The organism is Paenibacillus sp. YN15 (assembly GCF_003285005.1).
In the GTDB taxonomy this organism is placed as follows: Bacteria; Bacillota; Bacilli; order Paenibacillales; family NBRC-103111; genus Paenibacillus_AR.
In genome coordinates, this window is record NZ_QMFA01000030.1 from 1 (window position 1) to 57,671 (window position 57,671).

At 56.1% G+C, this 57,671-nt stretch carries 41 protein-coding genes (1 of these 41 running past the window's edge); 28 read left to right on the plus strand and 13 right to left on the minus strand.

The window, feature by feature from the left end; genetic code table 11:
• Positions 1-577: 577 nt before the first annotated feature.
• The 16 genes from DQG13_RS20875 (at position 578) to DQG13_RS20950 (ending at position 25,967) form a co-directional block, all read left to right on the plus strand.
• Positions 578-1,963: a sensor histidine kinase gene (locus DQG13_RS20875; protein WP_113021791.1), complete on the plus strand. Its 1,386-nt coding sequence runs from the start codon at positions 578-580 to the stop codon at positions 1,961-1,963.
• Entirely contained in the window at positions 1,929-2,600 is a 672-nt protein-coding gene (locus tag DQG13_RS20880) for a response regulator transcription factor (RefSeq protein ID WP_113021793.1), read from the plus strand. The genes DQG13_RS20875 and DQG13_RS20880 overlap by 35 nt, the downstream gene beginning before the upstream one ends.
• A 56-nt stretch (positions 2,601-2,656) precedes the next feature.
• Positions 2,657-2,788: a hypothetical protein gene (locus DQG13_RS31565; protein WP_258525790.1), complete on the plus strand. Its 132-nt coding sequence runs from the start codon at positions 2,657-2,659 to the stop codon at positions 2,786-2,788.
• Positions 2,789-2,835: 47 nt separating this feature from the next.
• Entirely contained in the window at positions 2,836-4,503 is a 1,668-nt protein-coding gene (locus DQG13_RS20885) for a DUF2339 domain-containing protein (RefSeq protein ID WP_113021795.1), read from the plus strand.
• Positions 4,504-5,171: 668 nt separating this feature from the next.
• Entirely contained in the window at positions 5,172-7,439 is a 2,268-nt protein-coding gene (locus tag DQG13_RS20895) for a helix-turn-helix domain-containing protein (RefSeq protein WP_113021798.1), read from the plus strand.
• Positions 7,440-7,750: 311 nt separating this feature from the next.
• The gene (locus tag DQG13_RS20900; protein WP_258525791.1) at positions 7,751-8,626 is read left to right on the plus strand and encodes an ABC transporter permease; all 876 of its coding nucleotides are present in this window, start codon (positions 7,751-7,753) and stop codon (positions 8,624-8,626) included.
• Positions 8,627-8,638: 12 nt separating this feature from the next.
• A complete protein-coding gene (locus DQG13_RS20905; protein ID WP_113021802.1) occupies positions 8,639-9,514 on the plus strand; it encodes a carbohydrate ABC transporter permease in 876 nt (291 codons plus the stop codon).
• A gap of 57 nt (positions 9,515-9,571) precedes the next feature.
• A complete protein-coding gene (locus DQG13_RS20910; protein ID WP_113021804.1) occupies positions 9,572-11,236 on the plus strand; it encodes an extracellular solute-binding protein in 1,665 nt (554 codons plus the stop codon).
• 144 nt (positions 11,237-11,380) lie between these two features.
• On the plus strand, positions 11,381-11,662 hold the full coding sequence (locus DQG13_RS20915; RefSeq protein WP_113021806.1) for a hypothetical protein: 282 nt from the start codon (positions 11,381-11,383) through the stop codon (positions 11,660-11,662).
• A 9-nt stretch (positions 11,663-11,671) separates the two neighbouring features.
• Entirely contained in the window at positions 11,672-12,697 is a 1,026-nt protein-coding gene (locus tag DQG13_RS20920; RefSeq protein ID WP_258525795.1) for a BNR-4 repeat-containing protein, read from the plus strand.
• Positions 12,698-12,715: 18 nt separating this feature from the next.
• Positions 12,716-14,593 (plus strand): carbohydrate binding domain-containing protein, encoded by a 1,878-nt coding sequence (locus DQG13_RS20925; protein ID WP_113021810.1) that lies wholly within the window; start codon positions 12,716-12,718, stop codon positions 14,591-14,593.
• Positions 14,594-14,633: 40 nt separating this feature from the next.
• Positions 14,634-19,598, plus strand: coding sequence for a CBM96 family carbohydrate-binding protein (locus tag DQG13_RS20930; RefSeq protein ID WP_181592893.1), 4,965 nt, complete (start codon positions 14,634-14,636; stop codon positions 19,596-19,598).
• Between the two features lie 388 nt (positions 19,599-19,986).
• Positions 19,987-20,961: an ABC transporter permease gene (locus tag DQG13_RS20935; protein ID WP_113021814.1), complete on the plus strand. Its 975-nt coding sequence runs from the start codon at positions 19,987-19,989 to the stop codon at positions 20,959-20,961.
• Between the two features lie 19 nt (positions 20,962-20,980).
• Complete coding sequence (locus DQG13_RS20940; protein ID WP_113021816.1) at positions 20,981-21,847, plus strand: carbohydrate ABC transporter permease; 867 nt, start codon at positions 20,981-20,983, stop codon at positions 21,845-21,847.
• 35 nt (positions 21,848-21,882) lie between these two features.
• Positions 21,883-23,412: an extracellular solute-binding protein gene (locus DQG13_RS20945; protein ID WP_113021818.1), complete on the plus strand. Its 1,530-nt coding sequence runs from the start codon at positions 21,883-21,885 to the stop codon at positions 23,410-23,412.
• A gap of 221 nt (positions 23,413-23,633) precedes the next feature.
• A complete protein-coding gene (locus DQG13_RS20950) occupies positions 23,634-25,967 on the plus strand; it encodes a helix-turn-helix domain-containing protein (protein WP_113021819.1) in 2,334 nt (777 codons plus the stop codon).
• 44 nt (positions 25,968-26,011) lie between these two features.
• Here the strand turns inward: DQG13_RS20950 and sdaAA are convergent, their stop codons facing one another.
• Both sdaAA and sdaAB read right to left on the minus strand, forming a co-directional pair.
• Positions 26,012-26,908, minus strand: coding sequence for an L-serine ammonia-lyase, iron-sulfur-dependent, subunit alpha (sdaAA, locus tag DQG13_RS20955; RefSeq protein ID WP_113021821.1), 897 nt, complete (start codon positions 26,906-26,908; stop codon positions 26,012-26,014).
• A 4-nt stretch (positions 26,909-26,912) separates the two neighbouring features.
• Positions 26,913-27,587 carry an L-serine ammonia-lyase, iron-sulfur-dependent subunit beta gene (sdaAB, locus tag DQG13_RS20960; protein ID WP_113021823.1) on the minus strand — a complete coding sequence of 225 codons (675 nt, stop codon included), beginning with the start codon at positions 27,585-27,587 and terminating at the stop codon, positions 26,913-26,915.
• 247 nt (positions 27,588-27,834) lie between these two features.
• On the opposite strand from sdaAB, the gene DQG13_RS20965 reads away from it, so the two are divergent.
• Positions 27,835-29,670: a stalk domain-containing protein gene (locus DQG13_RS20965; protein WP_113021825.1), complete on the plus strand. Its 1,836-nt coding sequence runs from the start codon at positions 27,835-27,837 to the stop codon at positions 29,668-29,670.
• A 24-nt stretch (positions 29,671-29,694) separates the two neighbouring features.
• Here DQG13_RS20965 and DQG13_RS20970 read toward each other — a convergent pair whose 3' ends face one another.
• Entirely contained in the window at positions 29,695-30,852 is a 1,158-nt protein-coding gene (locus DQG13_RS20970) for a cation:proton antiporter (RefSeq protein WP_113021827.1), read from the minus strand.
• Between the two features lie 123 nt (positions 30,853-30,975).
• A complete protein-coding gene (locus DQG13_RS20975) occupies positions 30,976-31,521 on the minus strand; it encodes a TetR/AcrR family transcriptional regulator (protein WP_113021829.1) in 546 nt (181 codons plus the stop codon).
• 180 nt (positions 31,522-31,701) lie between these two features.
• Between DQG13_RS20975 and DQG13_RS20980 the strand changes: the two genes are divergently transcribed.
• Positions 31,702-32,742: an NAD(P)-dependent alcohol dehydrogenase gene (locus DQG13_RS20980; protein WP_113021831.1), complete on the plus strand. Its 1,041-nt coding sequence runs from the start codon at positions 31,702-31,704 to the stop codon at positions 32,740-32,742.
• A gap of 185 nt (positions 32,743-32,927) precedes the next feature.
• Here the strand turns inward: DQG13_RS20980 and DQG13_RS20985 are convergent, their stop codons facing one another.
• A complete protein-coding gene (locus DQG13_RS20985; RefSeq protein WP_113021833.1) occupies positions 32,928-33,899 on the minus strand; it encodes a 2,3-diaminopropionate biosynthesis protein SbnB in 972 nt (323 codons plus the stop codon).
• Between the two features lie 69 nt (positions 33,900-33,968).
• A complete protein-coding gene (sbnA, locus tag DQG13_RS31770) occupies positions 33,969-36,188 on the minus strand; it encodes a 2,3-diaminopropionate biosynthesis protein SbnA (protein ID WP_309472251.1) in 2,220 nt (739 codons plus the stop codon).
• A 160-nt stretch (positions 36,189-36,348) separates the two neighbouring features.
• On the opposite strand from sbnA, the gene DQG13_RS20995 reads away from it, so the two are divergent.
• Both DQG13_RS20995 and DQG13_RS21000 read left to right on the plus strand, forming a co-directional pair.
• Positions 36,349-37,224: a YheC/YheD family protein gene (locus tag DQG13_RS20995; protein ID WP_113021835.1), complete on the plus strand. Its 876-nt coding sequence runs from the start codon at positions 36,349-36,351 to the stop codon at positions 37,222-37,224.
• Positions 37,225-37,449: 225 nt separating this feature from the next.
• Complete coding sequence (locus DQG13_RS21000) at positions 37,450-38,385, plus strand: methyltransferase domain-containing protein (protein ID WP_181592894.1); 936 nt, start codon at positions 37,450-37,452, stop codon at positions 38,383-38,385.
• A gap of 547 nt (positions 38,386-38,932) precedes the next feature.
• On the opposite strand, the gene DQG13_RS21005 is transcribed toward DQG13_RS21000, so the two are convergent.
• Both DQG13_RS21005 and DQG13_RS21010 read right to left on the minus strand, forming a co-directional pair.
• Entirely contained in the window at positions 38,933-39,298 is a 366-nt protein-coding gene (locus tag DQG13_RS21005; protein WP_113021839.1) for a PH domain-containing protein, read from the minus strand.
• Between the two features lie 170 nt (positions 39,299-39,468).
• Positions 39,469-40,305 carry a helix-turn-helix domain-containing protein gene (locus DQG13_RS21010; RefSeq protein ID WP_181592895.1) on the minus strand — a complete coding sequence of 279 codons (837 nt, stop codon included), beginning with the start codon at positions 40,303-40,305 and terminating at the stop codon, positions 39,469-39,471.
• 109 nt (positions 40,306-40,414) lie between these two features.
• Here DQG13_RS21010 and DQG13_RS21015 point away from each other — a divergent pair, with 109 nt between their 5' ends.
• Positions 40,415-41,764: an FAD-dependent oxidoreductase gene (locus DQG13_RS21015; protein ID WP_220094431.1), complete on the plus strand. Its 1,350-nt coding sequence runs from the start codon at positions 40,415-40,417 to the stop codon at positions 41,762-41,764.
• Between the two features lie 53 nt (positions 41,765-41,817).
• On the opposite strand, the gene DQG13_RS21020 is transcribed toward DQG13_RS21015, so the two are convergent.
• The 3 genes from DQG13_RS21020 to DQG13_RS21030 form a co-directional block, all read right to left on the minus strand.
• Complete coding sequence (locus DQG13_RS21020; protein ID WP_258525792.1) at positions 41,818-42,915, minus strand: MBL fold metallo-hydrolase; 1,098 nt, start codon at positions 42,913-42,915, stop codon at positions 41,818-41,820.
• 191 nt (positions 42,916-43,106) lie between these two features.
• A complete protein-coding gene (locus DQG13_RS21025; protein WP_113021845.1) occupies positions 43,107-44,318 on the minus strand; it encodes a hypothetical protein in 1,212 nt (403 codons plus the stop codon).
• A 369-nt stretch (positions 44,319-44,687) separates the two neighbouring features.
• Complete coding sequence (locus DQG13_RS21030; RefSeq protein WP_113021847.1) at positions 44,688-45,587, minus strand: RpnC/YadD family protein; 900 nt, start codon at positions 45,585-45,587, stop codon at positions 44,688-44,690.
• Positions 45,588-45,824: 237 nt separating this feature from the next.
• Between DQG13_RS21030 and DQG13_RS21035 the strand changes: the two genes are divergently transcribed.
• Positions 45,825-46,172, plus strand: a complete 348-nt coding sequence (locus tag DQG13_RS21035) for a hypothetical protein (protein ID WP_113021849.1) — start codon at positions 45,825-45,827, stop codon at positions 46,170-46,172.
• 284 nt (positions 46,173-46,456) lie between these two features.
• Entirely contained in the window at positions 46,457-48,271 is a 1,815-nt protein-coding gene (locus tag DQG13_RS21040; protein ID WP_181592896.1) for a PAS domain S-box protein, read from the plus strand.
• Between the two features lie 113 nt (positions 48,272-48,384).
• Here the strand turns inward: DQG13_RS21040 and DQG13_RS21045 are convergent, their stop codons facing one another.
• Both DQG13_RS21045 and DQG13_RS21050 read right to left on the minus strand, forming a co-directional pair.
• Positions 48,385-49,281, minus strand: coding sequence for a YitT family protein (locus DQG13_RS21045; RefSeq protein ID WP_113021853.1), 897 nt, complete (start codon positions 49,279-49,281; stop codon positions 48,385-48,387).
• Positions 49,282-49,347: 66 nt separating this feature from the next.
• On the minus strand, positions 49,348-50,160 hold the full coding sequence (locus DQG13_RS21050) for a YitT family protein (RefSeq protein WP_113021901.1): 813 nt from the start codon (positions 50,158-50,160) through the stop codon (positions 49,348-49,350).
• Between the two features lie 705 nt (positions 50,161-50,865).
• On the opposite strand from DQG13_RS21050, the gene DQG13_RS21055 reads away from it, so the two are divergent.
• From DQG13_RS21055 to DQG13_RS21075, 5 genes are all read left to right on the plus strand, one after another.
• Positions 50,866-51,975 (plus strand): SGNH/GDSL hydrolase family protein, encoded by a 1,110-nt coding sequence (locus DQG13_RS21055; protein WP_258525793.1) that lies wholly within the window; start codon positions 50,866-50,868, stop codon positions 51,973-51,975.
• Between the two features lie 46 nt (positions 51,976-52,021).
• Positions 52,022-53,551 carry an extracellular solute-binding protein gene (locus DQG13_RS21060; RefSeq protein ID WP_113021855.1) on the plus strand — a complete coding sequence of 510 codons (1,530 nt, stop codon included), beginning with the start codon at positions 52,022-52,024 and terminating at the stop codon, positions 53,549-53,551.
• Positions 53,548-55,386: a cache domain-containing sensor histidine kinase gene (locus DQG13_RS21065; protein ID WP_113021856.1), complete on the plus strand. Its 1,839-nt coding sequence runs from the start codon at positions 53,548-53,550 to the stop codon at positions 55,384-55,386. The genes DQG13_RS21060 and DQG13_RS21065 overlap by 4 nt, the downstream gene beginning before the upstream one ends.
• A gap of 56 nt (positions 55,387-55,442) precedes the next feature.
• Entirely contained in the window at positions 55,443-57,050 is a 1,608-nt protein-coding gene (locus DQG13_RS21070; RefSeq protein WP_113021858.1) for a response regulator transcription factor, read from the plus strand.
• Positions 57,051-57,228: 178 nt separating this feature from the next.
• A protein-coding gene (locus tag DQG13_RS21075) for an ABC transporter permease (protein ID WP_113021860.1) crosses the window boundary here: on the plus strand, positions 57,229-57,671 show its start. The gene runs 478 nt beyond the window's last position; the window shows 443 of its 921 coding nt (coding positions 1-443); its start codon is at positions 57,229-57,231; its stop codon lies beyond the right edge, outside the window.

Sequence of the window (57,671 nt, forward strand, 5' to 3'; positions counted from 1 at the left end):
TTGATGCATCGCTAGTGCCGTAAGAGCGCTAATTTGATGAATAACGGATGTACGGTCCGGATGGCGCTTCCTGCTCTAACCGAAGGCAGTTTTTTGGAGGCGCCACCCTGTCATTGATCCATTATCTGCCAATTCTATCATGCAAAAATGCAGTTATTTGGGGCTGCGAGTCCATTTTTTCGCTCCAATCATGCAAAAGTGCAGTTATTTTCGTTTGAAACCGCCAAAAAGCTAAAATCCGCGTGAAATAGATGCACTTTTTGCATGATGACCCGCCGTTCCAGCAGTTAACTCATGAAATAAATGTACTTTTACATTTATGGGTATTCCATATCGTTTCATATTCCCGACATCCCACCACCATCTACCATACATCAGAGATGCTGTCACTAAAAGCAGATAACAGCAATTTGGAATGGGGACGAATGTGCCCGCGGCAGACAATAAGGGCTCCTAAGTCCCTTTAAAACACAATTTTTCCAAACAGAGTAGTCACTTTTTTTGTCCGTTTCGCCGCACCGCCCCCGGTGAATGGTATAATAAGGGATACAAACAAACGGGGAGTGTCCGGTCTTCCATGCCAGCAGTTCTGATTATTTTGTGGACAGTAGGTCTTGTCCTGCTTGTCTTTGATCCGCGCAAGCCGTCTGTCCGGTGGATGGCCGGGTTCTTGTTCTGCGGCGGGGCCGGGGCCCTGTCCGCTGTCATCGGCGATACCATAATGCCCTATGGCGCCTTGCACGGCTATTCCCGGGAAATGCTGGATTGGCTGGACCGGGCCAGGATCGTCTCGTCGCTGACGCAGTATTACGGATTGCCCTTCACCTTTATTATGTTTGCCTCCCACTACAACCCTGCGCCGCTTCCGGCCGCCCTGCGCCGGGCGCTTCCCTATGCGGTGCTGGCGCCTCTGGCCTTCATTCTGCTGACTCTCCGTCCGGTGCATCCCATTCCCTTCCGCGCGGTGGTATTCTGGGCCGTGCCCGTGGTGGCCGCAGGCGCTTATCTGGTGCTAAGCCGCCGGGAAACCCTGTATCTGCTCCGCCGCAACCACCGGTATACCGCAGCCGCCATTGTGCCTGCCGTGCTCTATTGCTCCGTAATGAACTATCTGCTGCCCGCCTTGGGTTTTACTGAAATGTGGCGCTACAATACCTGGGCGATTGTCCTGGCGTTTATTATCTTCATCATCGCCATTTTCAAATACGGCTTTCTGGATATGCAATTCCTCATTACCAAGAAGAAGCTGGATATTTCTCTGCGGGCCGTCACCTCCGGTACCGCTGTATTGAACCATGCCATTAAGAACGATGTGGGCAAAATGAAGCTGTTTACCGCCAAAATCGCCGCTTTTGCCGCCGATACCAACCAGCCTGAGCTTTTGCGGGATATTCGGGTTATTGAAGCGGCGGCGGAGCATATCCAGGAGATGATTGCCCGGGTTAAGGGCCAAACCCAGGAGCTGGTGCTGCGGCAGTCGGCCCTGGATCTTGGGGATGTGCTGGAGGAGCTGTCCCATCAGGTGAGCTTGGGCTTGCCTGCATCGGTGGAGGCCCGGTGGGAGCTGGACGGCCCGCTTCCGCTGACGGCCGACCGGGCCCAACTGGTGGAGACGGTGCAGAATCTGGTGAACAATGCCCTGGAGGCCATGCCGGAGGGCGGTGAACTGCTGGTTCGCGCCTACCAAACCCCCAAATGGGTAGTGGTCGAGGTCCGCGATACCGGGAAGGGCATCAGCCGGGAAGAGCTGAAGCGGGTGCTGGAGCCTTTTTATACTACCAAGGCCGCCTCCAACCGGAATTTCGGCCTGGGTCTGTCCTACTGCTATCATGTCATGAAGCTGCACAAGGGGAATCTGCATCTGGAAAGCACCCCCGGCAAAGGGACAACGGCGACGATTCATTTTCCCAAGAGGAAGGAGGAGCGGCATGGAGCGCATTCGGTTATTGCTGGTGGAGGATGATGAGGATTGGCTGCGGGGGTTGGAGGCGTATCTGTCCCGGGAGCCGGATTTTACAGTGGCGGCAACGGCGTCCAGCCGGGAGACGGCGGAGCAGGCGGTGCGGGAAGCGGCCTTCGATGTGGCGCTGGTGGATATTATGATGCACGGCGCTGCCGAGGGCATCGACCTGGCGCAGCTGATCTGCCAGACCACCCCCGCGCGGGTGGTGATGCTCACTTCTCTGCAGGAGAAGGAAATGATCTTTGACGCCTACCGGGTGGGGGCCATCGATTATATGGTCAAGTCCGACTTCGGAGGCATCCCCGCCGCCGTCCGGGCTGCCTATGCCAGAGAGTCGCCGATGAACGCTTATGTAGCAGCGCAGATGCGGGAGGAGTTCCGGCGGCTGCGCCAGCTGGAGCAGGCATACCGGATCAAGGAGCTGCGGGATAAAATCACCCCCTCCGAGCTCCAGGTGCTGAGGATGATCGACGCGGGCCATACCCAATCGGACATTGCCGACAAGCTCTATTTGTCTCTGCGGACCATCAAGGTTCATGTAGGCAATATTCTGAAAAAGCTGGGCGGCAGCACCAGCAAGGAGGCGGCGCGCCAGGCCCGGGAGCTGGGGTTATTTGAGGAGGAGAAGCAGGGATAGCCTGCATCTCCTCTCCGGGCTGCGGGAGATTTGCTGCGGGTGAAGAGAGTGTGCGGATGTATGTAGAGCTTCTCGTCACTTTTGGGGATGGTTTTGTTGTTTTGGTGCATGTGTTTGCCTCACCGCCGTCTGCCGGGGTACTAGAGAAAGTTAGTACTTTTGGCGGCGGCGGTTTTGTTTCACAATAGGGGTAAGACCTGGTCCTAAAACCAAACCATGAAAGGGGCAAACCCCAATGCCGGAATTGTTTAAAAAACACTGGACTTCATTCCTGGGCGCGTTGTTTGTGATCTGCTCCATCCTTTATTTGTTCAAGTTCACGCTGGATCAAGGCTGGATTACCAACTCCATGAAAACAGGGGCGGGGCTCCTGTTCGGAGTGGGCCTGGGTCTTGCCGGCTTCAAGCTCATCCTGGACAGCCGCCTTCTTATCGGTGAAATCATCAGCGGCTTGGGCGGGGCCGTCCTGTACGCCACCTTTGCCTTCTCCGGCATCTATTTCGACTTGTGGGATTCCATGACCGTTTTCATCGCGATGCTGATTTTGACCATTGGCTTAACCGTCCTGTCCTACCTCTTTGATTTCCGGGTGCTGATGAATCTGGCCCTCCTGGGTTCCCTGGCGGCGCCATTGTTCCTCCGTCCGGAGCAAGATCAGGCCTTCTCCTTGTTCCTGTATCTTCTGGTTCTGAACAGCGGCTACTTTTGGCTTAGCGTCCGCAAGCAGTGGGCGGAATTCCGGCTGCTGGCTTTTGTGGGCACATGGCTGACTTATGTGGTGTATTACCTTCACTTCGATCCGGCAACGGATGCGCTGTGGAGTATGCCCGTCCGGTATGCCTCCGCCACCTTCCTGTTCTATGTGCTGGGCTTTCTCATTTCCTCCTGGAAAGCGAACTCCCGCTTTGACGGGCTGAACCTGTACCTGGGCTTTGTCAATGCGGTGCTGTTCGGCTGCTGGTGCGTGGTGCTTCTGGACGGCATTCTGGAAATGGCCTATCCTTTAGGGGCCATGGGTCTTGTGTATCTGCTGCTGGCCTGGACCGCGTACCGCATCGCCGGCAAGGAAGCAACCTTTGCCGTAACCTTCAAGGCCGCAGGCGGTGTGCTGCTGCTGCTCCTGGCTTTTTCACAAATGGGGGAAGGGCTGACCATCAAGCCGCTGATCAGCGTCTATGTGTGGGGAGGGCTGGCGGTGCTGTTGATGGGAGCGGCCAAACGCCTTCGGATGGAGGGGCTGCAGCTGGTGTCCATGGTGATGTGGGCAGGTGTAACGTCGTATTGGTTCGTCACCACATGGAATGTGCCGCGGGGGGAATGGTTCGGCCTGTACCTTCCGTTCCTGAACGGAGCGGCCTTCGCCTGGATTTTGCTGGCGGGTCTCGGCTTCTGGTATTCTCTCTCCGGCACCTTCGCCGCCCTGAAGGAAGAGGGACGGAGGTTCCTGTCCTGTCTCTTCTCCGTAGCCAGCCATCTGATCGTCGGCGGTCTCCTCACCTTGCAGATCGGCAATCTGTTTGAGGAATATGATCTGGATGGCGTTTGGAGTCTGAATCTGACCCTGTCGGTGGTCTGGGGTGTGTATGCTCTGCTCCTGTTCCTCTGGGGGGCTTCCAGCAAACAGCGGGTATTCCGGTATTTCGGCTCGATCGTGCTGGTGCTGGTTTCCGTCAAGGTACTCTTTTCCGATCTGTCCGGGGAGGACAGCATCTACAAGGTGCTGGTGCTGCTGATCATGGCCGTGATCTCCTTTACCATCTCGTATATCAATCACCGGTGGAAAAATGAGCCTGCCGCACCTCCCGCTGAACCGTCTGTTGGCCCGGAGCAGCCGGAGGGAGAGCCGATTGTACCGATGGCTGAGGGAGAGACGGGAACCCACAAGGCAGCCGCGATGGAATAGCATAGCGGAACTCTCATAAATATGCTCCTCCCGAAGCAGCTGCGGCAACAACGCCTGCTTTCGGGAGGAGCATATTTGCGTGCGCGGAGCGGGAAAGAGAGGTTCTTGGCTCGCTAGACGCGTGGCGGATGGTGGATAGTGGGTAGCAGACGGTGGATAGTGGATAGTGATAGCAGATGGCTGATGTTTGTTGATGGTGGAGGTGGATGGTGGGCGAGATGCTTAGGGAACTCAGCGACTCTTAAACCGGCTTTTGGAGTAAATTTGTGTTTTTGCGGAACTGAGGAACTCTTATCTGCCCGCCGCGGCCAGATTCCGCCCATTTTCGTCGCTTTTACCGCCGCAAGAGTCGCTGAGTTCCGCAAAATCTCCAAGCTGCCGTTTTTGCCACTGTAAGGGCCGCTGAGTTCCGCAAAACTTCCAAGTTGCCGCTCCTTTTGCCACCGCCAGAGTCGCAGCCGTGGACATGGCAGTTGACACAGCCGCGAAGTTCTTGGCATTCGGCAATTTCGCCGGTTGGCCGGACATGGGCAGTACCGGTTTTCCTCGTTTCCCGGAGAAGATGAGTATTGACGGAACGATGCGCATTGACCGGCGTTACTGGCATTTGCTATGGTAAGGATACCCAGAGGTTCGGGAATCTGATACAGAGGGAGGCCGGCGAATATATGGGCAAACATTGGCTCAACCGGCTGCTGCTCTCCTATTTGCCGATTTTTACCGTGATCACGCTGGTATTGCTGACGATTACGGCATTGAGCGTAAGCGAGATGTCCAGGAAAGCATCGGAGAACGCCAATCACGTCTCCGTGGCCCATGCCATGTCCTTTCTTGATAACGCTCTCAAATCCATCGATGATATGATGCTGAAGGAAATTCAGGCCAGCAATGTCCTCAAGCAATATTACTATCCCTCTGCCGATGCAAACTCCTACCATTCCGTTTATGAACCGTCGGTTTTGCTGCGCAGCCTGACCAGCGTGATCCAGACCATCCGGATCGATTCCATCTATTTATACAGAACGGCGGACCAGGCCGTTCTGACCGCCAACTCCCTGCTGACCCTGGATACCTTCGGAGACCGGGAGTTCGTGGAGGGGGTGCTTGCGGCATATCCGACAGAGGTTTGGTCCAATGCCCGCAGCTACATGGAATTCACCAGTCAGGAAAGGGGGATATCCGTTGTTTCCCTGGTCCGCAAGGTTCCGGCGCTGTCGGGAGGGCAAGGCTTCGTTGTTGTCAACATCCGAACAAGCGACATTGCGCAGCTGATCGGCAAAATGATGGACTCCGGCTACAGCCAGGTATCGTTATGCGACCGCAAAGGGGTATCCCTTATGGACAGCCGGCTGCCTGCGGCCGCAGCCTCCGACGGTGAAGGGGAGAAGGCGGACAGCACGGACTCCAGCGTGTCTGCCGTTCAATCCGATTATACCGGGTGGCATATGCAGAGCCGGTTGCATAACATGGGCATCTTCATGGCTATCACCGGATACACAAAGATTCTTCTAATGATTGGAATGGCGGTGATCCTCATGGGAACAATCGCTATCGTGGTCGTCTCCCGGCGAAATTACCGGCCGATTGAATCGATTCTGTCCAGATTGAAAGCGGTTTCCCCCAATGATAGGCGGGAGAATGAAGCAACCCCGCGGGGGCGGAATGAATTCCAGCTGATTGAAGCGGCGCTTGACGATATGATGGAGCAATCCAGCCAGTATGAAGCCCGCCAGAAGGAGGAGCATCTTTTTCGCCGGCGCTACTTTTTCCAGGAATTGATGAACGGCCGTCCGATAAAGCCCCACGATTGGCCTGACGAGCTTTCCCGTCTCGGGCTGGAGACTTCCTTCTCCCGACTTCAGGCGGCGGTTGTGGAGCTGGACAGATACGGGCAATTTTGCCGGAGCTATTCCCACACGGACCAGGATTTATTGAAGTATGTGATCAGCAATGTTGTTTCCGAAATAACGCCGCCGCAGAAGAGACAGGTATGGTCGGAGTGGCTGGACGGCAATCGGCTGGCTGTATTGTACCGGTGGACGGGGGAGCCCGAAGGCGAAGACGCGGTTTATGGGTCTGTTGCCAGGCTGTGCGAGTGGATAGCCGGCAATTTGAAGTTTACGGTTACGGTTGGAATCGGCCCGCAAGTCACCGCCATAGAACAGATCGGCGAATCCTATCAAGGGGCGCTTGAAGCGGTAAAATACAAAACGGTGATCGGGACGGGGAGGGTTATCTCCCATGCGGAAATCAGCAAATGGGAGCCTGGTGAAAGCTATGGATATTTGCAGCAAATCCGCAGGCTGGCGTTGGCGTACCGGATGGGGGAGGACGGCTGGCTGGAGCAATTCCAGGGGATCGCCTGCGGCATCCGGAGCATGCTGTTCTCCCGCGAGGATCTGGCCAGTCTGGCCAATTACCTGATCTATCACCTGCAGCGGGAAATGATGGAGCTGTCCCAGGAGCTTCGGGACTCCTGGAGCACGGCGGCGCATGAGCAGCTTAACGGGGCAGTGGATCAATTTGAAACGGCGGATGAGCTGTTCATTCAACTGGAAGAAGTGCTGACAGGGACTGCGGAACGGATCAGGCAGGAGCGGGAAAGCCGGACCTATCACGCCATCATACAGCGTGTAAAGGACTATATCGAGCAAAATTACGCCAATCCCGATCTATCCCTCAATTACTTAAGCGACATCTTCGGCGTGAATGCGAAGCATGTCAGCCAGTTGTTCCGGGAGGAATTCGGAGTCAAGTTCAGCGATTACGTTATTCAAGTCCGGGTGGAGAACGCCAAGCGGCTGCTGCTGGAATCGGAGCAGCCGGTGCAGGATGTGGCGGCAAAGGTGGGGTACCTGCTGCCGTTTTCCTTCATCCGCGTGTTCAAGAAGGTGGTAGGCGTTACACCGGGAGATTACCGCAAGGAATGCGGCTAAATCCAATATTTGGGCCAGCGTTGCTGCGCCCTGCAGACGGCATTATTCCCTAAGGAGGCCTTTTGCAGGGCGCAATTTGGGTGTTCGGAGAATTTGCGTATCCGCTGAAATATGCTCATTGACCCTAAATTCCGGAGGGTGTTATCGTAGGGCTACCGAAATCGCCACGGCGCTTTCGTGAAAAAAGGAAGAAAGGAGGAAGGAGCATACAGATGGATTCCGCATACGCAACAAGTTCCGGACCACAGCCCCGGGATGCCCGCGGCCCAGACAAAGCAGCGGCCTTACGGCTTCGGCGGAGACGATGGAAAATGAATGTGCCACTGCTTATTCTGTTTACGCCAATCATTGTGTTCTTCATTGTTTTTAAATACACGCCGATGGCGGGCCTGATCATTGCCTTCAAGCAATATACGTTTATGGAAGGCATCTGGGGCAGCGACTGGGTGGGACTCAAGAATTTCAAGGTGCTGTTTTCCAATTCGCTGACGCTTTCGATTATTCGCAATACGGTGGTGTTAAGCGGGTTAAGCATCTTCGTGGGGTTCCCGTTTCCCATTGCCCTTGCCATTATGCTGAATGAAGCGCGCAGGAAATGGTTTAAGCGGATGGTTCAGACGCTGGTGTTTTTACCCCATTTTTTATCGTGGGCGGTAATCGGCGGCATTGTAGTTACCATATTTTCCCAAGAAACCGGCATCGTCAATTCCCTTCTGAAGACCTTGAACGGCACCACATTTCCATTCCTGTACCATGAACGCTCCTGGATTGCCATCTTCGTCGGGTCCGGTATCTGGAAAGGCGCCGGTTGGGGGTCAATTATTTACTTGGCGGCGCTCTCCACCATCGATTCCCATCTGTACGAAGCGGCCAGCATGGACGGGGCGGGCAAGTGGCGGCAGATCTGGCATATTACGCTTCCCGGCATCAGTCCGACAATCGTTCTCGTGTTTATTCTGACTATGGGCAGTGTAATGGAAGTGGGCTTCGATCAGGTGTATATCCTGCAGAATGCCAGCGTGTCGGGGGTAGCGGAGGTCATCAGCACGTATATCTACCGCGTAGGCCTGCAGCGGGCACAATTCAGTCTGACGTCGGCAATGGGGCTGTTCGAATCGCTGATTGGTCTGGTGTTTGTGCTGACGGCCAATCGGATCGCCCGCAGATTCGGACAGGGGCTCTGGTAGGGAGGAAGAAGAATGAGAGATACGTTGGGAGAGAAAGTGTTTTATTCCATTAACTATGTGCTGCTGGCGCTGGCGGGATTAAGCTGTGTGCTTCCCCTGGTCCATGTTTTGGCGGTTTCCTTAAGCGACTCCCATGCCGTGGCTTCCGGCCGGGTATCGCTGTGGCCCATCGGGTGGTCATTGGAATCCTTCGCTTCGCTGTTCAAGGGCACCCGTATTGTAAATTCCTTCGTCAATAGTGTAATCATTACGGCGGTTGGGGTGATTCTTAGCATGATCGCTACAGTTATGGCGGCTTATCCGGTTTCGCGGCCGTATTTCTATGCCAGGAAGCCGTTTATGCTGGCTATCGTGTTCACCATGCTGTTCAGCGGCGGGCTTATCCCCACCTTTCTGGTGATCAAGTCCCTTGGCCTGCTGAACACATACGGCGCATTGTGGCTGCCGGGTCTGGTAAGCGCCTTCAATATGCTGGTGCTGAAAACACACTTCGAGTCCATCCCTGCCGAGATGGAGGAGGCGGCCCGGATGGACGGCTGCAGCGAATGGCGGCTGATCGGGCAGATCGCGCTCCCGCTGTCGCTGCCGGTGCTGGCGGCATTGACGCTGTTCTATGCCGTCGGTTATTGGAATGCCTTCATGAATGTCCTTATTTATATCAACAGTCCGGAAAAGTATAACATGACGGTGCTTGTACAGCAGATGGTGCAGAGCCAGTCGCTGCTGCAGGAGATGAATCATTTGCAGCCGGAGGAGCTGAACCAGATCACCCCGGAGGGCATCAAGACAGCAGGCGTTATCTTCATGGTGGCGCCAATGCTGATTATATATCCGTTCCTGCAAAAGTATTTCGTAAAGGGGATGATGATCGGCGCAATTAAGGGTTAATCGTATGGCATGGGCATTCACAGAGAATAAAAATAACCAATTGAAGGGGCGTTATCCATGATCAACAGCAAGAAAGTGTGGTCGGCAATTGGCTTATCTGTCCTTGCGGCGGCTGTTATTGCCGGCTGCTCCGACCAGTCGGGGCCGTCAGATTCCTCTGCACCCTCTGCCGCTCCGGCGGCCTCCAGCCAAAGCGGTGATTCCAAACCGGCGGAGAGGGCTTCCATTTCCCAGTCGATTTACGATCGCGGCAATGTGGCCCCGGAGGAGGGGACGATTGAGAAGAACCGCTGGACCAAGTGGCTGAACGAGAACGGGCCGGCCAATGTGAGCTTTGTCGCCATACCGCGCTGGGAGCCGATTCCCAAGTTCAACACCTTATTTGCATCAGGTACGGCGCCGGACTTGATCTTCGATTTTGACACCAATTACCGCAATGAGCTTTACACCCAGAAGCAGCTGATGCCCATTGGCGATCTGATCGAGAAGTACAGTGTGGAATATAAGGCGTTTCTGGAGAAATATCCGGTGCTGCGCAAGGAGGGGACAAAGCCGGACGGCAAGCTGTATGAATTTGGCCGGATCAACACTGTGCAGCCCAATCATGTGCTGTTTATCCGGTCCGACTGGCTTAAGAAGCTGGGGCTTGAGGTACCCAAGACGGTTGAGGAATTATTCAATGTGGCCAAGGCCTTCACCGCCAATGACCCCGACGGCAACAAGAAGAACGATACGTATGGGTACAGCCTCAGCAACATCACCGGACAAATTACCGATGCCATGTTCGGCAATGTCATCTGGATCATCCAGGACGGCAAGTGGGTCCGTGATTGGGACCGGGTGAAGGCGGCCAATGAGTTCAAGAAACGGGTATATGACGCAGGTTTGGTGGATAAGGATTACCTGGCCGACAAGAACGGCGAGAAGGCAACGCAGGACTTTATTACAGGCAAGCTGGGTATTTACGGAGCCAACGGGGGGAGCATTGGGTTAGGGCTGAGTATGTTCGAGTCCCTCCGCAAAAATAACCCGGATGCCCAGATTACGCCGATTGAGCTGCCGGCCAGTGAATTCGGCCAATTCAGCCCGGTTCTCGGCAATCCGGTGCAAATGACCGCCGCCATCAACGCCTCTGCGAAGAATCCCGCTGCCGTTATCCAATATGTGGACTTCCTGGTTAAGGAGTCAACCCAAAAGGTCCTCAACTACGGCATCGAAGGCGAACACTGGAAGACAGGCGACAATGGCTGTCCGGTTATCATCAGCAAGGAAAAGAACAAGATTGAGAAGGACTATCTGACGGATTTCCAGATGCTGCGAAGCGCCGTCACCTTCGGCGATTGCAGCAAGTTCGAAAGCCAACTGGACCTCTCCAATCCGCTGCAGAAGGAATTCCAGGAAATCATCCATCAAGCGGAGAAGGCTTATTTGGACCCTTCCCGTCCTATGCCGCAAATTACCCATATTGAGCATATGCCTTCAATTCCCCAGGAGCTGCAATTAATTCTGACCAATACGGATCAGCCTATCGCGGATATGTTCAATAAAGCGGTTGTCAGCGGCAAATCGTATACGGTGGATCAAGCCATTGCCGATGCCAAGTCACTGTGGACGAAGGCAGGCGGCAAGCAGGTGGAGGACTGGTATGCCAAGTGGTATCAGGAGAATAAGGACAAAGCATTTTTTACGAAGGATATTTATGAAGTAGCCAAAAAAGGATAGCCGTATAGCCAGTGATGCACGTATAAGTTCCAAGCCGGGTGAATAATGGGCAGAGGGAGCCCCAGGCTCCCAAACGACGGCGTTATTTGCCCGGCCGTAGGAATAGCATTCATGAATCTGAAGGAAGAAAGGGGGTGATTTTTAATGAAAAAAGGTTGGAAGGGCGGCGGGGCGTTTCTGGCAGCCCTATTATGTTCAGTTATGCTGCTTATGTCGGCGTCTTCTCCGGCTGCGGCCGCCGCAGGTGCCGGTGTGATTGAAAGCAATGCCTCCTACCATGCCCGCAGAACATTTGGCACCGGCTTGTATGATCCGGTATCCAACAAGACCTATGTGACGTACAGCGGACCGGTTATGGATGTGTACGTGAAGGCCTTTGACCATGGGGCCAACGCTTGGGAGCCGGCAGTCAGGATCAAGGTCTGAAATGATTCCATTTCTTCCGCTTATCATGACTACACCACCATGGTAAAGCTTCCGGACGGGAGGCTGGGCATCTTTATCTTCAACCACGCCAATTCCGCTTATTTGCTCAAGGCTCCCTATGCCAATTCCATCTCCGGCACGTGGAGCACAACCACCGTCAGCAATGACAGGAACGCTTATCCCATGCCGGTAGTGTCCGGCAATGACGTTTACCTGTTTTACTCCAGGAATGATGACAGCAGTTATCCGTACCGGACTTACAGGTTTATCAAATCCGGCGACAGCGGCCAAACCTGGTCGGCGCCCTCCACTGTTATCGACACGGGCAAAACGGCGGATAAGTTTAATGAGGTGTATGCCTTCGGCGTTTATGAGAAAGCGGGGCGCATCTACATCACGTGGACCATGGGCGGCGGACCGGGAGGGCATAATGCGGAGGCGCGGAATTTGTATCTGGCCTACTTGGATACCTCCGATTCCACCATGCGCAATGCGGCCGGACTGAATCTGAAGAATACGGTTAATTTCGGCGCAGACCTGGATAGCTGTCTGGTTGCGGAAAGTCTGCCAAGCTCCACAAGCACGGACTATTTCGCCAAACATCCCATTCAAAATTCCCAGCCCAGCGTAGATGACGATGGAACCATCTATGTGGGATACGGGGATGGGGCGGTGGACGGGCCGGGCATCAAGCTGGCCAGGTACGCCAATGGCACATGGACCGTCAGTACGGTGGATTCCGCCACTTCAAGATTTATGGACATGGTGAAAACCGGCTCGCACAAATTTGAGATGCTCTATACGTCCCAGGATTTCTCATCCATCCTGGGCAAACAAACGGACAACGGCGGAGTATCGTGGTATGCCAAATATGCCTATGCCACGCCTTTTGGAGGCTCCAATGGGGATCGTGTGTTTTACATCAACTTTATTGAGGGAAGAAGCGCCATTTCGGCGGTGGGCGCAACCATCAACTACGCCCAAAGACAGCTGGATTATACGGGAAAATGGACAGTATTTGCACTTACTAGATAGCCCTGGGAGGGAATAAGGATGATGCAGAGGCTTGTAAAGCTGGCCATGCTGGCCGTTTTGCTGGGAGTTTTCCTGGCTTTGAACGGTGCGGATCGGGCATATGCAGCCAATCTGGTAGGCAACTCCGGTTTTGAAAGCGGTTTATGGACAGGGGGAGGCGGTGCAGGATTCTCCATTGACAGCACGGTTTATCATTCGGGGGGTAAATCCCTGAAGGTTTCCGGGGCTGCCGCAGCCCGCGCGATTACCTCGGAGAAAATTCACGTCCGCCCTTATGAAGGCTATCAGCTGGAGGTATGGGTACGTTCCAGCCTGTCAGACAGCAAATCGGCCATCAGCGTGAGTCTGCTGCCTGTGGACGCTGCCGATCATGCCTTGGCCTGGTATCCGGGAGGACAAGTCAAATTCATTCAGGCGGGAGGGGGCCGACAGAACTGGACCAAATATACGGCCACCATCCATGACCTTCCTGCATCCACGGATACGGTGAAGATTTATTTGCGGCTGGATGCCGGGGCAGTTGGAGACGTATGGTTCGACGATGTGTCCCTGGAGAGCATCAATCTTGCTCCGGACGGGGGCTTCGAATCGGGGCTGTGGAGCCATAATACGGGCTTCATAAGGGATACGGCCCAAGCCCATAGCGGTCTGGCCGCTGCCAAGGTTACCGGACAGAGCGAAGTTCAAGCGATATATACAGATACCATTCCCATTGTCTCCAGTGAAACCTATACCCTTTCGGTATGGGTCAAGACGGACCAGATCTCCACAGGCAACGGGATCAGCGTCGGTGTCCTGCAGGTGAATGCGGCCAATCAGGCGCTGGGGTGGTACGGTGGCTCCGTCAAGCTGATGACCGCCGGGGGGACCCAGGGGTGGACCAAGCTGGAGACGGAATTGTCCGGCTTCGCGGCCAATACCTCCAGCCTGCGGATATACCTGCGTTCCGATGGGGGGATCACCGGCACGTCCTGGTTTGATGATGTCCGCTTGAACAAGAAATTCCGGGACGGCTTTATATGGGGAGTCAATGGGCACAGCAAGAAGCAGGGCTCTTATCCGGCTTCGCAGCTTGACAACCAGCTGCAGAAGGCGGCAGACCTGGGAATCTCCCATTACCGGGTGGATGTGGAGCCCAGCCTGGCAGCCAATGGCAGCTATGATTGGGCGTATATGGATCAGGTCATCAATACTGCCTATAACAAGGGGCTGAAAATCTACCTGGTGATCTACGCCAAGCTCACCTTCACCCCTGCCGTGCTGGAGCAATACGGACAGGACATCGCCGCACGCTACAAGGGCAAGATTGCCTACTACCAGATCGGCAACGAGATCGACAATGACTGCATCCTTGGGGCCCAATACGACGGCTCGCAGGTCTCCCATTACAATCGGGCCGTCTATGAAGCGATGCGGGATAAGCTGATCGCCCTGGGCCGTGGCGTGCGCACCGGCGACCCCGACGCCAAGCGGGTGATCAATATGTGCTACCGGCATACCGCTTTTCTGGAAATGCTGCTTGCCGATGGCGTAGAGTGGGAGGTTAACGGTCTTGATTGGTATTCCAACATGGGCGACATGACCTTTACGCTGAACAAGCTGCAAAGCTACCCCCAAACCGAGATTCTGGTGGCCGAATGCAATACCTTCCAAGGCACACTGACATGGACCGAGCAGGCCCAGGCGGAGTATATTGTGAAAACGGCCAATCAATTCTATTATAACGCGCCGTCCAAGGTAAAGGGCTTCTTCGTTTATGAGCTGCTGGACGAACCGGACCGCTCCAGCGGGGAACAGCATTACGGGCTGGTCCATTCCTCCGGAGGGATTATTGGGGCGGAGAAGCCGGCTTACGGGGCGTACCAAGCAGTGATTGCCAACAAGCCGAGAGATTAATCAAGGGCAGCATTCATATCAATAGGGAGTGTGAATGATCATGATAGTTCAGATTCTGAGGAGGATCAACAAGCAGATCTCCATAACAAGCTGCTTCCTGCTTTTATCGGCTTATTTATTCGGGAATGCTCCGGCGGCTGTTATGGCTATGGAGACGCAGGACATGAACGGAGCCGTGGAGCAAATTATCTCTGCGGCGGCAGATGCGCATGTGCAGGGCGGAGGCAGCGCCAACGTGAATTTCGGAGCCGCCAAGTCCCTTGATGTGAAGCATATCAGCGGAAACAGCGGCATCACAAGAGAGGCCCTGCTGGCCTTCGACCTGGCCGGAATTGAGGTTGCTATCGGCAAGGCGGAGCTTTATATCTATGAAGCGTCCAAGGAAAGCAGCGGCACCGGTGTGGACAATCTGGTGTACAGCACGGCTGCCGGATGGCAGGAAGGGACAGTGACCTGGAATACGAAACCCGCCTTTGCCGACTACCTGGGCACGATCCACTCGGACACTGCTCCTGCGTGGCATGTGGTGGATGTCACATCCTACGTGAAGCGCCAGAAGGCAGAGGGGCAGACAGCCAGCTTCGGCATCAAGCAGGAGGCAGCCGCCGGGCTGCGTGTGGGCTTTGCAAGCAGGGAGGCGGCGGCGAATACGCCGTATTTGAAAATTACAGCCGCAGAAGCGGAGGAACAGCCGCCGGTGTGGCCGGAGCAGGCACAGCTGGGGGCGGAGCAGACGGATGAGGCAATGGTGCGTTTGAGCTGGCCGCCTGCATCGGACCCGTCGGGAATTGCGGGGTACCGGATTTATCAGAATGGAATTATTTTGCAAACGGTTTCAAGAAATGTTTACCATTATGAAGCAGGGCCTCTGAATCCGGGTACTGCCTATACGTTCAAGGTGGAAGCGGGAAATCCCGCCGGGAATTGGAGCCAGGACGGCCCTCAGGCTACAGTGGCGATTGGCCAGGCAGAAGAGCTTCTGCCTGCGTCAGCCGATGCCCACGTGCAGGGCGGAGCCAGCGCCGCCATGAATTTTGGAGCCGCCAACTCCCTGGACGTCAAGAACCAGAAGGGGAACAACGGGATCTCCAGGGAAGCCTTCATGAAATTTGACCTGTCCGCCATAGGAGACACAATCGGCAAGGCAGAGCTTTATCTGTATGAAGCGTCCAAGGAGAGCAACGGGACAGCGGTGGACAATCTGCTGTACAGCACCGCCCCCGGCTGGACGGAAAAAGCGGTGACCTGGAATACGAAGCCTGCGTATCAGGATTATTTGGGCGTTTTCCGTTCCGATACGGCCCCCCAATGGCATGTGGTGGATGTGACCTCCTACGTGAAGCAGCAGAAATCGGCCGGGCAGCCTGCCAGCTTCGGCATCAGGCAGGAGGTCGCCGCGGGGCTGCGTGTCGGTCTCACCAGCAGGGAAGCGGCAGCGAATACACCTTATCTGAAAATAACCAAGGCAAGAAGCAATGAGCAAGCCCCGGTCTGGCCGGTGTCAGCTGGGCTTGAAGCCATCGACACCGATGAGATGGATGTCACCTTGAGCTGGCCAGCCGCCGAGGACGCAGACGGAATTGCCGGGTACCGGGTTTACCGGAACGGGGAGCTGATTCAGAGCGCTCCGGGGACCACGGCGTTCATCGACGGCCTGACTCCGGGCAGCACCCATACGTTCAAGGTGGAGGCGGGAGATGTGGACGGGAACTGGAGCGGCGACGGACCTTACCTGACCGTGACGCTGCCGGTGACTACGCTTGGGCAGGTGAAGCACGGCCATGTCTTCATGAGCAACGAGCCTGTTGCCTTCCGGATCGAAACCAATCGTCCCTCTCTCTCCTGGTCGGTGCAGGATCTGTGGGGAGAGGAGGTAGCGTCAGGACAAGAAACGGTGCCGGGAGGAGGGCCATTGGAGCTCATCATCCCCATGGACCGCGTCGGTTATTTCACCCTCACCGTAAAGGCCGAAAAAGGCAGCAAGCAGCCTTCCGTGAGGACTGCGCCGTTTGCCGTTTTTGCACCCTACGATTTCAGGGCAGTGGAGGATTCTCCCTTTGGCATTAATGTGCATTTTGACCGGCCCAGTTATGGATGGACCCCGGATTTGACGGAGCTGATCGAATACGCCGGCATCAAGAATGTCCGCGATGGGGTCATGTGGAACAATGTGGAACGAACCAGGGGAGTCTACACCGTGGACCCGGCCCATGAAGCCATCATCGACGATATGGATGCCCGCAACCTGAATACGCTGCTGCTCTTGGCCTATACGAATAAATTCTACGACGAGGACAGCACGCCGTACACGGATGAAGGCCGCCAAGCCTCCGCCAATTACGGGAAATTCCTGATGGAATATTTCGGCGACCGGGTAGCCGCCTATGAGGTCTACAACGAGTTCAACATCGAATTTGGCAGACGCGGCAACGGCGTGGCCAATTCCAGACCCGATTACTACTATTCTTTGCTGAAGCAGACCTATGACACGTTGAAGCAGGCGAATCCGGACAAAACGGTCGTGGGCATGACCACGGCTTCCGTCCCCTTCACCTGGCTGGAATCCGTGTTCCAGCTGGGCGGGCTCAACAAGGTGGATGCAGCCTCCGTGCATCCGTACCAGTTTCCAGGGACGCCGGAGCATATGGTGCCGGAGATGGAGCGGCTTCATAACCTGATCGCCCAGTACAACAACGGCCAATCCAAGCCGGTCTGGATTACGGAGATCAGCCATCCCACCCATCAGTCGGCGGCAGGGGTGGATGTCAAAACACAGGCGGACTATCTGGTCCGGACCTTCGTGCTGTCCCTTGCCTCCGGGATTGACAAGGTGTTCTGGTATGACCTGATGAACGATGCCGTGAATCCTCCTTCCGCGGAAGCCAACTACGGCATTCTGAACCATCAGGATGATCCTCTGGGCAGGCATACGCCCAAGCCGGCTTACGCGGCCATGGGTGCGATGACCCGTCAATTGACAGGCGCGGAATATGCAGCGGATGAATCAGTTGCGGGAAGCCACTTCCAATACAAGTTCACCCGCGGCCAGGAGGAGCTACGTGTGGTCTGGGCCGAGGGGCGGCTCCAGCCGGCCGCCATTCTGACGCAGCAGCCCGTGCAAATCGTGGACATCATGGGCAATGAAAAGACTTATTACCCCCATGAGGGCAAGGTTTACTACACGCTGAAGGATGAGCCTATCTATGTAAAGGGCGCTATTGAAGGAATCGCCGCTGACGAAACCTTCGTATGGAGCGGGGAGCCTTCCGTTACCGGCGACGATGCCCAATTGAGTCTGGCCGTGAGCTATACCGGCTCCGCACCGTTCGACGGCGAATTGAAGGTGCACGGTCAATCCTATCCGATTCATGCCAATCCCGGTGAAGCGCTGCATATTCCCCTTACCGTTCCGGGGCTTGAGGCGGAGGGGCTTCTGACGGTGCAAGGGCAGTTGCTGAGCGGCGGCCAGCCGCTAGGACATTTGACTGCACAGGCGCGGATTGAGAAGCCGTACAGCATTCAGATCAAGCCGTTGTTTACCGCAGACGGTACAGGCAAGGAGCTGAAGGCGGTGATCACCAACCATTCCTCCAGCCGGGAATTGGAGCTTGAGCAGATTCAGTGGACCTTGGGCTCCCAGTCCGGCACGATGACAGGACCCCAAGTCATTCAGCCCTCCTCCGTGTGGACGCAGGCGATTCCTCTTGCAGGAGAGCTGGCCAATAACGTGGTTTATCCGCTCAAAATGACAGTCAAGCTGCAGGGTTATGATCCGGTCCAGGTGGACAGCACAGCCAATTTTACCCCTGTGTACCATATCAGCGAGCAGGAGCAGCCGGTTACGGTGGATTGGTCCACAGCGGAAGCCATCAGTCAGTATCACAACCTGGGCGGTCCCGGACTCAGCGGGCCTGAGGATCTCAGCGGTACGGTGACCCTGAATTGGGATGAGGAGAAGCTCTATATTACGGCGGATATTACCGATGATGTGCTGTTCTATGAAGCCGAGCAGAAGGATATGTACCTAAATGACGGGTTCCAATTCGGAATTGTCCGGGGCATTCCCGGAGAGAGCGGGGAGTGGTATGATTCCGGCTTCGCCCGGACCCCGGCAGGCCTGCAGGTGTATCATTGGATTACACCGGCCGGTGTCCCCGTAGGTCTGGTGGAAAACAGCGGGCTGTCCATCACCCGCAACGAGGAGCAGAAGCTGACCAGATACGAGTTCGCTCTGCCATGGACGGAGCTTGCGCCCATCAATCCGGCAGAGGATGAAGTATTCAGCTTCTCGCTGCTGCTGAATGAGAATGACGGCACCGGCAGAAGAGGCTATCTGGAATGGGGCTCCGGCATTGGGGCCAGCAAGGACCCGAAGAAGTACAGAACGGTGCAGCTGATCAAGCCAAGTGCCGCTCCCAACAGCCAAGCCAAGCCGGGGCAGCCGGTATTGTCCCATGACAACGGGCATGATACCGGACTGCTGGACGGAACCTACACCGTTGCGATGAATATGTGGTACGGAGAAAATGGCACCGAGTACCGCTTGTACGAGAATGGGGTGCTGATCGATACGCAAATCCTGGCGGATGCGGCTCCCGCGGCGCAGGCGGCGGCAACTGTGATCAGCGGCAGGAACAACGGCGTTTACCGCTATGTGGCCGAACTGACCAATGCCGGCGGTACAACCCGGAGCGCCGAGATGACCGTCCAGGTGACGGATGCGGTGCCGGGTCAGCCGGTATTGTCCAGCGACAATTGGGACGGGGACGGCCATTACCGGATCAGCATGAATATGTGGTGGGGCACCAATGGGACGGCGTACCATCTGTACGAAAATGGGACACTTATCCATACCCGGGCCTTGACCGATGGAACCCCCGGCGCCCAGTCGGCAGTGGTGGAGGTGAGCAATAAGCCCGCCGGTACCTATGAATACCGCGCCGAGCTGGTCAACGCTGCCGGAACCGCCTCCAGCAGCACGCTGACCGTGAGTGTTGTGAAGTAAAGCAATGGGCGGGGACTCGCCATCACCCCTTCCCCAATAACCGCATCATGTGTACGAAGAGCCGCCTGCTTCTGCCGCAGGCGGTTTTTTGCCGCGGGGCTGGCCGGACAGATTGAGATAGGGAGGGAACATTAGAGATTCGGGCAGGCGCAAAAAAACGTAACCTGTGCAAAATAGTGTAACCCTCCGGATGCCGCGGCCAACCCGCGGCATTTTGCCGCCATTGCTCCATAATTTAGAAGAACCTTGCTCTGCAATAAAGTATAATTGTGCGCAAAATTGGTCTGGGTTACGTTGGAGTTACCAAAGCCGTGCAAGATTGCGGCGCTCCATCGCAATGAACATATAACGTTGCGGATTACTTCTTAAGAGAAAGGGGATGTGCCATATGGCGGAGGCCAATCCGTCTTCAGCATCCGAGGCATTGCCGGCTCAACCGCGCCCCGGGAAGAGCAGGTCCAGAAGATTGTGGCTGGATGTGAGGAGAGACCGCTACCTGTATCTGCTGGCCTTTCCGGGACTTCTATTCTTCCTGATTTTCAAGTACGTGCCCATGTGGGGGGTGACCATTGCCTTCCAGAATTATTCCCCTTACCAGGGCATGTTCAAGAGCGATTGGGTAGGCCTGGAGCACTTCATCAGCTTCTTCTCCAATCCCGACTTCCTGCTGCTGTTTCGCAATACCATGGCGATTAATCTGATGAGCCTGATTTTGTTCTTCCCCCTGCCCATTGTCTTATCCCTGCTCCTGAATGAGATCAGGCGGGAGGGCTACAAGAGGCTGGTGCAGTCCATTGTGTACATGCCCCACTTTCTGTCCTGGGTCATCATCTCCGGGTTGACCTTCATGCTCTTCGCCAAGGGCGAAGGACTGGTGAATAATCTGCTGGAGGCGGCGGGCTTTGAGCGGATGAATTTCTTGACCAATCCCAACGGCTTCTGGCTGATGCTGACCATGCAGTCCATTTGGAAGGAAGCGGGCTGGGGGACGATTATCTTCCTGGCCGCCATCGCCGGCGTGGACCCCCAGCTCTATGAAGCCGCGAGAATGGACGGCGCAGGCCGAATCCGCCAGATGTGGCATGTGACCCTGCCGGCAATCCGCAACGTTATTATCATCCTCCTGATTCTGCGGCTTGGCCATATGATGGATGTGGGCTTCGAGCAGGTGTTCCTGATGTATAACGGCGCTGTGTCCCAGGTGGCGGAGGTGTTCGACACTTATGTATACCGGGTGGGCATTCAGCAAGGCCAATTCAGCTTCAGTACGGCTGCGGGTTTGTTCAAGTCGCTGGTGGGACTGGCGCTGGTGGTAGGCTCCAACGCCTTGGCCAAGAAGCTGGGCCAGGACGGAATTTATTAAGCCGCAAGGAGGGATACGCTTGATTCGCACCAACAGAGAACGGGCCTTCGACGTGGTAAACGTCCTTTTGCTGGCCTTCATCGCCATTGTGACGTTCTTTCCCATCTACTATGTATTCATTGTTTCGTTTGTCGATCCCACGGAATATTTGACCAAAGCTTATGTGCTCTGGCCGGAAAAATGGTCTATCGAATCCTATAAGTTTCTGCTCTCCACCAAAGCCTTTCCCCGGTCCATCTACAACAGCGGCTTCCTGACCGTGGTGGGCACGGCGCTCAGTCTGATGGTTACCGCCTCGCTGGCCTATGCGCTGTCCAGAAGGCGGCTGCGGGGACGCCAGACCTTTCTCATGCTGATTCTCTTCACCGTCCTGTTCAGTCCTGGAATTATTCCCCATTACCTGCTGGTCCGCGATCTGCATCTGATGAACAGCTACTGGTCCCTGATTCTTACCTCTCTGGCCAGCGGCTGGAATGTGATTCTGATGAAAGGGTTCTTCGACAGCATCCCGGTGGAGCTGGAGGAATCCGCCGCCATCGACGGCTGCCACGACATCTCCATCTTTATCCGCATTATTCTGCCGCTTTCGCTGCCGTCCCTGGCCGCCTTCGGGCTGTTCTACGCCGTCGGCTACTGGAACCAGTTCTTCAACGCGCTGCTCTACTTGAACAATCCGGCCAAGTGGCCCATTCAGGTACTGCTGCAGAACCTGCTGATTTCCTCATCCAACAGCGAGCTGGTCTCGGATGTGGTGGCAACGCCTCCTCCGACGGAAACGCTGAAGATGGCTGCCGTCATTATCGCTACCGCGCCGATTCTTGCGGTGTACCCGTTCCTGCAGAAGCATTTTGCAAAGGGCGCCATGGTCGGCTCGGTTAAGGGATAATATATATCATCTTAATAAAGGAGAGGGTCAAAAACATGAAGCATGTCAAAACCTCGCTTTGCCTGGTAGTCGCATTATCCACCGTTCTTGCCGCATGCGGCGGAAGCGGCAGCGGTACAGAGCCCGCCGCCAGCCCGGGGACTGCCACTCAGGCCGCCCAGAAGACGGAAGCCCCCGTGGAGATCAGCGTTATGGTTCACTTTTTCTCCCAGCAGCCCATGGCTGCGGACAATCCCGTCAAGCAAGCCATCGAAAAGGCCACCAACAGCAAGCTGAACATCCAGTGGGTATCCTCCAACAACTATGGCGACAAGCTGAATGTCACCCTGGCCTCGGGAGATATCCCGGATTTGACCTTCATAAACGATCCGTTCGCTTCAGTGGTCCGGAATATGGCCACCCAGGGAGCCTTCTGGGAGATAGGCCCGTACATCAAGGACTATCCCAACCTGTCCAAGGGCATTCCCGAAACCGCCTGGGATTTGACCAAAATGCAGGACGGCAAAAACTACTTCATTCCCCGGCCGCGTCCTTCCGAAGCGGATTCCTTCTTCATTGTCCGCAAGGATTGGCTGGATAAGCTGGGCCTGAAGGTGCCCTCCACCACCGATGAGCTGTATCAGGTGATGAAGGCCTTCGCCGAGAAGGACCCGGACGGCAACGGCAAGGCGGATACAGTGGGCCTTACCGCCAATACCGATTCGCTGAACTATGTTGACACCGCCTTCACCGGGGTAAACGGCAAGTACAAATGGGCCAATGAGCAAATCACCCATGTGGCGATGTTGCCGGAATACCGCCAGTCCCTTGAATTCCTGGTCAAGGCCTACAAGGAAAAGCTGATTCCCGCGGATTTCGCCTCCATGAAGCTGACGCAGGTCAACGAATTGTTCCAAAGCGGGAAGGCAGGCATGCTGGTTGAAAAAGCCGGCACCATGGCAACCTATTATGACAAGCTGAAGATCATTGACCCCAACTTCAAACAAGGGGATTTTTATCCGGTCACCAGCATCAACGGCTATAATCCCAAGGGTCCCGGCTTCTCCGGCACGCTGGCCATCTCCAAGAAGGTGTCGGAGGACAAGCTGAAGCGGATTCTGAAGGTGCTGGACACCTGGATGAACCCGGAGGTTTTCGCTTACAATACGTACGGCATTGAAGGTGTGCACCATACGGTGAAGGATGGCCAGAAGGTGCTGGACACAGAGAAGCTGCAGGCGGACAGCGTAGCTGACCTGAATCAGATTCTGTATGTGGCCGATCCGTACGCCAGCTCGACGAAGGTGTCCTTCCCCAAGGAAGTCAACGAGGTGTATGCGAAAATTCAGGATGAGCGGGTCAAAACCAGCGTAGCCGACATTTCCATCGGTCTTTATTCCCCTACTCTGATTAAGGCGGGAGCCGAGCAGGAGAAGAAGATTGCCGATCTGAGGACCAAAATTATTCTGGGCACCGAGCCGATTACGGCTTGGGACGACTATGTAACCAAGCTGAAGGGGGATGCCGATCTTCAGAAGATCTGCCAGGAGCTGACAGAGGCGTACAAGAAGCGGATGGGCAAATAATACGGGAGCATAACATTCTTGCAGAGCAAGGCATGGGCCGGGGGCGGATCGGAGATCTGTTTCCGGCCAATATGGTTTAGGAAGCCGATGGGCCGGATCTGATGCTGCGCGAGCCCCCATATTCCGATTGGCGTTGACAATAGGCGGGGCAATCTTCATCATGAAGCTGAGCCCCTCTTTCCCGGGCAGGACATTACCGCAATTTGAACGGAGGAAAATCCATGCTGCAGAGCTTGCGCAACCGGCTCAGAACGGGTATGGAAAGCAGGCGGTCCAGACGGTTTTTCTGGAGAAGCCTGAGTGCGTTTCTGCTGGTCACCTGTATTCCCGGGCTGATTACGGGCAGTATTATCTATTGGACCTCAACCATCGGAATTGAGAGCGAGCTCCAGAAGCTTCATGAGAAGCAAGTGCAGCAGCGGGCGGAGAATATTGACGACCAATTGTCCTACATGGAAATGCTGTTCAGTCAGTGGGCATTCGACGCGCAGTTCGATTACAAGCTCAAGGAGCTGGACTTTACATATAACTTTATTCAGGTCCGCGACATTTACCGAACCCTGTTCATCATGGAGGGGGCGCATCCGCTCATCTCGAATGTGGAGCTGTATTTGAAGTACCCCCAGCCGCTTATTTTTAACCGGGATGTCTATCGAAATATCACTGATGAAGCATGGAGTCAACGATATGAAGCCATGCTGCAGCATACGAAGTTCGCTTACTGGACGGACAGCTATGAGCAACTGGGCAAAGAGGGGGAAAAGCCCCTTCTTGCTTTGGTGAACAAGGTGCCGGCCGGAAGCTCGGAGCCTCTGGGATGCATCATCACGCTGATGGACAAGGAAAAGCTGAGGAAGATGCTGCAAACTCTGACGCCGTACAATGAAGGAACGGCTTTTCTTCTGTCGCCGGAGGGCGAGGGGTTTATTGTTCAGGGGGAGGCGGACAAAAACGGGCTTGAGCTGGCCTTGAAGGATGCCATCACCGGCGGCAAATACCGGACCGATTCTTTTCTCTATGATTATAATGGGGAAAAATATTCTGTTTCGGTAGGCGAATTTTCCAGAATCGGGGAGGCGTGGATATATGTGTCCGCCGCTCCCCTTACCGCCATCACCGCTCCGATGCTGTTCGTGTCCAAGCTGATCCTGCTGATTAGCGGAAGCGGTTTCCTTCTGGCCTTGGTGTTGTCCCTGGGGGCGACCTACCGGCTGTACACTCCTATCGGGAAGCTGGTCCGGCTTTTGCCCGGCAATGAGAACCACCGGGATGAATTCGAGCTGATCGAGCAGCAGTGGCTGGATCTGACACAGGAGCGGCAAACGCTGCAGAAGCGGCTGGAATCTCATCTGCCCCAGATGCGGGAGGGTTTTATGCTGCAACTGGTGCAGGGCCATCTGCTGTCCATGACGGAGAAGGATATCCGGGACCGTCTGCTCCATTATGGATGGGAGACCGAGGGGAAGCAGTTTGTCGCCGCGCTGATTCAGTTGGGCAGCCTGTCGGGGCAGGAGGGAAGATTCAAGCAGGGGGATGAAAGCCTTGTTACCTTCGCCGCAGCCAATATTGTCAGCGAGCTGTCGGGCTCCCTCTCCTGCCAGCTTGTGAATTTCCATGATCTGACCCTGGGGCTGCTCATCGCTTTCCCCGACGAGATGACGGCGAAGGAGCAGGCGGACATTCTGAACCGGACAGGGGAGGAATGGATTCAGGCGGTGGCCCGGGTGCTGAAGCTGCGCATGACCATTGCCATCAGCAGCCCTGTGGCCCAAATCCGGCACAGCTCGCTTCTGCTGGAGGAGGCGCGGCAGGCGTTAAGCTTTGCGGAGCTTGGCTCCGAGTGCCAGATTATCGAAGCCTCCTGCATCGATAAGCGGCGCAAGGCCCAGGGCTTCCGTTATCCCTTCACCCTGGAGAAGGAGATTATCCAGGCGGTGCGCATCGGCTCGGAGGAGGAAGCGGCCCAGCTCATCGAACGCTTCCTGAAGGAGCTGGCCCAGGACGGCGCCGCCAAATTTGTCATGCAGCAGGGAATGATGCAGCTGCTGGGCAGCCTGCAGCATGCCATGCTCCACTCCGGCATCAATCCCATGGAGCTGTTCGGCGGAGTGAACCTGTATGAGCAGCTCGGCGATTGCAATGAACCGGCGGATATTCTCCGTTGGTTCCGCAGCAGGGTGGTGGGGCCGTATGTACACGAGCTGATCAGCAGACAGGATTACCAATTGAAGAAGATGGTGGAAAAAACCATCGGATTCATCAACGAGCGCTACATGAGCTTTGAGCTGTCTCTGGACTGGTGCGCCGACCAGTTCGGCACCAGCGCCTACACCTTGAGCCGCGCCTTCAAGACGGTCACAGGGCTGAACTTCATTGATTACCTGACCAATATCCGGTTGGAGAAGGCCAAGGAGTTATTGCGGGAGACGGATATGAAGATCAACGATGTGGCCGCCCAGGTCAGCTATCAGCAAACCTATTTCAACCGCATATTCAAAAAATACGAGGGCATCACTCCCGGCCAATACCGGGAGATGCACCAGGATAAGGGATAACCGGAGGGGCATCCGGCAAGCGCCCGCAGGCGGGTTTTGGCCTGTTAAGCGCCGCCGTCCTTGCCTTTGCCATAAAGCTGGCGCATGATGGTGCGGCCTGTGGGCGTTTGGGCCAGCCCGCCCTTGGCTGTTTCCCGGTGGGCGTCCGGCATGGCCGAACCCACCTCCAGCATCACTTGCACCACTTCGTCGGAGGGGATGACGCTTCTGACGCCGGCCAGCGCCATGTCGGCCGCCGCCAGGGCGGTTACGGCGCCGAAGCCGTTGCGCACGATGCAGGGAATCTCCACCAGGCCGCCTACGGGATCGCAGATCAGGCCCAGGGAGTTCTTGAGGGCCAGACCCACGGCGTGGATCGCCTGCTCCGGTGTGCCGCCCCGCAGCTCCGTCAACGCTCCGGCCGCCATGCCGATGGCGGAGCCCACCTCTGCCTGGCAGCCTCCTTCGGCGCCGGAGATGAAGGAGTTGTTGGCAATCACAAACCCGATGGCACCGGAGGCAAACAAGGCATGGGTCATGGCCTCGTCATCATACCCGAACCGCTCCTGGGCGCTGACGAACACACCCGGAATAATCCCGCAGGACCCGGCGGTGGGGGTAGCCACAATGCGGCCCATGGACGCATTCACCTCGGAGACGGCCAGGGCGTAGGCCATCGCCCGCCCGGCGTCCGGCCCGAGGTTGGATGCGCCCGGCTCCGCCGCATGCTCCATCACCTTGCGGGCATCGCCGCCGGTGAGCCCGCTGCGGGAGCGGGTATCCTCCGTCAGCCCGCGCTGCACCGCTTCCTTCATAATGCCGTAGTAATCGGCCATCTGGCGGTATACCGCCTCCTCCGCCATGCCGGATTCTGCGGCTTGCTCCCGCAGCATCATTTGTCCGATGGAGAGATTTTCTTCCGCACACAGCTTTGCCAATTGCTCCAAGGTTGAGAATCGCATTCGATCACCCGTTTCGTAGATTCACTACACTGATCCGGCTTACATCCGCCAGCCGGGCCAACTGCTCCAGCACCTCCGGCCGCGCCGGCTCATCCATTTCCACAACGGTCAGCGCATCGCCGCTCCGGGATTTCCGGTTGACGTTCATATGCCCGATATTGATCCCTTCGCTGCTGAGCAGCCGCGAAATATCCGCCACCATTCCCCGCTGGTCCCGGTGGAACACCAGGAGCGTGGGATAATCCGCGGTAAAGCGGACATCAAAGCCGTTGACCCGGGAAATTTCGATGTTGCCGCCGCCGATGGACGCTCCTGTCACCGTATCCTCCCGGCCGCCGCCGCTTTGGACCCGGAGCATTACCGTATTGGGATGCCCTGCCGGCAGCATGGCTGTCCGGAAGCGGACCTCCATCCCGGCTTGCTCCGCCAACGCCGCCGCATCCCGGATGCGGGCGTCGTCGGTATCATAGTCCAGCAGCCCGCCGATCAGCGCCAGGTCCGTGCCGTGGCCTTTATAGGTGGCGGCGAAGGAGCCGTACAGGGTCAGCTCCGCCAGCTCGGGCTGCGCTCCGTGCAGCCGTCTGGCCACACGCCCCAGCCTTGCCGCGCCTGCCGTATGCGAGCTGGAGGGACCCACCATGCTGGGTCCGATAATGGAAAACACATCTTTAAACCGCACGGTCCGTTCCTCATTTCCTGTTCGTGACGAGTATATTCCTGCTGCGGGATCGCTCAAGCATCAAGCGCTCCAATCCTATTATACAGCGCATTGGGCGATTTCCGAAAAGGTAAGGACAGACTATTTGCACGGGCACAGCAGTTTACTCTGCTTGGAGGGCGGATGCTTCCGAATCTTAGGCGGGAAGGAAAATAGGGATTTTTGTAGAATAATCTGGATATGAAAATTTAGTCATAGGAGAACTTATATGAAAATTCGCATTCTGATTATTCTGCTTACTGTCTGCTTGCTTCCGGCGGCAATGCCTGCCCGAGCGGAAATCCAACCACCCGTTGCGGTTAAGTTAAACGGGGAAGAGCTCCAATTTGAACAGACGCCTCTGATAGAAAACGGCAGTGTGCTTGTGCCCATGAGAGGGATACTTGAGGCGTTGGGAGCTTCAGTCGGTTGGGTTCCGGAGAGTAAGACGGTGGAAGCCCGTTTGGGAAATATCACATTGGCTTATACCATTGGAGAAAAAACGGCCTATAAGAACGGTTTGCCGCTGGAATTGGGAACGCCCGGACTCATCAGCAATGGCTTCACTCTGGTGCCGGTCCGTTTTTTTGCCGAGGCGTTGGGGGCAAAAGTCAGCTGGGACCAAGATATGCGCACAGCCTCCATTGTGACGGTTGCCAGACGCAATGTGCAGATTGAGCAGATCATGGACGGGATGTATGTGACTGTCCGCTATATAGACGGAACGGAGAAGGATGCGCGAGATACAGTGAGGCTTGCGGGAATTTCGCCAGTGCATAATGGACAGGAGCCAACTGCTTATATCCGCTCACAGGTACGGGAAGGGTCCATACTGTCCATGGATATTCTCGGGAACCGCGACCGGAACCGGCACATCCACGGAATTTTGTATCTGGAGAACGGCCTTTCGCTGAATGAAAAGCTGCTGGCGGAAGGGATAGCGGCAGTTAGCGATGATCTTCGGGACGGATTGAAGGAAGAGTATGGGCCGTTGATGCTTGAAGCTAAAACCAACCTGACCGGCTTTTGGAATGCGGAAAAGAAGGATCAGGCCTCCTCCATCCGGAGCATGGATGTTGCCTCCAGCGGAGCAGCTGTGGTGATGGAGAATGGGGAGCTTTGGACCTGGGGGCAGTTTTATGAAAAGCCCACGCGGATTTTAGAAGAAGTGGTCATGGCCAATGTGGATACTGACAGTGGGATTGCACTGAAGCGGGATGGCACAGTATGGGTTTGGGGCTTCAACAACGGAGGGCTTTGGGGAACAGGGGAATCCGGGTACGAGGTAACGGTTGTTCCCAGGCAAGTGGCGGGCCTCCGGGAGATTGTATCGGTAGAGCTGGCTCATGCCGCTGCTTTTGCCATAGATGGCAGCAGGCAGGTTTTTGCCTGGGGCTCCAATTTCAAGGGAAAGCTGGGGCAGGAGTATTCTTTGGCCAATCACCTTATCAAGAGTCCGTATGCAACAGGCTGGACGGATGTCCAGGCAGTCAGTCCGGGATTTGAATTCTCCGTTGTGCTGAAAAAAGATGGGACAGTCTGGAAGACGCAGCCGGGCAGCTCCAGCCTGCTCCAGCTTGATGGCCTCCGGGACATCGTGTCCGTATCCAACCGGAACTCCTTTGCGCTGGCGCTTCAGAAAGACGGTACTGTCTGGACATGGGGAGTCCAAAGCGTATTTGGGCCTTCACTGTATTTGGAGCCGGGCCGTTTGGAGGGATTGGAGGACATTGTCCGGGTGTCAGCGGGAGATGACCATGCTTTGGCCATGGACCGGGATGGCAGTCTCTACGCCTGGGGGAGCAATCTGCATGGGCAGCTGGGCAATGCGCAATTGGAAAGTGCTTTCGGCAAAGCCGTTAAGGTGCCGAATATTCCTCCGGTAAAAATGGCGGCAACCGGAGTGCGCCAATCCTTGCTGCTGCTTCAGGATGGCACACTCTGGGGTGTGGGAGGGAATACTCATTTTTGGATAGGCCCGGACTTCCTGCGGGATCGGGATTCCAGCAATGTGATTTATCAAAATAAGCTGACCCGGATTGAACTGAAGCTGTCTGAACTTTGATAGGGCGAGATATAGCAAAGAGGCTCAAGCAGAGCCTCTTTTTTCCGCGTTGCCGCTGAAAAATATCTTGAGCAAGGAGGGGGCAATCAGCGTGGTCAGAATAATCGCGATGATCACCGGAGTGAAATACGCTGCGGGCAGCAGTTGGGCTTGCAGGCCTGCCGCTGCGATAATCAGCGCCACCTCCCCGCGGGAGATCATGCCCGAGCCCACCGCCCAGGCGGAGTGGTTTGAAAGGCCGGTTAACCGGCCGCCCAGCGCGCTGCCGGCCAGTTTCGTCACCACAGCGGCCAGGGTCAGGGCGGCGACAAACAGCAGCTGGTTCAGAACGCCCTGAAACGACACCTGCAATCCGATGCTGACGAAAAAAACGGGTACAAAAATCGAGTAGGCAATGGGTTCGATCTTGGCTTCCACCGTATGCTTAAACGACGTTTGGGAAATGGAGATTCCCGCGGCGAAGGAGCCGATAATTGCCGCCATTCCCATCATATCGGCGAAGTAGGCAAAGGCGAAGCAGACCACAAGCGCCATGGTGATGACAGGTTCAGTGACGGACAGCCGTTCAAGAAGCTTCATAAACCTGGGGACTGCCAGCCATCCGGCGAGAACGATAACGAGGAAGAAGAGCAATTGTTTGCCCACCATCATGCCGATGGACAGATCGCTGCCGGCGCCCAAGAGGCTCATCATCACCGCCAGCAGGATCACAACCAGCACATCATCCAGCACGGCCGCTCCCAGAATGGTGGTGCCTTCCCGGGATTGAAGCCGGTTCAAATCCTTCAGAACTTGTACGGATATGCTCACGGATGTGGCGCTGAAAACAACGCCCATAAACAGCGCGTAGGATAAGTCCAGTCCAAAAGCGGCTGCCAGCCCGGCAATGCCTGCAAAAGGCAGGATGATGCCTCCTGCGGCGACGGCCATAGCGGATTTCCAGGACCGCTTCAGTTGCTCCAGATCCGTCTCCAGCCCGGCAATGAACATCAGCAGGATCACGCCGGTTTCGGCTATATAATGGATGAAATCCGTATTTTCAATCCAGCCGAGCACCGCCGGCCCGACGATAATGCCTGCCAGAAGCTTTCCCAGCACGGAAGGCTGTCCCAGCAGTGTGGAGAGATGCCCGAATACCTTGGTCAACAACAAAATAAGGGCGAGATACAGAATAAACGTCAATGCTTGTGTCACCTCATCGGTTGTGGCTTAACCAATGTATATACGAGGGGCAGGAGGAACGATTTCATGAAAGATCGGGAACAGGATGTTTGTATCTCCGAAAGGGCGGATTGCAGGTTTGCGTTATAAATTCCGCTCCAGCAAGGCTCCCAGCTGCTCCGCCAGCTCCCGGTAGGAGAAGGGCTTTTCATTCATGAACCACCATTCCACCACTCCAGCATAAGCCGATGCCGTGAACCGGACCAGGACATCCTCCTTGATCCCCTGATTTTTCCCCCGGGTTACATCCAGCTCACACCGGAATTCATCAATGAGAAAGTCGAGGAACCGGTTGCGGAAATAAGGGGCCCCTTTGCTGGCCAGCATGAGGGAGAAGAAGGAATAATGCTGGTCGAAATATTCGCAAAAGACCAGAGTGGCCTCTGTCCACTCCAGCCTGCAGGATGCTTCGCACAGCTCCCGGAGCCGGTTCATATGCTCCTCGATGAGCTTGTCCAGAAGATCGTATTTATCCAGATAATGCAGGTAAATGGTTCCCCGGTTGACATTGGCCCTGTCTGAAATATCCTGGATGGTAATGTCGTCCAGATGTTTTTCTGTCATTAAGGCAATCAGAGCTTTTTTGATCGCCTCCCGGGATTTGAGAACCCGCCGGTCCACTTTTGTCATTTACGCGTCACCACACTTTATGATTTATTGTACAATTTCTGCAAGATTGTTCGTTAATCAACGAAAAGCGCCTAATTAACCATTGCAACGTCTTCCGTTCTTTTTATAATAATAAACATATGTTGATTAATCAATAAGTATATAATTATATTCCGGCAACGGAATAAGGAGGCCAAAACCATGTGCAAAACCCATGTATTGTCCGTAGCCAACGCCAAAGCAGCCTTTGAGAAAACGGTGCTTGAACGCAGAGAGCTGCGGCCCCATGACGTGCTCATCGACATTCAGTTCAGCGGCATTTGCCACTCGGATATTCACAGCGCCCGCGGCGAATGGGGCGGCGGGATTTTTCCCATGGTGCCCGGTCATGAGATCGCAGGTGTTGTTGCAGCAGTTGGGCCGGAGGTAACCAAGTTTGCAGTAGGCGACCGGGTGGGAGTCGGCTGTTTTGTGGATTCGTGCGGAGAGTGCGAATACTGCCTTCAGGGGGAGGAGCAATACTGCACCAAAGGCGTTGTCTCCACGTATAACTCCCTGGACTATGACGGGAATCCCACCTATGGCGGCTACAGCCAGAGGATTGTGGTGACCGAAGGCTTTGTGGTGCGCATTCCCGATGCGCTTCCGTTGGATGTGGCCAGCCCGCTGTTATGTGCCGGCATCACCACCTATTCGCCCCTCCGGCATTGGAAGGCGGGGCCGGGCAAAAAGGTTGCCATTGTGGGTATGGGCGGTCTGGGCCATCTGGCCATCCAATTTGCCCGTGCCATGGGCGCTGAGGTGACGGTGCTCAGCCGTTCCCGGGACAAGGAGGCGGAGGCCCGATCCTTCGGCGCGGATCACTATTACGCCACCGGTGAGGAAGGCACCTTCGCAGCCTTGGCCAACCGTTTTGACCTGATCCTCAATACGGTGTCTGCCAATCTGGATGTGGATGCGTACTTGTCCACGCTGCGGATTGACGGCACGCTAGTTAACGTCGGGGCGCCGGGCGAGCCGGACCAGTATCATGTGTTTTCGCTGATTATGGGCCGCAAGAGCCTGGCCGGTTCCCTGGTGGGGGGAATCCGGGAGACCCAGGAGATGCTGGATTTCGCCGCTGCCCACGGGATTGCCCCGCAAATCGAAGTGATCCGGGCGGATCAGGTGGACGAGGCGTACGAGCGGGTGCTCCGCAGCGATGTCCGGTACCGGTTTGTAATTGATATTGCTACTCTGTAAAACAATCCCCCAAAAGTGACGAGATGCTTTGAAGTGAATTCCGAGTACTTTTGGGGGAGCCCCCGGATGACCCGGATGAAGAAGTGCTGACGACGCCCTTTCACAGAAAAAAGAGCATAAAAAAACTCCTGCGGATGGTGACGCAGGAGTTTTTTGTTTTATACTTAGATGCTTCCGGCCGCCCTTCACTCCAGCTCCGTCCCAATTCCCTTTTTTCTGGCCCTCTCGGTATAATATACCGCTGTGGCGATATCGAATACGGCCATGCCCATGGGGCAGAAGAGGACGGGCTCAGTTGGGGCGAAGCCGGACAGTTCGCGGCGGCAGACTACGTCGGCGATGGTGCGGATGCCGGAACGGGTCAGTCCCTGCTCCAGATGGAGCCGCTCGATATCCGTATTTTCCCGGCATACCTCCTCCCAGTCATCGACGATAACGGCTTTTACCGAAGCCACCGCCTCGGACTGGTAATCGCGCAGGGAAACGTTTAGCAGAAGGCTGCTTTTCACAGGGGAGAGATTGATATACCGGTGATCGGAAACGGTGCAGGTGATAAAGATGTCCGATCTGCGGTACACCTCCTCCCACGATGCTGCCATCTCTGTCTTTTCCCGATAGTGGGCAGGCACGTCAGCCTTTAGCAAATCCACCTGGCGGATATCGTATATCCGGACCCGCCCGATTCGGTCCCCGTAGAGTGCCAAGGCCATTTCGTAATGGAGCCTTCCCACCGGCCCCCAGCCCACAATGCCCAGCTCGATCTGCGCAAGCGGCCGCTCCTGCAAGTAGGCGCGAATCATGAGCCCGCTGACGGAGGCGGTTCTTATGATGCTTGTGAGCGGCGAGTTCAGAATGGCGGAGGGTTCGCCTGTGAGGGGATCATTCAGCACCATGACGCTGTGGGCGCGGGGAAGACCGCTCTTGATATTATCCGGGAAGCTGGCAATCCACTTGATTCCTGCCGCGTTTACATTTCCTCCCATGTAAGCGGGCATGGCAATAATCCGGTTCCGCGGATTTTTGTACCGCAGGTAGGGCTTGATCGGCTGGGCATAATCACCCGCATCGACAATCCGCACCGCAGCCTCCATTGCATCCACGAGGGCAGGCCAGTCAAGGCCTACGGCGCGGATATCCCGGTCGTTCAGATACAGCATGACGCTTCCTCCTTCCGGCAATTTCCGTTGACGCTGTAGTGGTTTAGCGAGCGCCGGGGAGACCGGCGCTTAGCTGGCGCCGGACGGATCGCCATGCTCCTCATCCAGGGGCTCCTTGCCGAACTGGGCCTTGACCCATGAGTCCGAATAAACCGTGTCCAGGTAACGCTCCCCCTTGTCGTGGATGATTACGGCACATACTGCCCCTGGCGGCAGCTGCGGCTCCAGCTTTCTGACCGCTGCAATCACGCCTCCCGAGGAGGGGCCGGCCAGAATGGCTTCCTTCTGCGCCAAAGCCCGGCAGCTCTCCACCATATCCCAATCGGGGACATGCACGATATGATCGATCAGCTCCGTCCGGCAGAAGGGGGGCACAATTCCGGCTCCCAGCCCGGGGAACCGCCGTTTCTCCTGATTTCCGCCGAAAATCGCGCTGCCCTCCGCATCCACGGCCACAATCCTCGCGGCAAGCTTGTGGTCCCGGACATATTCGGCCAGGCCCCGAATGGTCCCGCAGGTACTGACACTGCAAAATAAATAGTCCACCCGGTCAAGCTGCTCCGCAATTTCCTTCATCGTCGTATGGTAATGAGCCAGATAATTATTGATGTTGGCATACTGGTTCGGCCAATAGCTGCCCGGTATCGTCCCGAGCAGGTACTCCACGCGCTTCAGCCTGGCAGGCAGAAATTCTCCTGTTGCCGGATCGGGCTCAGCAACATAGCTGATCTCCGCCCCAAGGGCCTTCATAATCCGGATATTGGTCTCCGTGGTTCTCGGGTCGATGACGCTGATGAAACGCATCTCCAGACAACGGCAAATCATCGCCAGGCTGATGGCCATATTCCCTGAGCTGGATTCGATAATAACGGCTCCCCGGCCGATCCGGCCTTCCTTCCAGGCCTCCTGAAGCATCCGCAGGGCGGGGCGGTCCTTGGCGCTTCCCCCCGGATTCAGCAGCTCCAGCTTGCCGTACACCGTAAGCCGGCTCTCCCGGAACAGGCGGCTAAGCTTAACCAGCGGCGTATTGCCGATGGTGGAAAGGATGCCGCTGTTTACATTCTTCGGTTCAGGGATATTGGCGGCCGTCTCATAATAGAGCTTCTTGTTTTTCACCTGACTGCGCTCCAGCGGCTCATCCTTCTCTGCTGTAATAACTTCAATGTCGTCGAGCAGACGGTTGCGGATCATCATGCCGATCTCCGGGATGCACTCCCTGATTTCCGTGCGGATGGCCGGAATGGCCGCGTCTAGCGGGGCTTTGCTCCGGATCTGGACAGCAAGGGCATTGTTCCTTACCTTGACCCGGACGCTGGCCGCCTGTACATGACGGTAGACGGCCTGCTCGATATCGTACAGGCTGATCTTTTCCCCATGCTTCAGCTCCTTGCCTACCCTTTTGACAATGGACTGGAAGCTTTGCCGCTCCACACCGTTCACTCTTACGGTCCGCAGGTCCCTTACCACATCATAGGTGACAAAACGGAGAGCAGGCAGCTCCCGGCGTACGAAGGAGGTGACCACGAGAATACGCTCATCCGGGCCAAGCGGCTCCATTTCCAGGCCCAACTCATGGGCTTCGATGCCTTCCGCATAAATTCCGTCAGCAAAAAGATACCTGCCGGCCTCATGGGAGTAATAAGCCATCGTCCCCATTTCAATCGAGCCGTAGGTGTCGGTGATATGGCTGGGATGAAGGCCGAACAGACTGGCCATATTTTGCTGCCACTGGGGCGTGGCGACCTCTCCCACCAGAATGATCCGGCGGATGCCGAGGGTGCGGGGATCGGCAGCGGCATATACGATGTGGTCCAGGATGGACGGCATGGTGTACAACAAGTCCGGCTTAAAGGTCTGCAGCCGCTCAATATGCTTTTCTACCGGCAGCTCGAAGGGGATTGCATCGCCCTCCAGCCCCAGCCGCTTGAATATGTCCAACGCAGTGCTGGCCGCATGGCCCGTTCCCATGTCAGCCAAAGCTCTGGTGCATCCGCCTCCGGCGATCAGCTGGCCGAACAGCTTTGTTTTGATATCCACATAGTGCCGGTCATCCTCTTCAGAGTAAAAGATGGATTTGCGGCGGCCCGAGCTTGTACCGGATGTCCGGTAAACCGCAAGAGCCGGATCAGCCGGCATGTTATAATAATGGGCTTCGAGGATTTCTGCGGACATTAGAGGAAGGTCTTGAAGGGTACAGCTTGTTATGTTCTTTCCGAGCAGTTCTTTGTACCAGGGGAATACATCGGTTACCTCCTGCAGCTTCTCCTGCAACTTGTCTAGCGGTAGCATAGCCGCCTCCCGTTCGCTGCCTAAGGCAGCCTCATAGATAAGTGTCTGCAATAATTTATGATGAATTTCCCGGTGTGTTCACCTATTGGGCGGTTGCCCAGGCAAAAGCCGCGCCGCTGCCGTAATGTAACCTGAGGGGAACAGGAGCGGAGGGAAGGGAATGAAGGAAAAGGCAGTGAGCCGTATTTCCAACAAGCTGACGAAGACCAGGGTGCTGGTGAAAAGCCCGGAGCTGAGAAAGCATATCCCGGTTACGCGGAGGATGGGCAAGAGCAGCTTGCACGAGATGCTGCAAAAATACGGCATGGTGTATATCAAGCCCTGCTGCGGCTCCCTGGGGCAGGGGGTAATCCGGATTGAGAGACTGGCTGCCGGCGGGGAAACAGGTGTAAGTGGCGAAACAGGCGCAAGCGGCGAGGAGCACACCCCCGGCGCTTCAGAGCGGGGAGAGCAATACCGGTATCAGGCTGGCACGCAGGTGAGCAGCGTCACCGGTTATGATAAGCTGTACCGCGCCATTGCCGGTGAGACGCAGGGCAAGCCGTATCTGGTTCAGAAGGGAATCCGGCTGCTCACATATGATGGCCGCCCCTACGATATCCGGGTGATGGTGCAGAAAAGCCCCAAGGGACAGTGGGAAGCAACAGGGATCGCTGGGCGGGTGGCCCATCCCCGCAAGGTGGTGACCAACGGAAGTCAGGGAGGAACCATCTATCCGGTTGAGGTTTTGTTGAAGGCGTACACCTCGGCGGACAAACAGGCAGCCCTGATCGCGGCCATGAAGCGGTTGGGTGTGAAGGCGGCTAAGCAGCTAAGCTCGTCCTATCCCGGCCTCCGGGAAATCGGTGTGGATATCGCCCTGGACAAGGGCTTGCATCCATGGATACTGGAGGTGAACACCTTTCCTGATCCCTGTCCCTTCACCAAGCTGCCGGATGACCGTATGCTCCGCCGCATCGTTCGTTACGGCAAGGCGTACGGCCGCATCTATAATTTGAAGTGCATGAAGGCCAAGCGGGGAATGGATCATCCATAACGACCGAATATGGGGCTGGCACAGATTGACTATACTGATTTTCTACATGGATGGGACAGGGGGATGGGTGCTACAATAGCAGCATGTAAGTCCGGCAATAGCCGGATGCATCCGGATCGGATGCCTACCGTTTGGGGCCATGGGCGCCGGGCGACTTGTCGAAGATCAAGTCCCCGATTTCCTGTGGCCTTTTTAATGTGAAAAATGAAGGGAGAGGTTAAAAGTATGAATCGTGATTATGAGCAAATCGCGGAGAAGTTTTGGAGCCTGCCGCAGAAGCCGGGGGAAGAGGTAAACCGGGACCGGTTGTTTATGGATGATCAGGTTTTGCACGCCCATTTGGAACGGGAGATTGAAAGCCGCCTGGACGGGGTAAAAACGGTGCTGGATGCAGGGGGAGGTACGGGGCGTTTCTCCGTTTGGCTGGCGCAGAAGGGGATTCAGGTGACCCATCTGGATATTTCCCTGCCCATGCTGGAGAAGGCCCGGGAGCGGGCGGAGGAAGCGGGGGTTGCCGGACGGATCGAATTTGTGCACGGCAAGCTGACTGAGCTGGCTTCGTACCGGGAGGGTCAATTCGATCTGGTGATTTCCCTGGATGCCCCTATCTCGTATACATATCCCAAGCATGAGGAGGTCATCCGGGAGCTGATTCGCGTATCCGGGAAATCGGTGGTGTTCTGTGTATCCAGCCTGCTTGGCGGGTATCCGGGCTGTTTTGGCCCCGCGTCGAAGAAGCCCTTCCTGGTGGATGAGCAGGACCCGGATACGGCCATGCGCTGGTACGTGAGGGAGTGGGCCCAACGGGAAAAGTGGCAGCCTAACTTCGGAAGGGCGGATGAACTGCTGGAAACGGGACTGTTCGCCGATCCCGATGCGGTGTATGAGCAAATGGAAGGCGGCGGAACGCCTTGGCCGGTAACCTACGCGTTTCGCCCGGAGGAGATGAAGGCGCTGTTCGATGCCGAAGGCTTGCGGGAGGTGCGGCTGGCAGGCCCGGGCGCGCTGGCCCGGACACTGGCGGGCGACACGCTGCAGACGCTGTTGTATACGCCGGAGTACCGGGAGCCCTTCCTGGAGCGCTGCTACCGGTTCGACTCCGAGCCGTCGGTATGCGGCATGGGCTTCAACAGCCTGGTGGCGTCAGGCTCCAAGGGGTGATTGGCGCTGCGGCGGCAGATGCCGGGGGAGCGGGCCCGGATGAGCGCCACGGCCCTGGCGAGAGTCGCCGCTTGACCATGGCTGCAGGTATACGCGGGTGCCGGCGGGAGCGGGTGGCGGTGGCGCCGGTGTGGGCGGCAGCGTGGCAGTATTGGGGGGAGTGTAGCACCGCACGGGCCGCCTGCCCGCCGCACATGGAACAGCCGGACAGCACCAGGGGATTACCTGGCTCTGTCCGGCTTTTTTGGTGTGGCCGGGGATGCCCAGTCAGCAGCATTCTTTATGTAAGCGCCAACAAAAGTATGCTATTTCTCTTTTGAAGTGGTTTTCCCTTGAATAGCGACAGAAAATGTATGCTATTGTCTATTTTTCGAGGGATTTTGGCTGTTTGGAGGCGAATAGCAGACATTTTGTGTATGCTATTTCCTCATTTTCGCCTCATTTTTTGCAATAGCATACATTTGTTGTGCGCTATCATTGTGGCGGAAGGGTTGAAGCGCCTTAAACAAAGGAACGGTCCGCATGCTGAGCGACCAGAAGAACCGGATTACAGCAGCGCGTCCGCAATCAGCTTGTCGAACTTGCGGATATCCACGCCTTTTTGCAGCTTCACCTTGATGTGCCCGGCCCGGGTCCACAGCTCCACCTCGGAGTTGAAGTCCAGACGTCCGGCATTTTCCGTTGACCACATGTTGATGGAGGAATAGGGCAGGGAATAAATTTCCACCTTCTTGCCGGTCAAGCCCTGGGCATCCCGGACAATCAGACGTTTGTTGGTAAAAATAGCGCTGTCCCGCAGGGTCTTGTAAGCGGCCACAGGCACCTCCCCATTAACCAGCAGCTCGCTCACATCAGCGGGAATGGGACATTCGGAGATCAGGGTCCATTGCAGAATCGGTGAAGTTTCAGACATGCTTCATGCCTCCTATTGGATGTTATGATTCAAAATATATAGCCCGATCCGGTCTTCGATGTCTGGTTATTTTGTGTCGTTGTGCCGGAGCTGGCCTTCGCCGGTTTGTTTGGGCTGCTATCTTTTACGAGAGAGGAAGGATTTGGGTTTCAGCTTCCGTCCAACTGGCCTCAGATGCTGTGGCTTTTGCGGAATTGGGCCGGGGGCATACCGAAGTGGCGGATGAAGACCCGGCTTAAATAAAACCCGTTCTGGTAGCCGCAGCATTCCGAAATCTGGTCCACAGTAAGCCCGGTTTCCAGCAGCAGCGTTTTGGCTTTTTCCATGCGCAGCCGGGTTACATACTGCATGGGTGTACAGCCTGAGATTTTTTTGAAGCGTTTGGTGAGGGTGGAGAGGCTGGTTCCCAGCGCCGCGGCCACGTCCTGAAGCCGCATGGGGGAAAAGGCTCCGGCGGCAATCCGGGCGGCAGCCTCCCGAACCAGCTTGTCCTCCGGGCCCGGCGGCGTCTCCTGGAAAGAGCCGGGAGGAGTTCCCTGCTCCCCGCAATACTGGAGCCACAAATCATCCGCATAATGCGTCAGTCTGCGCGTCTTCCACAGGTTGTCCGACAGGTAGGCGTTCCGCATGAGCTCCAGAGTAGACATTAGGCGGCCGGTATTGTGCAAGCTGATTTTGCCTGACGGAAAGCCTGAAGAGGCGGCTTGGCCGGTCACATCCGTCCCCTCCTCCCAGCGGCGCCAGTTGAAAAACACCACAAACAGCGTGACCGGGCTGATGACCACCCGCCGGAAAACGGTTTGCGGCGGACAAAAAACCAGATCCCCAAAGGAAGCGGAGCCCTCCTCCTCTCCGATCCGGTAATGAAACGAGCCGTCCTCCACGACAAAAACCAGCCAGTCGGAATGGATGCTTTCAAAGCTGGAAAACTTCTCTTTTCTTTGCCAACGGTGGACAAGGGTTACATCCGGCCGGTAACCGGATATAGGCAGATGAGGCTGATTCATGGGCTTTATCCTCTCATCAATCATGCTCGGCGGAAAATTTGTATATAGCGTAGCACAAAAAAAGGCATGTAAACAGTCCGTCTTTGCGCCTAGCATGAAGAGGAGAACAATGAAGCCGGGAAGGGGCGGAAACGGAATGGACAATTACCGGATGCAGATAGAGCTGACGGCGGAGCAGGAGTATGACGTGATGGTTTTCGGGGGAGGGGCGGCAGGCTGTGCCGCAGCCATTCAGGCTGCGCGGCTGGGGGCAAGGGTTGCGCTGGTGGAGAAAAATGGAGTGCTGGGCGGAACGGCTACAGTGGCGGCCGTGAACTTTCCCGGGCTGTTCCATGCCTGGCCGCGGCAGGTGATTGCCGGAGTGGGATGGGAAATCATTGAAGAGACAGTGCGCCGGGGAGGGGCAACGCTGCCTGACCTGTCGCGCCCTTACCCGACAAACAAGCATTATTTGCATCAGGTGAGAGTGAACGGGTTTGTCTACAGCAAGGTCCTGGATGATCTTTGTCTGGAGACCGGCGTGGAGCTGAAGCTTCATACTATGCCGGTTCAGATTTCGGACGGCGGCGACGGGGCTTGGAGGCATGTGGTGCTGGCAGGTCTGTCCGGCCCTGCCGTCTGCCGCGCCAAGAAGCTGGTGGATGCCACGGGAGACGCCAATGTGGCCGGGATGATGGGATATGCCAGGGAGCGGGGGAGCGTTCTGCAGCCGGGAACATTGGCGTACGAGCTGGACGGCTACAGGATGGAGGATATCGACAAGGAGCGGCTGCGGGAGGAATACCGCCTTGCCCGGGAGGCGGGCGAGGTGCTCATCACGGATCATGTGCCCGGCGAGCTTCCCTATTGGAGTGAGCTTCAGTCACGGGGCGGAAGCCGCATGCATGTCACCGGGATTGACGGCTCCACCTCCGCAGGAAAAACCCAGGCAGAGCTCAAGGCCCGGGACTCCCTGTGGCGGACCTACCGGCTGCTGCGGCGTGTGCCGGGATGTGAGGGGCTGGTTGTCCGCTTTGCCGCCACGGAATGCGGCATCCGTGAAACCTGCCGGATTGCCGGGGAGAAGCGGGTTACCCTCGAGGCGTATACAAGCGGCCGGATCTGGCCCGATGCCGTCTGCTACAGCTATTATCCCATTGACATCCACAGCGACAAGGACAGCACCATCGACAAGCGGTATTTGGCCGAGGGGGTTGTTCCCACCATCCCTTACGGGGCGCTGATTCCCCAGGGGAGCGACCATCTTCTGGCCGCGGGGCGCTGCATCTCCGGCGACAGGGAGGCCAGCTCGGCCTACCGGGTGCAGGCGACTTGCATGGCCACGGGACAGGCGGCGGGAGCCGCTGCCGCTATGGCCGCCGCCCGCAACATTTCCGTCCGGCAAGTGCCCATTGAAGAATTGCAGGATACCCTGCGCCGCCACAAAGCGGTGCTGCCCGACGGCTCGATTGTGGAGTAACGGGCAAAGAATAACCCGGGCCCTTTGCAGGTGTCCCGGGTTGTTATCTGTTCTCAGCCCTTCCGCCACCAGCGGGTGGACGAATGCGGCGGCCGCCCCAGCAGCACCGGCTCCCCGATCCGCGGGGTGGCTATGGCGACGCCTTGTTTCTCCGCCGCGGCAACGGCCCGCTCCACCGGCTCGGTCCAGGCATGCAGGGACAGGGTGAACGCTCCCCAATGGATGGGCAGCAAGAGCTTCCCGCCCACATCCTGGTGAGCCTGCACTGTCTCCTCCGGAAGCATGTGGATTGCCGCCCACCGTTCATTGTACTGGCCGCATTCCATCAGCGTCAGGTCAAAGGGACCGTAACGCTTGCCGATCTCCTGAAAGTGGGGGCCATACCCGCTGTCCCCACTGAAGAAAATCCTCTCCTGTCCCCCGTCCAGCACCCAGGAGCACCAAAGAGTAGTGTTGCGGTCCGTCAGGCTTCTGCCGGAGAAATGGCGGGATGGGGCGCAGAAGAGCTTCAACCCCTGCAGCCCCAGTTCGTCCCACCAATCCGCCTCGGTAATTTTCTCTGCCGGCACACCCCACCGTTCCAGATGGGCGCCCACTCCAAGCGGCACGAAGAAATGCCCAACCTTCGAGCGGAGCTTGCGGATCGTGCCGTAATCCAGATGGTCGTAGTGATCGTGGGACAAGAGCACCGCATCAATCGGGGGCAGGTCCTTCACATCTGCAGGGGGCGTATCGCTGTACCGTTTCCCTCCGACAAAAGGAACGGGAGACGGCGCTGTGCCGAACATGGGATCAAGCAGCAGCGTCAGCCCATTGATCTGCACCAGCAGGGAGGAGTGGCCCAGCCATATCACCTTGGACTGGGCTGCATTTTCCAAATCAGCCGGATTCAGCTTCCCGGCAGTTTCACCGCGTCGGGGCCGGCTGTTGGGGATGCCCCGGATCATATCCTTCCCGGCGGACAGCATATCGCGGAAACCGGCGTTCATGCTGGTGGGAATCAGATTCACAAACTTGTTCTTCGCATAATGGGCCGAGCTGTGGACAGCCTGCAGCCTGCTCCCGGCCGCTTTGGCCCCCAGCGGGGGATACAGGCGCACAATCAGAAAAACCGCCAATAAGACCAACATTGCACCAAACAAAATCGTCACGCTCTATCCCTCGCTTATATAGGCCGTCATTGGGCCGGCAAATTCCGCATCTCCGCAGATTCCACATGGTTTCCACACAGAATCCGCAAGATCACCGGTTATCTTAAGAATACCGGAAACGGAAACGCTGCTCAAGGAGATGGGGCGGCCAATCCGCTGGGACTGGCATATTCCTCCTGTTCCTTATGCAATCAAAACCAGGAGGACGGGGAATCAGGCTCTTGCCTGATCCATTGCTTGCCATCCGCGCTGTCCAACCGGTACCAGACGGCTCCGGATTGATCGGTCCAAGAGACGCTTGGGTCGATAGATTGTCCGTCTAAAACAAACTCCGTTTGGAAATTGCTATACGGAAATTGGTACAGGGTGTGACGCCCGGCAAGCTGGATGCTGCCGTCCAGCTTGACTACGTCAAGAGGTTCGGAAAAATCAGGATTGACCCATACCTCTCCCCAGCTTGTGCGGACATGGTACATGTTAAAGGCCTCTGCCCGTTCATAGCTGGTGACAGTCTGCGGATGCACAACCGGCGCCAGGCCATGCCAATAAACCGGATTCTCGAAAACCGGCGTATCCGATGACAGGACAAGCTTTTGCTCCTCCCGCACAATAGGAATTCCGGGCGCAGTCACATAATGGGTTCCATATGGGGTCTCAACCCGGTAAGCGGAGTCATAAACATTGACATACTTCCCGGTGACATGGAACGTTTCTCCAAATGCCCACCTGAACAAAGGCCCTGCCATGCTGCCCATCGGGCCCATATATGTGGGGTCATTCAGAAGAGTGTCGCCCCTGTAATAGGCGTAGCTGTCCACCGGCTGTATATAGCCGATCTTTCTCACAGGAAGACGCACCCACTGCTCCCCCAGCCAGGAGGTTTGAATGCGCACCCATTTCAGCTCCTCGGGGTCATTGGTGTAGAACCACTGTTTCTCCGCCCCTGTAACGGTGACCTCCTGGGGGGAAAGCACTGCCGTGGGTTCTGCAGAAGCATCCTTGTCCGCATAGAGGGGGGTATCGGTAAACAGAGTGAGCTGCTCCGGGGGAGGCACATCTACAGTCCACGGTTCCGGGCTAATCCATTTGGGCCCCAGATAGGTGTCAATTTTCCACCAGCATTTGCCTCTGGCCCAGCCGCGTTCGGCCAGGAGCACACGGATTCCTTCCTGGGGACCCAGTATCCCCTCTGACTTTCCAGTTATAGAATCGTCCGGATCGTTGTAAAAGGGGGTGGACTCAGAAATAGCAATGGAGGCGGGGATAAGCAGAGATTCCGGCGGAAAGCTCTGGAACCTGATTTTTCGGTCAGGTTCCGGAAGGGCATCGTCTGCCGCACGGACAGAAACCAATGGGCAAAGCAAAAGCAAAGCGGCAAGGCTCAAAACCAGCTTCATCTTCATGGAAAGAAACTCCTTTTTGAAAAATGGGTATCCGTATCCTATTCGCCGTCCATACGGCCTTTCCTGTAGGTGGAAAACGAGTTTTGGCGATAGCTCCGTCCGCGAAATCGCCAGAAGTGCGTATATTGGCCAAATAACGTACCGTCGGTCCGCTGGCGGAGACGGCGTCCCGGATAGACGGAGCCAGCCGGATGCGGACTTTCCGCTCCATCACCCTGCCCCTGATACTGGTGTTCTTCTTCGCCCAGAAGAAGTTCATTGAGGGTGTAGCTATGACGGGGTTGAAGTAGGGAGCAGGGCAAATAAGGCATATGCCCATGCAAAGAACCGCCGGGAGGAGTCCTGGCGGTTTGTATGTTTTCCGGTATACTATTGGCGCTCTCCGTTTACTTCCGCTGCCAAGGCCTGCAGGCGCAATTGATCCAGTCCGGTCGCTTTGGCGATTACCTCAAGACTCATTCCCATCGCCATCATGCTGCGGGCTGTTTCCAGCTTTCCTTCCAGCTTGCCCTCCAGCTTGCCTTCCAGTTTCCCCTCTTCCCGAAGGCGTTTGTCGATCTGGAACTTGTTCAGTACATCCATGATGGCCTGCTCTTCTTCGGGATTCAACATTCTGGACATGCCCAACACCTCCATTAATTGAGTCATATTGATTTCTGCAACCAAATCCAGCAGCATTTCATAACGGCTATCCTTGCGGTGCTTTCCATATTCCTTCAGCAGGTAACCAATCTCCTTCTTTACATCGGAGCGCCGTGTCAGGAGGCGAATAAACCGGTTTTCCTCCGGGCTTAATTCATCCACCACAACCCACTGCATGGCAATATCGCTGTTTCTCAAGACATAGATTCCGGGACGCTTCCGGTCCAGCCTCAAGCCGTGGGTCTGCTCCAGATGCTCGGCAAGCTTCGACGGAAAAGAACTGCAGACGCTGCTGACGGTCAGCTCTTCCACAGGCAGTGAATTTACTTCACGTCCAAGTGTTTTGTAGAGATAGGCATAGGCCTTTACCTTGTAATAATCATCGATGCTAAAATAATCCTCCGGCGATTTGTATTCCACAATGTTATATTCCCGGAAAAGCTCGGCAATATTTTTCAAAATGGGAATATTGCGCTTTTTTCTAATGACGAGGATATCAATTTGCAATGGTTTGCGGGAAAGCTGGACCTCTTCCTGAATATCCAACGCATCTTCATATTCCTGCAGCTCCAGGCGCAATGCACTGGCAAACACGGGATGCCAATGCATCCGTTCCTGCTTCTCCATGATCCGCCCCCCTTGGCATAAGTATACCATAGTGCATGGAAGGCCGACAGATACAGCTTTGTCCCGCTTTGTCGGCGGCAGGAACGGCGGCTTCCCGATAACTCCGGCGCCGCGGGGGAAAAAACGGTTGAAACTCTAAGAGTCTGGAAAATCCCATTTATCCCCTCCGCTGCGGATTCTTTTGTCCTGATATCCCCGCTCCCTGCATAAGCATGTTTGGGAGAGGAGTGAGGATACATGGACAAGAAGGTAAAGCGCTACTACGATTTAAAGCAGAAGCAAAAGGAACTGGAGCAGGAGCTGTCGGAGCTGCGCACGGAAATTCTGCAGCACAGCGAAGGTCTGAACGCGCAGGAATGGGAAGCGGGCAGCTACCGGGTGAAGCTGGTGCTGCAGGAGCGCAAGGAGTACGACGAGGAGAGGCTGTACCAGGCATTGCCCGATCCCCAGGTGTGGCGGCTGCTGTCCAAACCCGATGCGGCCAAAATTGCCGGACTTGTGAAGCTGAAGGTGATTCCCGAGGAGAAGCTGAAAGGTACCTACGATACCAAAAGCGTTCCGCTGCTTTATGTGGAGCGGAAGTAGCAGCCGGCGTTGGCCGGCTTTTTTGGCGCCAGTCCAGCCGGACAGAGAATCCGCTATCGAGCGGGAATCCGTCCGTGAGATGCGCCAAAGACGGCAAATTTGAAAAGTAACGGATCGTCGGTCCGGATAGTTGGCGTCATGGAGGATACAGCTTTCAGGAAATGTTGAAGAAAGCGGATATGCATGGAAGAAAACCTTCCCAAAATAATTGTTCCTTATGGGGAATTGCGTGTATAGTAGGAATTGGCAGGACTTTAGTCTTGGGTGAACAGGAAGGAGTAGACATGGAACCCAATTCATCCGTGCATAGCGAGCACTGTGACCAGCAAGTATTCATGCGCAAGTGGAATTCAAGCTCTCTTTTTCATCCCCAATCCGCGCCGGTATTTCTTTTGAACCCACAGGGGGAGTTTATCCAGGCCAACTTCAAATTCAAGGAAGTGTTTGGCGCTCAAATCATTGGCCGGCATTATCATGAGGTGATGCACGAAGAGGATATTTCCCGAGCAGATGAGATTTTCCTGCGGACGCTGAAGGGGGAGACGGTAACGGCGGACGGCATGGAATTCCAATGTCCGGAGGGGGTGAGGTTTTATCAGATCACCACCATGCCCATGTTCGAGGGGGAAGTCGTCAACGGAGTTTTCTGCATTGTTCTGGATGTCACGGAGCATAAGATGGCCGAGGAGGCTCTGCGCAGGAGTGAGGCTGCTCTTCGGTTGTCTCTTCACATAGCCGGATTGGGCAAGTGGGAATGGGATATACGCCACAAGTCCATTCATCTCTCCGAAGAAATGTACGTGATTCTCGGGTTGCCGCAGGACAGTACAAAAGAAGAGATTTTTGCCTGTTGGGAGAGGGTGCACCCAGAGGATCTTGCCCAGTTTAACCTGACAATGAAACGTCTTTTGGAGGGACATCCATCCAGCGTTCGGTTGCGGTATCATCATCCGGACGGGTCTGTCCGTCATCTGGAGATGATGGGGGAGCTTCTCTCCGATGAACGGATTCGCATAAACCGGCTCATCGTCACCACCCGGGATATAACCGAAACCGTAGAGAATGAGGAGAAGCTTCGCAACAGCGAGGAGCTGTACAGGCTGATCTCGGAGAATTCCCAGGACTTTATTACGTTAAGCGATGCAAACGGATGCATCTATTACGTGTCTCCCGGCGTCCGCCATCTGCTGGGGTATGAGCCCGAGGAAATGATGGGCAAGCAGCGCTCATTTTACTATCATCCGGAGCATCGGAAGGACGCGGAGATGCCCCCGGGCAAGGATATGCACATTGCCACCGTGCGGTGCCTGCATAAGAACGGCCATTATGTATGGATTGAGGTTTCCACCAAGCTGGTCTGTGATGAGAAAGGCAACATGACCAAGCAGTTGGGCATCGGTAGAGATATGACCGACCGAATGGCGGCTGAGGAGATTGTGCTGAGATCGGAAAAGCTTACGTTGACCGGACAGCTGGCTGCGGGCATTGCCCATGAGATCCGTAATCCGCTGACAGCCATCAAAGGCTTTTTGCAATTGCTGGACGGGGGATTTCCTTTGCGAAAGGACCATGTGGCGGTGATGAGCTCGGAGCTGATGCGGATTGAGAGCATCTTAAACGAGCTTTTGCTGTTGGCCAAGCCCCACGAGCTGAAGTTTTACCAGCGGGATGTCAACCAGATCATCCATCAGGTAGTGACCCTTATGGAGACGGAAGCCAATATGAAAAATGTCGTGCTGAGCTTTTGGCCGTGGGAGGGCAGCATCCCGGTGGCGTGCGACGAAAACCAGTTGAAGCAGGTCTTCATCAACTTTATCAAGAACGGCATGGAATCGATGCCGGACGGGGGAGAGCTGTACGTACATACAGAGATCAGGGACCAGAAGGCGCTCGTAACCTTCAAGGATTTCGGCACAGGCATACCTGAAGACGTGCTGGCGCGGATCGGCCAGCCTTTTCTCACCACCAAGGAAAAGGGGACGGGACTTGGGCTTGCCGTCAGCTTCAGCATTATCGAAAACCACAATGGAACCGTTATGGTCAAAAGCGAGTTGGGCAAAGGAACGGTATTCACGGTACAGTTGCCTTTGGCCAAATAAATATACATAGCCAAAAGCCGTCGCCGCCCAAAACGGGCAGATGACGGCTCTTTTTTGACGTATACCGGGGGGGGAAGCTGCCTGCATATGCGCACTGCCGGCCTTCCCCAAGGTCATCCCAGCTCGCTCATATCCTGAATGGGGCTGACGCCCATGGTTGCTTTCGGGTCCACCTGCTCTACAATGTGCAGAACCGCCTCTCCCTGGCGCTTGGGAATGGTGAGATACAGCTCATTCGGCCTTGCCGCTGCATGGATCGGATTCAGGAAACCGATGCCGGGAGTTTCGGCCAACGCCTTTCGGACAGCCTCCGGGCGTGTAGTCCGAATCCAGACGGCTTGGTAGCGGTGCAGAAGCTTGGTGGTTTTTTTGGTGACGGTCATGGCTACGGCATAGGTGACGACAGAATAGACGGCTTGATCCCATCCAAAAATAAATCCCGCCAGCCCCAATAGAACCAGGTTCACCAGGGTGATCAGCTCGTCGGTGGACAGGGGCAGCCGCTTTCTCATATAGTAGGCCGCTGTCTGCACACCGTCCATGGGCCCGGAATAGGCCAGCACCAGACCGGCGCCGATACCCAGGAAAACACCTCCGGCCAAGGCGGCCAAAGGCGGGTCCTCCACCAGGGGCGGGAAGGGATGCAGAATCAGGGTAATGCCGCTTAAGAGCAGGAAGCCGAAGGCGGTAAGGAAGAAGCGGCTCCGTTCCTTGGCGAAGCTGCTGTAAACCACATACGGCAGGTTCAGAATAAACAGAATGAGGCCCATCTTCATCTCGGTCATGTGGGATAGGAGGCTGGATAAGCCGTGTATGCCACCTGGAATAATGCGGTTAGGAGTGAGAAACATTTCTAATCCGAAGGCGGCCAGGAATGCTCCGGCGCCTACCGGTATCAGCCGCTTCCACCCGGTCATGGCTCTGCAATGAATGGCAGTTTTGGCATCGTTGCTTGAAAAATGGGATTCAGCGCTATTCCTGGCTTTCCGTTTTCGGTACAGAGGAAACACGCGCTTGTTCTCCCTCCTCTCTCAACTGAACAGGGTTTTTATAGTCGAAATAGTACAATCCTTTCGTCAGTGGATATTCTTTTTCTTGAAGCGGCCGCCCTTCACATCATGAATATTGCCTACGGCCAGGAAGGCCTTGGGGTCGATTTCGTCCACGATGGATTTCAGCTTGGCTTCCTCAAGGCGGGTGATGACGCAGAAGATCACCTTTTTCTCGCTGCCTGTGTAGGCGCCCTCTCCATTCAGATAGGTTACGCCGCGGCCCAGACGGTTGATGATGGAAGCGGCGATTTCCTGGTTTCGCTCGCTGATGATCCAGACGGATTTCGATTCCTCGAAGCCTTCAATGGTCAAATCGATCATCTTAAACGCTATATAATAAGCAATGAGTGAATACATGGCATTATTCCAGCCGAACACGAAACCGGCGCTGGCCAGAATGAACAGGTTGAAGAACATGACAATTTCGCCTACGGACATAGGCAGCTTTTTGCTGAAGAGGATGGCTACGATTTCCGTCCCGTCCAACGATCCCCCGGAGCGGATGACCAGGCCCACGCCTGTACCGAGAATAATACCGCCGAAGACGGCGGCCAGAAGCGGATCAATGGTAATGGGCTGAACCGGATGAAGAAGATTGGTGCCGATGGACATTACAGCAACGGAAAAGAGAGTGGATAAGGCGAAGGTCTTGCCAATTTGTTTATAACCCAGGAACAGGAAGGGGAGATTTAAGATGAATAGGAAAAGTCCGAGGTTCCAGCCGCTCAAATGGGACGCGATAATGGATATGCCCACGATGCCGCCGTCGATAATATTGTTGGGAACCAGAAAAATCTCCAGCCCCACCGAAACCATGCTTGCGCCTACCAGCATCATACATATGCGCCAGAGGAATTTCTGGGCGGACAAGCGCGTGTGGCTGGGCTGAGTGTATACCTTGATTTCTTCTAAAGTTTGCACTTGTTCATTCATAAGGCATCACCTCGATCACGGGAATATTTCATCAGTCCGCAGGACGGATAAGGTCGTTATGGAAGGGCAAGTTTGGAAAGGTGAAAATAGCATTGAAAATAGAAGAAACTGGCGAAGTTCGTATATTGTTCATAATAATTGTATCCAAACGTATACAATAAATCAAGTTGATTAAGAAAAGATGAACTTATGACGTAGCATCTGACGCTGCACCGACGGAGACAAAAATATCCGGTGCGGCCGCACTATTTTGGGCATCTCATCGTCTCGTCACCCTCTCCCGCGCTTCCCCTTCCCTAACGCAGATCGCAAACCGCTGACGCATCCGGTCTATTATGAAGCTGCCGTAGCTTGCGGGGGAATTATCCAGTATAATAGGAATGTTGGAGGCTTCCCGGAATATGCTTCTAGTAAAGCGGGACAACCAGGCTGCTGAATGTAAGCGCTTTAATGGGTGGAAACCTGACATTGGTATAATAAAATCCCTTGTCATCCCCATAATGCGATTCTATAATGTAATATAATATGACATGTACCTGGCGACAGTTTCGGGCGAACCAACAAAACCGCAAGAACCGGTAAACATGTTGATGCAGGAGGTCCTTGAAATTGAACGAGAAAAAAAGCTCCACACTGGAGCAATTTGACCGCAATATGCGCATGAGCGGCACCCGGGAGGAGGGGCTCTGCTGGTTTGACCCCAGAGAAGCGCCTTTCCGCTTGGGCGGCTTTCCCTGGATCAGCCGGGACGGCGTTTACCGGCGGATGCCGCTCCATCCGGCGGAGCCCTTGCCCCAGGCGGTGGACTGGCTGGCCAATCATACGGCGGGCGGGCATATCCGCTTCCGGACAGACTCCCGGGAGGTCCATATCCGGGTGAAGCTGAAGGACCGGGCCAATATGTACCACATGGCCCCCACCGGGCAATGCGGCTTCGACTGCTACATCGGCGGGCCGGGCGAGGAGAAATTCGCCGGAACCGCCACCCTCCGCCCGGAGGAGCCGGCGTATACCGTCCGCCTCACAGCCTTTAAGGAGCGGGAAATCCGCAGCTATACCCTCTATTTTCCCCTGTATCAAGGGGTGGAGGAAGTATATGTGGGCTTGGAGGAGGAGGCGGAGCTGCTCACGCCTGTGCCCTTCCCCGAAGAGCGCCCTGTTGTGCTGTACGGTACCTCCATTACCCAAGGGGGCTGCGCCTCCCGTCCGGGTATGGCCTATCCCAATATTTTGAGCCGCGGGATGAAGCGGGAAATGGTGAACCTGGGTTTCTCCGGCAGCGGCAAGGGAGAGCCGGAGGTAGCGCGGGTCATTGCCTCCTTGCCTGATCCGGCCTGTCTGGTGCTGGATTATGAAGCCAATTGCGACGGCCTGGAGCGGCTGCAGGTGACCATGCCGGCTTTTATCCGCATACTGCGGGAAAGCCATCCGCTTGTGCCCATAGCCGTGATTACCCGGATCAGGCCGCCCAAGGCGGACTGGGATGGGGAGTTCCGGGAGGCCATGCTGGCGCGGCGGGTTTACCAGCTGGAGCTGGTGGAGACCCTGCGGCAGGAAGGCGACCGGCTGCTCTTCGGGATTGACGGCTACACGCTCTTGGGCGACCAATATGCGGAGAGCACGGTGGACGGGACACATCCCACCGATCTGGGGTTTTCCTTGATTGCGGCGGCGCTTCTGCCGCAGCTGTCCCGGCTGCTGGAGACGGCGGCACAGTAAGGCGCGGAATCCCAAGCGGGTAAAGCGGGAGGGGGAGAACAGGACAATGACATCAAGAGCTGCATGGGTCCTTTGTCTTTTGACGGCAGGGGCCGCGGTGTTGGCCGGCTGCGAGGGAGAAGCCGCCGGGGAGGGGGGGCCGGCCCCGGCCGGAACAGCCAAGGGCAAATCCGTCTCCATTGTGGTGAATAGGCTGGGGATGAATTTCCCGGCGGGAATGGACGAGAACAACAACCCGTACCTCTCCTTTATCGAAGACCGCATCGGCCTGGATCTCAATGTAATTGCCCCGCCGGAGGAGGTCTACGAGGAGAAGGTGAACCTGACCATGTCCTCGGGCAATCTTCCCGATGTGGTTCATATTTTCAAGCCTCTCTGGTTTGACCATTATCTGCAGCAGGATGCCCTGCTTCCCCTGGACGATTGGCTGGATAAGTACGGAGCCGATCTGAAGCGCAAAATTCCCCGGGAGGCTTGGGAACGGGTCAGCTTCAACGGAAAAATCTACGCCATCCCCAGCCTCAACGAGGTGCGGGGCATCGAGCTGATGTACGTGCGCAAGGATTGGCTGGACAAGGTGGGGCGCAAGGCGCCTGTGACGCTGGACGAATACTATGACGTTATTAAGGCCTTCACCCTGGAGGACCCGGACGGCAACGGCAAGAATGACACCTACGGGTTGACTCTGGGCGAAAACCTGATCCGGTCCGCCCCCTTCTTCGGCGCCTTCGGCACCCAGCTGGACAGCTGGATTCTGAAGGACGGCGGGCTCCAATACGGCAGTGTGATACCGGAGGCCAAGGAGGCGCTGGCCTTTCTCGCCAAGCTGTACACGGAGAAGCTGCTTGATCCGGAATTTGTTTTAAACCGCAACACCAGCCTGGTGCAAAAGATTGAAAACGGACAGGTGGGCCTGTACTCCGCCACCTGGTACGATACCCGCGGTCCCATCGCCAGCAATAAGGCGAAATTTCCCCAGGCGGAGTGGATGCCCCTGGAATATCCCACCGGTCCCCGCGGCCAGAAGGGCGTTTATGACAAGGATCTGATCCGGGGCTACAATGTTATTCCCAAAGGCGCCTCCAATCCCGAGGGCGCGGTCCGCTATCTGGAGTTTCTGGCCAGCGACGAGGGCTACAAGACCCTGAAGCTGGGGTTCGAGAATCAGATCTGGAGCATGCAGAACGGCAAAATGGTGACGGATTTCGCCCAGCATGACAAGCATTTGTACCGGGGCATCTACCAATCCATGGTGGACGTGCTGGACCCGGAGCTGAATAAGCAGCGTTTGGATTCCCTGGGGGATTTTCACCTGTACGAAAACCTGAAGATTATCGAGCAAAATCTCATCAAGAATGAATTTTACGGCTCGCCCACCCCTGCCATGGGCCGGCTGTCCGGACAGCTCCCCAATTTGCAGGAGGCGTTTGCGCGGATCATCATGGGGGTGGAGCCGCTGGAGGCCTTTGACCGGTATGTGGAGGAATGGAAGGCCAACGGCGGCGCTTTGATTACCGAAGAGGTCAACGCCTGGTACAAGGAAAAAACCGCCGCAGCCGGCAGGGTGTCCCCATGAGGGCCCTGTGGCGCTGGGTCCGCAGCCAATTTTCCGGACATATTCAGGTGCGGCTGACAGGGTACTTTCTTCTGATCCTGCTGCCTCTTGTTGTCATCAGCCTGTTTGCCGTGGAGCGGTCCCGGGACCTGTTGTACCAGCAGGCGGTGGAGCGCTCCCAGCTGGCCCTGTCCTCCTCCATGGATTATATCGACCTTACCCTGCAGAACATCGAAGAGCTTTCCGCGCTGATTGCCACCGACCCCGCCGTGGTGCAGCAGCTCAACAAAACGGGCAAGGAGCTGCCGCCGGAGTCCATCGTGGAATTCTCGCGGATGCTCAAGCAGCTGTCCAACATGAACGCCGTGAATCATATCGTGTCCCAGATTACCGTTTATCACCATGCGTCCCATATGATGATCTCCACCAATTTCGGCGGCAGGCGCCTCACCTCCGAACCCATGCAGGAGTGGATGGTCCAGACGGCGCGGGAGAAGGGGACGGCCATCCGCTACGTGATGCCCGATGAGTCTGTATCAGGAACCGCCTTTGGCAGCGTTATCAGCACGGACAGCATTTCCCTGGTCCGCTCCATGGATCTGTACAATGTCAACCGCCAGCCCAATGTGCTGATGATCACCCTCAACAAAAGCAGGCTGCTGGGCGTTATCAAGTCGCAGCTTCCTTCGCCCCAGGCCAAAATCTATCTTCATACGGAGACGGGGCGGGTGGTGGCGGGCACCGGCGAAGCGGCGGCTGACGGGGGACTGCCGGCTATTTCCGGCAAGGAGATGGCGGTAACGGTGGATTCCGGCTATTCCAATTGGCATCTGACCATGATGCAGCCCGAGGCGGAGCTGTACCGGGAGACGGATAAGCTGCGGGCATTCACCTATGTGATCATCGCGGTAAGCGTGCTTTTGGCGGTGGGGATTTCCTGGGTGGTCTACAGCGGCATTGCCTCGCCGGTGCATAAGCTGGCGGTGGGCATGAAGCAGCTGTCCGCCGGCAACCTGAACATCCGGCTGGCCAACCGGCAGAAGGATGAGTTCGGGTATCTGACGGAGGCCTTTAACCGGATGGTGGCCTATCAGAGGCATTTGATTGAGGACCATTACGAGCAGGAGCTGGAGCTGCTGAAGACGGAGCTGAAGTTTCTCCAGTCCCAGATCAATCCCCATTTTTTGTACAATACCCTGGATTCCATCTACTGGTCGGCGCAAAATTACGAGGCTACGGAAATCAGCGAGATGGTGCTGAATTTGTCCCGGTTTTTCCGTCTGAGCCTGAATAAGGGCAGAGAGGTGTTTACCCTCCAGGAGAATATGGAGCATCTGCACTATTACATCCGCATCCAGCAAATCCGCTTCCTGGACAATTTCCGAGTGGAGTACCGGCTGCAGGAGGAAACCAAGAATGTCCCCATGCTGAAGCTGCTGCTCCAGCCTTTGGTGGAGAATGCCATTCTCCACGGTATGGAGGACCGGGCCAGCGGCGGGCTGCTGGTGATCTCCAGCTGGATCGAGGGCGGCAGCCGGCTGAATATCCGGGTGGAGGACAACGGCCCGGGAATTGAGCCGGAGCGGCTGGCTTATATGCGCCATGAGCTGGAGAAAGCAGGCCGGCTGGATTACCGGATCAAGCGGGAGGAGGAGGTCCGCGACCTGTTCGGGCTGCGGAATGTCATTGCCCGGATGAAGCTGTACTATGGCAAGGGGGCGGAGCTGGTCATCGACAGTGTGGAGGGCCAGGGCACCTTTGTAACGGTTTCGCTGCCTCTGGACCGCTGCGGAAGCGATTTGCGGCCGATGGCGGAGGAGCTGAATCCGGCGCAGGAGGGGCTGACCGGAGGCTGAAACGCTCCACAGGCACAGGGTAGAGTGGAGTGAACATGGACAAGGAGGACAAGGGCATGAATCTGATGATCGTGGAGGATGAGCTTCGGCTGCGCAATTCCCTTGCCAACAATATTCCCTGGGAGGAGCACGGCATTGAGGTGGTAGGGCTGGCGGGCAACGGCCAGGAGGCGCTGGCGATGGTGGAGCGGAAGCGGCCGGATATTATGCTCCTGGATGTGCAGATGCCGGGCATGGACGGGCTGACCCTGGTCCGTACCCTAAGGCAGAAGCAGGAAACCCGGATTTTTATGAAATTCATCATCTTAAGCGGGCATGACAATTTCGGGTTTGCCCAAAATGCCATGGCCCAGGGAGTATCCCGGTACCTGCTGAAGCCGGCAGGCGAGAAGGAGATTCTGGACGCCGTGTTGGAGGCGGGCGAAGAGCTGCGGCGGGAACTGGAGGAATGGCAGAAGCAGGCGGCCCTTCAGGAAAAGTGGCAGGAGCATCTGCCCCTGCTCCAGAACGGTTTCTTCCAGCGTTGGGCGGACGGCGGCTACGGGCTGGCCGAGCTTCTCCGCCGGGCCCGGGACTATAATATCGAGCTGCCGGAGGATTCCCGGCTGGCGGCAGCCTTAGTGGGTCTGGACCCGGCGCCCGGAGGGGAGGAAGCTGCCGGGCGGGATGATGAGCCGCTCCTGGCCTTTTCTCTCCAGTGCATGGCCCGGGATATGCTGCCGGAGCCCGGCTGTTATGCCAGCGGGGATCTGGAGGGCAAGCTGCTCCTGATCTTTTTGCTGCCGCCGGGGGAGGATGAGCGGGAAGCTCTGCTGCGGGTAGGCGCCTCCCTGGTCAGGCTGCTGTCCCATGCCAAGGAGGTGCTGAAGGCCACCTTCAGCGCCGGGGTTTGCGGCCGCACCGGGGGCCTGGAGGAGCTGGGCCCTCTGGTGCAGGAGGCGCGGCGCGCCCTCCGGGAGCGGATGGTGTATGGCACCGACATTGTGATTCCCTACCGGGAGCGGGGGCGCGCCAATAAGGCCATGGAATCCCAGCCCACTCTGGAGAAGGCGCTGGAGATTGCCCTGGAGACGGCTGACGAGGACAAGGCCATGGAAGCCTTGACCGGGCTGTGGGAGGCCGGGCTGGGCCGGGCCGAATCGGCGGAGGAGGTGCATGAGACGGTGCTGTACTTAAGCAGCCTGTTCGTCCGCATCATCCAGAAGCAGGGCTGGTCCGTCAGGCAGGTGGTGGAAGGGGACATGGACAATTTCCTCCATGTCCGGCTGCTGGACACCCGGGAGGAAACCTGGTCCTGGCTCACCCGCACCGTCAAGAAAATCGCCGCCTTCGTCCGCAAGGAGCGCAGCACCACCAGCAACCAGGTGGTCAAATCCATTCTGGCCATCGTCGATCAGGAGATTGACCGGGATATTACCCTGCATATGGTGGCGGACCGGATGTATGTAAACTCTTCTTACTTAAGCCGCCTGTTTAAGCAGGAGACGGGAGTCTCCTTCTCCTCCTATGTCCTGGAGCGCAAAATGGAAAAAGCCAAGTCCATCCTCCAGGAGGGGGGCAAGGTATACGACGCCGCCCGTTTGGTCGGCTATCGCGATGTCAGCTATTTTACCAAAGTCTTTCGGAAATATTGGGGAGTCACTCCCGGGGAAATGAAAATATAACATGACCTGTGAGCCTGAAGCGTTTTCTTATGAAAAGGCGGAGGGCTCTTTTTCATTTTCCGGGCAAAATCCAACATCAAAGTACCAGAAATAGTAATGGTCCTCACCTACTCATAAGCCCCCGCAATCACTAAAATTTAAGTACAGAGGAAACAAGACAAGAGGAGGGTGAGGCGCAATGGAACGCGGCAATTCCAGAGGACTGGGACGTGAGCTTCGCCGGGAATGGGATTTGTATCTGCTTCTGATTCCGGGCATTCTCTGCATACTGCTGTTCAGATACACGCCGATGTACGGAATTATTATCGCATTTAAGGATTTTAACATCTTTGACGGAATGGCGGCCAGCCCGTGGGTGGGCCTTAAGCATTTCCACAAGCTGTTTACGTACCCCGATTTTTTGCAGGTATTCAAAAATACCATTATCATCAGCTTCCTGAAAATCGCCTTTCTCTTCCCGCTGCCCATTCTGGTGGCAGTTCTGTTGAACGAGCTCAAAAACGTTGTTTTTAAACGCACGGTGCAAACGGTAATCTATCTGCCCCACTTTCTCTCCTGGGTTATTGTCAGCGGCCTGTTCATCGACCTGCTCTCCTCCAATGGCGGCCTGGTCAACAAGAT

Excerpts from the sequence above, each read along its gene's own strand:
- DQG13_RS20875 (WP_113021791.1), top strand. The coding sequence starts at position 578 with ATGCCAGCAGTTCTGATTATTTTGTGGACAGTAGGTCTTGTCCTGCTT.
- DQG13_RS20880 (WP_113021793.1), top strand. The coding sequence starts at position 1,929 with ATGGAGCGCATTCGGTTATTGCTGGTGGAGGATGATGAGGATTGGCTG.
- DQG13_RS31565 (WP_258525790.1), top strand. The coding sequence starts at position 2,657 with ATGTATGTAGAGCTTCTCGTCACTTTTGGGGATGGTTTTGTTGTTTTG.
- DQG13_RS20885 (WP_113021795.1), top strand. The coding sequence starts at position 2,836 with ATGCCGGAATTGTTTAAAAAACACTGGACTTCATTCCTGGGCGCGTTG.
- DQG13_RS20895 (WP_113021798.1), top strand. The coding sequence starts at position 5,172 with ATGGGCAAACATTGGCTCAACCGGCTGCTGCTCTCCTATTTGCCGATT.
- DQG13_RS20900 (WP_258525791.1), top strand. The coding sequence starts at position 7,751 with ATGAATGTGCCACTGCTTATTCTGTTTACGCCAATCATTGTGTTCTTC.
- DQG13_RS20905 (WP_113021802.1), top strand. The coding sequence starts at position 8,639 with ATGAGAGATACGTTGGGAGAGAAAGTGTTTTATTCCATTAACTATGTG.
- DQG13_RS20910 (WP_113021804.1), top strand. The coding sequence starts at position 9,572 with ATGATCAACAGCAAGAAAGTGTGGTCGGCAATTGGCTTATCTGTCCTT.
- DQG13_RS20915 (WP_113021806.1), top strand. The coding sequence starts at position 11,381 with ATGAAAAAAGGTTGGAAGGGCGGCGGGGCGTTTCTGGCAGCCCTATTA.
- DQG13_RS20925 (WP_113021810.1), top strand. The coding sequence starts at position 12,716 with ATGATGCAGAGGCTTGTAAAGCTGGCCATGCTGGCCGTTTTGCTGGGA.
- DQG13_RS20930 (WP_181592893.1), top strand. The coding sequence starts at position 14,634 with ATGATAGTTCAGATTCTGAGGAGGATCAACAAGCAGATCTCCATAACA.
- DQG13_RS20935 (WP_113021814.1), top strand. The coding sequence starts at position 19,987 with ATGGCGGAGGCCAATCCGTCTTCAGCATCCGAGGCATTGCCGGCTCAA.
- DQG13_RS20945 (WP_113021818.1), top strand. The coding sequence starts at position 21,883 with ATGAAGCATGTCAAAACCTCGCTTTGCCTGGTAGTCGCATTATCCACC.
- DQG13_RS20950 (WP_113021819.1), top strand. The coding sequence starts at position 23,634 with ATGCTGCAGAGCTTGCGCAACCGGCTCAGAACGGGTATGGAAAGCAGG.
- sdaAA (WP_113021821.1), bottom strand. The coding sequence starts at position 26,908 with ATGCGATTCTCAACCTTGGAGCAATTGGCAAAGCTGTGTGCGGAAGAA.
- DQG13_RS20965 (WP_113021825.1), top strand. The coding sequence starts at position 27,835 with ATGAAAATTCGCATTCTGATTATTCTGCTTACTGTCTGCTTGCTTCCG.
- DQG13_RS20975 (WP_113021829.1), bottom strand. The coding sequence starts at position 31,521 with ATGACAAAAGTGGACCGGCGGGTTCTCAAATCCCGGGAGGCGATCAAA.
- DQG13_RS20980 (WP_113021831.1), top strand. The coding sequence starts at position 31,702 with ATGTGCAAAACCCATGTATTGTCCGTAGCCAACGCCAAAGCAGCCTTT.
- DQG13_RS20985 (WP_113021833.1), bottom strand. The coding sequence starts at position 33,899 with ATGCTGTATCTGAACGACCGGGATATCCGCGCCGTAGGCCTTGACTGG.
- sbnA (WP_309472251.1), bottom strand. The coding sequence starts at position 36,188 with ATGCTACCGCTAGACAAGTTGCAGGAGAAGCTGCAGGAGGTAACCGAT.
- DQG13_RS20995 (WP_113021835.1), top strand. The coding sequence starts at position 36,349 with ATGAAGGAAAAGGCAGTGAGCCGTATTTCCAACAAGCTGACGAAGACC.
- DQG13_RS21000 (WP_181592894.1), top strand. The coding sequence starts at position 37,450 with ATGAATCGTGATTATGAGCAAATCGCGGAGAAGTTTTGGAGCCTGCCG.
- DQG13_RS21005 (WP_113021839.1), bottom strand. The coding sequence starts at position 39,298 with ATGTCTGAAACTTCACCGATTCTGCAATGGACCCTGATCTCCGAATGT.
- DQG13_RS21010 (WP_181592895.1), bottom strand. The coding sequence starts at position 40,305 with ATGAATCAGCCTCATCTGCCTATATCCGGTTACCGGCCGGATGTAACC.
- DQG13_RS21015 (WP_220094431.1), top strand. The coding sequence starts at position 40,415 with ATGAAGCCGGGAAGGGGCGGAAACGGAATGGACAATTACCGGATGCAG.
- DQG13_RS21025 (WP_113021845.1), bottom strand. The coding sequence starts at position 44,318 with ATGAAGATGAAGCTGGTTTTGAGCCTTGCCGCTTTGCTTTTGCTTTGC.
- DQG13_RS21030 (WP_113021847.1), bottom strand. The coding sequence starts at position 45,587 with ATGGAGAAGCAGGAACGGATGCATTGGCATCCCGTGTTTGCCAGTGCA.
- DQG13_RS21035 (WP_113021849.1), top strand. The coding sequence starts at position 45,825 with ATGGACAAGAAGGTAAAGCGCTACTACGATTTAAAGCAGAAGCAAAAG.
- DQG13_RS21040 (WP_181592896.1), top strand. The coding sequence starts at position 46,457 with ATGGAACCCAATTCATCCGTGCATAGCGAGCACTGTGACCAGCAAGTA.
- DQG13_RS21050 (WP_113021901.1), bottom strand. The coding sequence starts at position 50,160 with ATGATGCTGGTAGGCGCAAGCATGGTTTCGGTGGGGCTGGAGATTTTT.
- DQG13_RS21060 (WP_113021855.1), top strand. The coding sequence starts at position 52,022 with ATGACATCAAGAGCTGCATGGGTCCTTTGTCTTTTGACGGCAGGGGCC.
- DQG13_RS21065 (WP_113021856.1), top strand. The coding sequence starts at position 53,548 with ATGAGGGCCCTGTGGCGCTGGGTCCGCAGCCAATTTTCCGGACATATT.
- DQG13_RS21070 (WP_113021858.1), top strand. The coding sequence starts at position 55,443 with ATGAATCTGATGATCGTGGAGGATGAGCTTCGGCTGCGCAATTCCCTT.